The organism is Arthrobacter sp. RCC_34, from assembly GCF_041360795.1.
In the GTDB taxonomy this organism is placed as follows: domain Bacteria; phylum Actinomycetota; class Actinomycetes; order Actinomycetales; family Micrococcaceae; genus Arthrobacter_E.
This window is the reverse complement of record NZ_JBFUPW010000001.1, coordinates 397,868-453,418: the sequence shown is the minus strand read 5'-3', so window position 1 is coordinate 453,418 and position 55,551 is coordinate 397,868. Positions and strand designations below refer to the sequence as shown.

At 68.0% G+C, this 55,551-nt stretch carries 58 protein-coding genes (2 of these 58 only partly in view); 15 read left to right on the top strand and 43 right to left on the bottom strand.

Going from position 1 to position 55,551, the window contains the following annotated elements:
• Positions 1 to 1,876 carry the 5' portion of an acyltransferase family protein gene (locus AB6732_RS02130; RefSeq protein ID WP_370957890.1) on the bottom strand. The gene continues 239 nt to the left of window position 1, outside the view, so the window shows 1,876 of its 2,115 coding nt (coding positions 1-1,876); the start codon lies at positions 1,874 to 1,876; its stop codon lies off the left edge, out of view.
• 156 nt (positions 1,877 to 2,032) lie between these two features.
• Between AB6732_RS02130 and AB6732_RS02125 the strand changes: the two genes are divergently transcribed.
• Positions 2,033 to 2,398, top strand: coding sequence for a PadR family transcriptional regulator (locus AB6732_RS02125; protein WP_370957888.1), 366 nt, complete (start codon positions 2,033 to 2,035; stop codon positions 2,396 to 2,398).
• On the top strand, positions 2,395 to 3,378 hold the full coding sequence (locus AB6732_RS02120) for a hypothetical protein (RefSeq protein ID WP_370957886.1): 984 nt from the start codon (positions 2,395 to 2,397) through the stop codon (positions 3,376 to 3,378). The genes AB6732_RS02125 and AB6732_RS02120 overlap by 4 nt, the downstream gene beginning before the upstream one ends.
• An 89-nt stretch (positions 3,379 to 3,467) precedes the next feature.
• Here AB6732_RS02120 and groL read toward each other — a convergent pair whose 3' ends face one another.
• The 3 genes from groL to AB6732_RS02105 form a co-directional block, all read right to left on the bottom strand.
• Entirely contained in the window at positions 3,468 to 5,078 is a 1,611-nt protein-coding gene (gene groL, locus AB6732_RS02115) for a chaperonin GroEL (protein WP_066211404.1), read from the bottom strand.
• Between the two features lie 102 nt (positions 5,079 to 5,180).
• Entirely contained in the window at positions 5,181 to 5,477 is a 297-nt protein-coding gene (gene groES / locus AB6732_RS02110) for a co-chaperone GroES (protein ID WP_066211406.1), read from the bottom strand.
• A gap of 211 nt (positions 5,478 to 5,688) precedes the next feature.
• Positions 5,689 to 6,075: a hypothetical protein gene (locus AB6732_RS02105; protein ID WP_144627767.1), complete on the bottom strand. Its 387-nt coding sequence runs from the start codon at positions 6,073 to 6,075 to the stop codon at positions 5,689 to 5,691.
• An 81-nt stretch (positions 6,076 to 6,156) separates the two neighbouring features.
• On the opposite strand from AB6732_RS02105, the gene AB6732_RS02100 reads away from it, so the two are divergent.
• Positions 6,157 to 7,380: an SAM-dependent methyltransferase gene (locus AB6732_RS02100; RefSeq protein WP_370957883.1), complete on the top strand. Its 1,224-nt coding sequence runs from the start codon at positions 6,157 to 6,159 to the stop codon at positions 7,378 to 7,380.
• Between the two features lie 66 nt (positions 7,381 to 7,446).
• Here AB6732_RS02100 and AB6732_RS02095 read toward each other — a convergent pair whose 3' ends face one another.
• The 4 genes from AB6732_RS02095 to AB6732_RS02080 form a co-directional block, all read right to left on the bottom strand.
• Entirely contained in the window at positions 7,447 to 9,531 is a 2,085-nt protein-coding gene (locus AB6732_RS02095) for a hypothetical protein (RefSeq protein ID WP_370957881.1), read from the bottom strand.
• 152 nt (positions 9,532 to 9,683) lie between these two features.
• Complete coding sequence (locus tag AB6732_RS02090; protein ID WP_370957879.1) at positions 9,684 to 10,520, bottom strand: shikimate 5-dehydrogenase; 837 nt, start codon at positions 10,518 to 10,520, stop codon at positions 9,684 to 9,686.
• A 53-nt stretch (positions 10,521 to 10,573) separates the two neighbouring features.
• Positions 10,574 to 10,696, bottom strand: a complete 123-nt coding sequence (ykgO, locus tag AB6732_RS02085) for a type B 50S ribosomal protein L36 (protein WP_287902055.1) — start codon at positions 10,694 to 10,696, stop codon at positions 10,574 to 10,576.
• Positions 10,697 to 10,745: 49 nt separating this feature from the next.
• Positions 10,746 to 11,915 (bottom strand): GTP-binding protein, encoded by a 1,170-nt coding sequence (locus AB6732_RS02080; RefSeq protein WP_370957877.1) that lies wholly within the window; start codon positions 11,913 to 11,915, stop codon positions 10,746 to 10,748.
• 218 nt (positions 11,916 to 12,133) lie between these two features.
• Here AB6732_RS02080 and AB6732_RS02075 point away from each other — a divergent pair, with 218 nt between their 5' ends.
• Together AB6732_RS02075 and AB6732_RS02070 are read left to right on the top strand one after the other, a co-directional pair.
• Positions 12,134 to 13,288 carry a glutamate--cysteine ligase gene (locus tag AB6732_RS02075; protein ID WP_370957875.1) on the top strand — a complete coding sequence of 385 codons (1,155 nt, stop codon included), beginning with the start codon at positions 12,134 to 12,136 and terminating at the stop codon, positions 13,286 to 13,288.
• A gap of 136 nt (positions 13,289 to 13,424) precedes the next feature.
• A complete protein-coding gene (locus AB6732_RS02070) occupies positions 13,425 to 13,757 on the top strand; it encodes a TfoX/Sxy family protein (protein WP_370957873.1) in 333 nt (110 codons plus the stop codon).
• A 10-nt stretch (positions 13,758 to 13,767) separates the two neighbouring features.
• Here AB6732_RS02070 and AB6732_RS02065 read toward each other — a convergent pair whose 3' ends face one another.
• Entirely contained in the window at positions 13,768 to 14,667 is a 900-nt protein-coding gene (locus AB6732_RS02065) for a LysR substrate-binding domain-containing protein (RefSeq protein ID WP_370957871.1), read from the bottom strand.
• Positions 14,668 to 14,790: 123 nt separating this feature from the next.
• Between AB6732_RS02065 and AB6732_RS02060 the strand changes: the two genes are divergently transcribed.
• A complete protein-coding gene (locus tag AB6732_RS02060; RefSeq protein WP_370957869.1) occupies positions 14,791 to 15,489 on the top strand; it encodes a type 1 glutamine amidotransferase domain-containing protein in 699 nt (232 codons plus the stop codon).
• A gap of 84 nt (positions 15,490 to 15,573) precedes the next feature.
• Here the strand turns inward: AB6732_RS02060 and tsaD are convergent, their stop codons facing one another.
• From tsaD to alr, 5 genes are all read right to left on the bottom strand, one after another.
• Positions 15,574 to 16,671, bottom strand: a complete 1,098-nt coding sequence (gene tsaD / locus AB6732_RS02055; RefSeq protein ID WP_370957867.1) for a tRNA (adenosine(37)-N6)-threonylcarbamoyltransferase complex transferase subunit TsaD — start codon at positions 16,669 to 16,671, stop codon at positions 15,574 to 15,576.
• Positions 16,668 to 17,138, bottom strand: a complete 471-nt coding sequence (gene rimI / locus AB6732_RS02050) for a ribosomal protein S18-alanine N-acetyltransferase (RefSeq protein ID WP_370959578.1) — start codon at positions 17,136 to 17,138, stop codon at positions 16,668 to 16,670. Before rimI ends, tsaD begins: the two co-directional genes overlap by 4 nt.
• A 68-nt stretch (positions 17,139 to 17,206) precedes the next feature.
• Positions 17,207 to 17,911 (bottom strand): tRNA (adenosine(37)-N6)-threonylcarbamoyltransferase complex dimerization subunit type 1 TsaB, encoded by a 705-nt coding sequence (gene tsaB / locus AB6732_RS02045; RefSeq protein WP_370957866.1) that lies wholly within the window; start codon positions 17,909 to 17,911, stop codon positions 17,207 to 17,209.
• The gene (gene tsaE / locus AB6732_RS02040; protein WP_370957864.1) at positions 17,908 to 18,483 is read right to left on the bottom strand and encodes a tRNA (adenosine(37)-N6)-threonylcarbamoyltransferase complex ATPase subunit type 1 TsaE; all 576 of its coding nucleotides are present in this window, start codon (positions 18,481 to 18,483) and stop codon (positions 17,908 to 17,910) included. Before tsaE ends, tsaB begins: the two co-directional genes overlap by 4 nt.
• The gene (gene alr / locus AB6732_RS02035) at positions 18,480 to 19,697 is read right to left on the bottom strand and encodes an alanine racemase (protein ID WP_370959577.1); all 1,218 of its coding nucleotides are present in this window, start codon (positions 19,695 to 19,697) and stop codon (positions 18,480 to 18,482) included. Before alr ends, tsaE begins: the two co-directional genes overlap by 4 nt.
• A 207-nt stretch (positions 19,698 to 19,904) precedes the next feature.
• Between alr and mshA the strand changes: the two genes are divergently transcribed.
• Positions 19,905 to 21,116: a D-inositol-3-phosphate glycosyltransferase gene (gene mshA / locus AB6732_RS02030; protein ID WP_370957862.1), complete on the top strand. Its 1,212-nt coding sequence runs from the start codon at positions 19,905 to 19,907 to the stop codon at positions 21,114 to 21,116.
• Between the two features lie 156 nt (positions 21,117 to 21,272).
• Here the strand turns inward: mshA and AB6732_RS02025 are convergent, their stop codons facing one another.
• Positions 21,273 to 21,953, bottom strand: coding sequence for an HAD family hydrolase (locus AB6732_RS02025; protein ID WP_370957860.1), 681 nt, complete (start codon positions 21,951 to 21,953; stop codon positions 21,273 to 21,275).
• A gap of 918 nt (positions 21,954 to 22,871) precedes the next feature.
• On the opposite strand from AB6732_RS02025, the gene AB6732_RS02020 reads away from it, so the two are divergent.
• Positions 22,872 to 23,369: a uracil-DNA glycosylase gene (locus AB6732_RS02020; protein ID WP_370959576.1), complete on the top strand. Its 498-nt coding sequence runs from the start codon at positions 22,872 to 22,874 to the stop codon at positions 23,367 to 23,369.
• Positions 23,370 to 23,450: 81 nt separating this feature from the next.
• Here the strand turns inward: AB6732_RS02020 and AB6732_RS02015 are convergent, their stop codons facing one another.
• The 6 genes from AB6732_RS02015 to glmS all read right to left on the bottom strand — a co-directional run bounded on the left by AB6732_RS02015 (position 23,451) and on the right by glmS (position 32,090).
• A complete protein-coding gene (locus AB6732_RS02015; RefSeq protein WP_370957858.1) occupies positions 23,451 to 24,536 on the bottom strand; it encodes an inositol-3-phosphate synthase in 1,086 nt (361 codons plus the stop codon).
• A gap of 236 nt (positions 24,537 to 24,772) precedes the next feature.
• A complete protein-coding gene (mgrA, locus tag AB6732_RS02010; RefSeq protein ID WP_066211427.1) occupies positions 24,773 to 25,825 on the bottom strand; it encodes an L-glyceraldehyde 3-phosphate reductase in 1,053 nt (350 codons plus the stop codon).
• A 162-nt stretch (positions 25,826 to 25,987) separates the two neighbouring features.
• On the bottom strand, positions 25,988 to 28,108 hold the full coding sequence (gene glgX / locus AB6732_RS02005) for a glycogen debranching protein GlgX (RefSeq protein WP_370957855.1): 2,121 nt from the start codon (positions 28,106 to 28,108) through the stop codon (positions 25,988 to 25,990).
• An 84-nt stretch (positions 28,109 to 28,192) separates the two neighbouring features.
• Positions 28,193 to 29,818 (bottom strand): NAD(P)H-hydrate dehydratase, encoded by a 1,626-nt coding sequence (locus AB6732_RS02000; protein WP_370957853.1) that lies wholly within the window; start codon positions 29,816 to 29,818, stop codon positions 28,193 to 28,195.
• Positions 29,819 to 29,832: 14 nt separating this feature from the next.
• Complete coding sequence (locus tag AB6732_RS01995; RefSeq protein WP_066211436.1) at positions 29,833 to 30,180, bottom strand: holo-ACP synthase; 348 nt, start codon at positions 30,178 to 30,180, stop codon at positions 29,833 to 29,835.
• Between the two features lie 5 nt (positions 30,181 to 30,185).
• Positions 30,186 to 32,090: a glutamine--fructose-6-phosphate transaminase (isomerizing) gene (glmS, locus tag AB6732_RS01990; protein ID WP_370957851.1), complete on the bottom strand. Its 1,905-nt coding sequence runs from the start codon at positions 32,088 to 32,090 to the stop codon at positions 30,186 to 30,188.
• 83 nt (positions 32,091 to 32,173) lie between these two features.
• Between glmS and coaA the strand changes: the two genes are divergently transcribed.
• From coaA to mscL, 3 genes are all read left to right on the top strand, one after another.
• The gene (gene coaA / locus AB6732_RS01985) at positions 32,174 to 33,124 is read left to right on the top strand and encodes a type I pantothenate kinase (RefSeq protein WP_066211440.1); all 951 of its coding nucleotides are present in this window, start codon (positions 32,174 to 32,176) and stop codon (positions 33,122 to 33,124) included.
• Positions 33,124 to 33,954, top strand: a complete 831-nt coding sequence (locus AB6732_RS01980; RefSeq protein ID WP_370957849.1) for a D-alanyl-D-alanine carboxypeptidase family protein — start codon at positions 33,124 to 33,126, stop codon at positions 33,952 to 33,954. Before coaA ends, AB6732_RS01980 begins: the two co-directional genes overlap by 1 nt.
• Positions 33,955 to 34,089: 135 nt before the next feature.
• Positions 34,090 to 34,467 (top strand): large conductance mechanosensitive channel protein MscL, encoded by a 378-nt coding sequence (gene mscL, locus AB6732_RS01975; protein ID WP_370957847.1) that lies wholly within the window; start codon positions 34,090 to 34,092, stop codon positions 34,465 to 34,467.
• A 79-nt stretch (positions 34,468 to 34,546) separates the two neighbouring features.
• Here mscL and glmM read toward each other — a convergent pair whose 3' ends face one another.
• From glmM to AB6732_RS01910, 13 genes are all read right to left on the bottom strand, one after another.
• The gene (gene glmM / locus AB6732_RS01970) at positions 34,547 to 35,905 is read right to left on the bottom strand and encodes a phosphoglucosamine mutase (RefSeq protein WP_066211450.1); all 1,359 of its coding nucleotides are present in this window, start codon (positions 35,903 to 35,905) and stop codon (positions 34,547 to 34,549) included.
• 593 nt (positions 35,906 to 36,498) lie between these two features.
• Positions 36,499 to 37,005, bottom strand: coding sequence for a 30S ribosomal protein S9 (gene rpsI, locus AB6732_RS01965; protein WP_307497761.1), 507 nt, complete (start codon positions 37,003 to 37,005; stop codon positions 36,499 to 36,501).
• A 37-nt stretch (positions 37,006 to 37,042) separates the two neighbouring features.
• Complete coding sequence (rplM, locus tag AB6732_RS01960; RefSeq protein ID WP_066211456.1) at positions 37,043 to 37,486, bottom strand: 50S ribosomal protein L13; 444 nt, start codon at positions 37,484 to 37,486, stop codon at positions 37,043 to 37,045.
• A gap of 254 nt (positions 37,487 to 37,740) precedes the next feature.
• A complete protein-coding gene (locus tag AB6732_RS01955) occupies positions 37,741 to 38,109 on the bottom strand; it encodes a hypothetical protein (protein WP_370957844.1) in 369 nt (122 codons plus the stop codon).
• A gap of 137 nt (positions 38,110 to 38,246) precedes the next feature.
• A complete protein-coding gene (locus AB6732_RS01950) occupies positions 38,247 to 38,795 on the bottom strand; it encodes a hypothetical protein (protein ID WP_370957842.1) in 549 nt (182 codons plus the stop codon).
• Between the two features lie 630 nt (positions 38,796 to 39,425).
• Positions 39,426 to 40,316: a tRNA pseudouridine(38-40) synthase TruA gene (gene truA, locus AB6732_RS01945; RefSeq protein ID WP_370957840.1), complete on the bottom strand. Its 891-nt coding sequence runs from the start codon at positions 40,314 to 40,316 to the stop codon at positions 39,426 to 39,428.
• A 29-nt stretch (positions 40,317 to 40,345) separates the two neighbouring features.
• Positions 40,346 to 40,885: a 50S ribosomal protein L17 gene (rplQ, locus tag AB6732_RS01940; RefSeq protein ID WP_370957838.1), complete on the bottom strand. Its 540-nt coding sequence runs from the start codon at positions 40,883 to 40,885 to the stop codon at positions 40,346 to 40,348.
• Between the two features lie 68 nt (positions 40,886 to 40,953).
• Positions 40,954 to 41,964 carry a DNA-directed RNA polymerase subunit alpha gene (locus AB6732_RS01935; RefSeq protein ID WP_066211477.1) on the bottom strand — a complete coding sequence of 337 codons (1,011 nt, stop codon included), beginning with the start codon at positions 41,962 to 41,964 and terminating at the stop codon, positions 40,954 to 40,956.
• A 127-nt stretch (positions 41,965 to 42,091) separates the two neighbouring features.
• Entirely contained in the window at positions 42,092 to 42,493 is a 402-nt protein-coding gene (gene rpsK, locus AB6732_RS01930; protein ID WP_066211479.1) for a 30S ribosomal protein S11, read from the bottom strand.
• 53 nt (positions 42,494 to 42,546) lie between these two features.
• The gene (gene rpsM, locus AB6732_RS01925; RefSeq protein ID WP_066211481.1) at positions 42,547 to 42,924 is read right to left on the bottom strand and encodes a 30S ribosomal protein S13; all 378 of its coding nucleotides are present in this window, start codon (positions 42,922 to 42,924) and stop codon (positions 42,547 to 42,549) included.
• A gap of 178 nt (positions 42,925 to 43,102) precedes the next feature.
• A complete protein-coding gene (gene rpmJ, locus AB6732_RS01920) occupies positions 43,103 to 43,216 on the bottom strand; it encodes a 50S ribosomal protein L36 (protein WP_011775570.1) in 114 nt (37 codons plus the stop codon).
• A gap of 58 nt (positions 43,217 to 43,274) precedes the next feature.
• Positions 43,275 to 43,496, bottom strand: coding sequence for a translation initiation factor IF-1 (infA, locus tag AB6732_RS01915; protein WP_009358723.1), 222 nt, complete (start codon positions 43,494 to 43,496; stop codon positions 43,275 to 43,277).
• 231 nt (positions 43,497 to 43,727) lie between these two features.
• The gene (locus AB6732_RS01910) at positions 43,728 to 44,735 is read right to left on the bottom strand and encodes a P1 family peptidase (protein WP_370957832.1); all 1,008 of its coding nucleotides are present in this window, start codon (positions 44,733 to 44,735) and stop codon (positions 43,728 to 43,730) included.
• Between the two features lie 248 nt (positions 44,736 to 44,983).
• On the opposite strand from AB6732_RS01910, the gene AB6732_RS01905 reads away from it, so the two are divergent.
• The 4 genes from AB6732_RS01905 to AB6732_RS01890 all read left to right on the top strand — a co-directional run bounded on the left by AB6732_RS01905 (position 44,984) and on the right by AB6732_RS01890 (position 50,013).
• Positions 44,984 to 45,967, top strand: coding sequence for a carbohydrate ABC transporter permease (locus AB6732_RS01905; RefSeq protein WP_370957830.1), 984 nt, complete (start codon positions 44,984 to 44,986; stop codon positions 45,965 to 45,967).
• Positions 45,964 to 46,833, top strand: a complete 870-nt coding sequence (locus AB6732_RS01900) for a carbohydrate ABC transporter permease (protein ID WP_370957828.1) — start codon at positions 45,964 to 45,966, stop codon at positions 46,831 to 46,833. Before AB6732_RS01905 ends, AB6732_RS01900 begins: the two co-directional genes overlap by 4 nt.
• Before the next feature lie 85 nt (positions 46,834 to 46,918).
• On the top strand, positions 46,919 to 48,265 hold the full coding sequence (locus AB6732_RS01895; protein ID WP_370957826.1) for an ABC transporter substrate-binding protein: 1,347 nt from the start codon (positions 46,919 to 46,921) through the stop codon (positions 48,263 to 48,265).
• 287 nt (positions 48,266 to 48,552) lie between these two features.
• Positions 48,553 to 50,013, top strand: coding sequence for a chlorohydrolase family protein (locus tag AB6732_RS01890; protein ID WP_370957824.1), 1,461 nt, complete (start codon positions 48,553 to 48,555; stop codon positions 50,011 to 50,013).
• Between the two features lie 116 nt (positions 50,014 to 50,129).
• Here the strand turns inward: AB6732_RS01890 and map are convergent, their stop codons facing one another.
• The 9 genes from map to rpsH all read right to left on the bottom strand — a co-directional run.
• Positions 50,130 to 50,960, bottom strand: coding sequence for a type I methionyl aminopeptidase (gene map, locus AB6732_RS01885; RefSeq protein WP_370957822.1), 831 nt, complete (start codon positions 50,958 to 50,960; stop codon positions 50,130 to 50,132).
• 129 nt (positions 50,961 to 51,089) lie between these two features.
• Positions 51,090 to 51,683 carry an adenylate kinase gene (locus AB6732_RS01880; RefSeq protein ID WP_066211500.1) on the bottom strand — a complete coding sequence of 198 codons (594 nt, stop codon included), beginning with the start codon at positions 51,681 to 51,683 and terminating at the stop codon, positions 51,090 to 51,092.
• Positions 51,680 to 52,990: a preprotein translocase subunit SecY gene (gene secY / locus AB6732_RS01875; protein WP_066211503.1), complete on the bottom strand. Its 1,311-nt coding sequence runs from the start codon at positions 52,988 to 52,990 to the stop codon at positions 51,680 to 51,682. Before secY ends, AB6732_RS01880 begins: the two co-directional genes overlap by 4 nt.
• Positions 52,991 to 53,168: 178 nt before the next feature.
• Complete coding sequence (rplO, locus tag AB6732_RS01870) at positions 53,169 to 53,657, bottom strand: 50S ribosomal protein L15 (RefSeq protein WP_066211506.1); 489 nt, start codon at positions 53,655 to 53,657, stop codon at positions 53,169 to 53,171.
• Positions 53,657 to 53,863: a 50S ribosomal protein L30 gene (rpmD, locus tag AB6732_RS01865; RefSeq protein WP_066211508.1), complete on the bottom strand. Its 207-nt coding sequence runs from the start codon at positions 53,861 to 53,863 to the stop codon at positions 53,657 to 53,659. Before rpmD ends, rplO begins: the two co-directional genes overlap by 1 nt.
• A gap of 3 nt (positions 53,864 to 53,866) precedes the next feature.
• A complete protein-coding gene (gene rpsE / locus AB6732_RS01860) occupies positions 53,867 to 54,535 on the bottom strand; it encodes a 30S ribosomal protein S5 (RefSeq protein WP_174521246.1) in 669 nt (222 codons plus the stop codon).
• A gap of 29 nt (positions 54,536 to 54,564) precedes the next feature.
• Entirely contained in the window at positions 54,565 to 54,948 is a 384-nt protein-coding gene (rplR, locus tag AB6732_RS01855) for a 50S ribosomal protein L18 (RefSeq protein ID WP_066211516.1), read from the bottom strand.
• A gap of 2 nt (positions 54,949 to 54,950) precedes the next feature.
• Entirely contained in the window at positions 54,951 to 55,487 is a 537-nt protein-coding gene (gene rplF / locus AB6732_RS01850; RefSeq protein ID WP_278267073.1) for a 50S ribosomal protein L6, read from the bottom strand.
• A gap of 18 nt (positions 55,488 to 55,505) precedes the next feature.
• Positions 55,506 to 55,551, bottom strand: the 3' portion of a protein-coding gene (gene rpsH, locus AB6732_RS01845) for a 30S ribosomal protein S8 (RefSeq protein ID WP_370957818.1). 353 nt of this gene lie beyond the right edge of the window; the window shows 46 of its 399 coding nt (coding positions 354-399); its start codon lies beyond the right edge, outside the window; its stop codon occupies positions 55,506 to 55,508.

Here is a 55,551-nt window from a genome sequence, read left to right as displayed (position 1 = left end):
TGCAGGAAGGGTCATCATGGCCCTTCGCGATCGCGCAGGTGCTGAGGTTGCGGGCCGAGCGCGGATTGTCGCGGATGCCGAGGACGTCGATACCGAGCTTGTCGAGCTCCTGCGCCATGCTCTCGAACCCCACGCTCAAGTCCTCGCGGGGCGAATCCGGCGCCGACTGGGTGGCCATCGTGATGACCAGGTCCGGCTTCACCTGCTGCACGTAGGACCAGACGTCCCGGTTGTAGTCGTCACAGGCCTTGTCGCCCGTCGACTCGACGGGCGAGAACGCGCATCCGCCTTTCTGCTGGGCGATGAGGTTCCAGTTCTCCTGCGCCGCCAGGGGCTTGACGGCCGCCATGAACTGCTCGGCGTGGGAGTGCCCCAGCATCATCACCGTCTTGGAGGCCTCACCCGACGGCGGCGCCTGGAAACCACAGCGCTCCACGACTTCGTTTCCGCCCTCCGGCTTGAGCTCCTCGGGACACGGACCGTCCAGACTGACCCAGTCCGTGGCCACCTTCTCCGCGGGAGGCATCACCGGCGCGTCGGGCGAGCTGCGCGCCACATAGTCGGGATCGAGCATTCGGGCGCCGGGGTTGTCCCGCTCGGTCGCGCTGATCGGGGCCGACACCTTGGCGTTGTAATTCAGCTGCCAGTAGCCGAGCGGCGCACTGACCAGCGCGACGACGGCGGCACAGGCCGCGAGCGCATTCCTCCCCCTGAGATCCGGCCAGCTCCACGTCCGCAGCCTTTTCTCCACCAGCCAGGTGCTCGCGTAGGCGAGGGCCAGCGAGAGGACCACGACGGCGAAGCCGAGTTTCCCGTCGGCGTTCTCCCGGTCCCGGACCATCAGGGCGAAGACGAGCACCGGCCAGTGCCAGAGATACAGGGCGTAGGAATTACCGCCAAGGGACACGAGCGGCTTCGAGGACAGGAGCCGGTCCACGCCGAACGGCGAACCCGTCCAGCCCGCGACGATCACTGCGGCCGCCGAGAGGGTCGGCCAGAGCGCCGCCACTCCGGGGAACGCTCCCTGGACGTCGATCACGAAACCGCAGGCGAGCATGGCCACCACCCCGGCCCAGCCGAGCACCACCCGCACCATCACGGGAAGCGCGAGATGTTTCAGGCCGAGGGCCAGCAGCGAGCCCAGCGCGAATTCCCAGAGCCGGGCAAAGGTGTCGAAATAGGCCTCGGCCTGACTGGTGGCGGTGTACCAGATGGAGAACGCGAGCGAGAGGAGCAGGACGGCGCCGAACACGAACGCCAGAAGCTTCCGGTACCCGATCCCCCGGGCGCGGGCGACCGCCGAGGACACCAGGAAGATCAGGGGCCACAGGATGAAGACCTGGCCCTGGATGGACAGCGACCAGAAATGCTGGAGGGGGCTGGCCAGCGCGTGATTGTCGGCGTAGTAGTCGACGGCCAGCGCCTTGAGTGTCCAGTTCTCCGCGTAGAGGAGGGACGACCAGGCCTGGGTGAGAAGCCCTCCCCATTGCGTCGCCGGGTAGAGGAACCTGCCCACGATCAGCACCGCCAGGATGACGAGGGCGGCCAGGGGCAGCAGGCGCCAGAACACGTGGAGATAGTGGCGCAGAAGGTTGGTCTTGACCCCACGGTCGTGCTTCCGCACGAATTGCAGCGTCATGAGGAATGCCGAAATGAACAGGAAGACATCCACACCACCGGAGACCCTGCCCATCCACACGTGATAGGTGACCACCATCAGCACGGCCAGAGCACGGAGCCCCTGGATCTCGGGGCGGAACGATCTCTCGTGGTTCTTCACGGCGGCGTCCGGCACGGCCCGCCTCCTCCCCCGGGCCAGGGACTCCTGGCGTCGTGACGTGAGGGATTCGCTGAAGGTCTGCTGAGGCATAGTCATCCGTGGTTGGTTTCGCTCGGAACTAGCCATGGTATCCGAGACGGCCCCTGCAGCCCCCTGGAGACTGCTGCGCACTCTTGACTAGTGCGCATTGCGTAGTAGTGTCGTGTGCAGAAGATAAGAGCTCATAAGAATCACCGGAAGAGGGGAGGTTCCGTGGAATCGACACAGCTGCTCAAGGGAGTGCTGGATCTCGCCGTGCTGGCCGTGCTGGACCGCGAAGACGGCTACGGCTACGACGTCGTCCGACGGCTCCGTGCGGCGGGGCTGGAGGAGGTCGGGGACGCCTCCGTCTACGGCACGCTGCGCCGCCTCTACAACGGGGGCGCGCTCAGCAGTTACGTCGTGCCCTCCGACGGGGGCCCGCACCGGAAGTACTACGGCATCAACGCACAGGGCAAAGCCCTGCTGGAGGTCCAGGCCAAAGGCTGGCAGGACTTCTCGCGCAGCATGGAGCTGCTGATCTCCGGGACACCGCTCCCCCGCACCCGCACCACCGAAACCACTCAGGAGACGGAATGAGCACCACAGGAATCACGGGCGTCCCGGCAGTCATCGCCGACTACGCCGCGGCCGTCCGGCGTGAGCTCGGCGACCTGCCGAAGCAGGACGTCGACGAGCTCACCGAGGGTCTCGACGCCGACCTCCTGGAGCAGTTCCGCGAGTCCGGGACGGCGCCGTCGGAGTCACCAGTCTCGTACGCGGCGGAACTGCGGACGTCCGCCGGCCTCGCCCCCAGGACCGAGAGCCGGTCCGGGGCTGCGCGTGGCCTCACTGCCATATACCGCGAGACGGTCACCAAGCTCCGCCTCGCCGCAGACCGATACCCCCTCCTCCGGGCCACCTGCGATTTCCTCGTCCTGCTGCGACCGCTCTGGTGGGTGGTGCGGGCGTGGACGGTGTATCAGATCATCGCATCGGCGTGGGGATCGGGCGTCCCTCGCTTCGTCTTCCCGCACGGGCCGCTGACGTGGGCGTTCTTCATCCTCTGCGTGGTGCTGAGCGTCAGCTGGAGCACCAGGGTCCTCCGGCCCGGACACTGGCCTGCCCGGCTGCGGACGATCACCAATGTGGTGACGGTCATCGCGTCTCTCCTAACGGTCCCCATGGCGATCTCGGTGGCGAACAGCACCGAGGAGTACACCGGGTACATCCCCGCCGGCGGATCGTGCACCCTGTACGACGGGGTCTGCCACAACGGCTCGGTCGTGGGACCCTTCTTCGTCTACGGCCCGGACGGCACGCGCCTGGAGAACGTCCGGTTCTTCACCACCGACGGGTCCAGTATCCCGATCGACCTGGCTCCCGCCGAGGAGCCCGGACCATGGGGCGTGGCGCCACGCACCACGTCCGGAGCCTCGGCCCCGGGCACGAGCCCCGCGCCCAGCGCGACCGCGCCCGGCCCGACCACACCGGGCGGCGCGACGCCCGCGCCGCACTCCCCCGCGCCGTCGTCGGCGGTCACTCCAGGTCCGAAGCCGAGCGCCACATCCGGCCGCTGAGGCCGGCTGCCGGCCGGTGAGCCTGCCTCGAAAACACGAAAGGCCCGGATCCATTGGGGGGATCCGGGCCTTTCCGCGTCAGAGGCAGGTCAGTGCTGGTGACCTGCGTGCTCGTCCTCGTCGGAGGGCTTCTCGGCGACCAGGGTCTCCGTGGTCAGCACCAGCGCGGCGATGGATGCCGCGTTGCGCAGAGCCGAACGGGTCACCTTGACCGGGTCGATGACGCCGGCCTCGATGAGGTTCTGGTACTCGCCGGTCTTGGCGTTGAACCCGTGGTTGTTCTCCAGCTCGGAGACCTTGGAGACCACCACGAAGCCGTCGAAGCCGGCGTTCTGGGCGATCCAGCGCAGCGGCTGGGCCAGCGCGCGGCGGACGATGCCCACGGCAGCGGCGGCGTCACCCTGCAGGGCGGCGACGGCCGGGCTCTCATCCAGCGCCTTGAGAGCGTGGATCAGTGCGGAACCACCGCCGGAGACGATGCCCTCTTCGAGAGCGGCACGCGTGGAGGACACGGCGTCCTCGATGCGGTGCTTCTTCTCCTTGAGCTCCACCTCGGTGGCGGCGCCGACCTTGATGACGCCGATGCCGCCGGCGAGCTTCGCCAGACGCTCCTGGAGCTTCTCACGGTCCCACTCGGAGTCCGTGCGCTCCAGCTCGGCGCGCAGCTGAGCCACTCGCGAGGCGACGTCGTCGGCCGTGCCGGCGCCGTCCACGATCGTGGTGGAGTCCTTGGTGACCGTGATGCGACGGGCGGTGCCGAGCACCTCGAGGCCCACCTGGTCCAGGCTCAGACCCAGCTCCGGGGAGATGACCTGGGCGCCGGTCAGGATCGCGATGTCCTGCAGCATGGCCTTGCGGCGGTCGCCGAAGCCCGGAGCCTTGACGGCGACCACGTTCAGGGTGCCGCGCAGGCGGTTGACGATCAGCGTGGACAAGGCCTCGCCGTCGACGTCCTCGGCGATCACGAACAGCGGCTTGTTGGCCTGCAGGGTCTTCTCCAGCAGGGGAAGCAGGTCCTGAAGGCTGGAGATCTTGCCCTGGTTGATCAGGATGAAGGCGTCCTCCAGGACGGCCTCCTGGCGGTCCTGGTCCGTGATGAAGTACGGGGACAGGTAACCCTTGTCGAACTGCATGCCCTCGGTGAGGACCAGCTCGGTCTGGGTGGTGGAGGACTCTTCGATGGTGATGACACCATCCTTGCCGACCTTGCCGAAGGCCTCGGCGAGCAGCTCGCCGATCTCCTCGGACTGCGCGGAGATGGCGGCCACGTTCGCGACGTGGTTGCCCTCCACTTCGCGGGCGTTCTCCAGCAGGCGGTCGGCCACGGCTTCCACCGCGGTCTCGATGCCACGCTTGATCTCGCCCGGGGCTGCGCCGGCGGCCACGTTGCGGAGGCCTTCCTTGACGAGGGCCTGGGCCAGGACGGTGGCGGTGGTGGTGCCATCGCCGGCCACGTCGTTGGTCTTGGTGGCGACCTCCTTGGCGAGCTGAGCGCCAAGGTTCTCGTACGGGTCGTCCAGTTCGACTTCACGGGCGATGGTCACACCATCGTTCGTGATGGTGGGGGCGCCCCACTTCTTGTCCAGCACGACGTTGCGGCCGCGCGGGCCGAGGGTGACCTTGACCGTGTTGGCCAGCTTGTCGATACCGGCCTCGAGCGCGCGGCGTGCGGCGTCGTCGAACGCCAGTTGCTTTGCCATGAGTGTCCTTTCAAGAGCAGATCCCCGCCACCGACGGGGCACCGGCCAGGCCGGGCACCCGGTCACGGTGCGGGGATCTGCGCTACATGAGCTGTAGGGGCGTTACTTGACGATGATCGCCAGGACATCGCGGGAGGACAGCACGAGGTACTCCTCACCGCCGGCCTTGACCTCGGTGCCGCCGTACTTGGAGTACAGCACGACATCGCCCACGGCAACGTCGATCGGAACACGGTTGCCATTGTCGTCCACGCGGCCGGGGCCAACGGCCACGACTTCGCCTTCCTGCGGCTTCTCCTGAGCGGAGTCCGGGATGACCAGGCCGGAAGCGGTGGTCACTTCAGCGGCGAGCTGGCGGATGACAATACGATCCTCAAGAGGCTTGATGGAGACCGACACGATCTCTCCTTTGCATGAGATTTCTGACGTCTTCAGCCGCGGTGCCAACCGTCGTCGCGGTGCCGGCAGCAACCTTGGGCTTAGCACCCGAGGGGTACGAGTGCTAATAGCAACTGTAGGGATGCGTTAGCACTCGGTCAAGGCGAGTGCCAACTATTCGTCATCGGCGGAACACATCCGCCTCGACGTTCGGCGCGGGGCCGGGACGCGGTCAGTCGAGGATGTCCTCGACTCCCAGGTCACCCTGCTCCGGATCCTGCCCCTTCGGGCGGTTGTCGCGGTTCAGATACAGGCCCACGGCGCCCAGCGCGGCGAAGACGGCGGCGAGGATGAGCACCACCCAGGCCCCGGCGCGCACGGGCGAATAGATCTCCCGCAGCCCCTTCGCCTCCTCGGTGGCGTCGGCGATGTTCTTGCCGTCCACGGAGTACACCGCGGCGTTGAACGTGTCGAGGACCCAGAGCACGCCCAAGACGGCGAAGGCCACCAGGAGCACGACCACGCCCACGATCAGCAGCGCCCGGGAATACTCACCGAGCAGGGCCACCAGCACCTTCCGGGAACTCGAGGCGGATGATCTGGGCTGGTGGGCGCTCATGCTTTCAGCCTACCGGGCGCGGCCGGACGCCCGCTCCGCTCGCGGCTCTTTCAACCCGGACCCGCGCACTAGGCTGGAACCATGCCCACCCCCGACGGCCAGATCGCGCCCCTGCTCACGGCCGAGGCCTTCGCCCTGCTGAACTCGATGGAACCCTACTCCGAGAAGGACGCCCTGGCGCAGAATCTCCGCCTCCGCAAAGACGGACACGATCCGGCACTGGTCGCCGCCCTGCTGACCCAGAGCCGGCTCCGGGCGAAGGCGGAGGCGAAGTTCGGGCCGTTCGCCCAGGACATGCTCTTCACTCAGGCCGGCCTGGAGCAAGCCACTCGGCTCAACGTCGCGGCGCTGCACGCCGAACGCTACCGCCGGGCCGGGGTGGCACGCGTGATCGACCTCGGCTGTGGCCTCGGCGCCGATGCGCTGGCCCTGGCCTCTCTCGACCTCGACGTCACCGCCGTGGAGCGGGACGAGGAGACCGCCGCCTGCGCCGCCGTGAACCTGCGGTCCTTCCCGGAGGCGCGCGTGCTGCACACGGACGCGACCGCGCTGGATCTCGCGGAGTACGACGGCGTGTGGCTGGATCCCGCGCGCCGGGAGGTCTCCACGTCCGGCTCGGCCAGGCTGTGGGACCCCGAGGCGTTCTCCCCTCCCCTGTCCTTCGTGGAACGCCTCGCCGCGGAGGGGAAGGCCGTGGGCGTGAAATTCGGTCCCGGCATGCCGCACGAATCGATCCCGTCCGGCTGCGAGGCCGAGTGGGTGTCCGTTGACGGCGACGTCACGGAGGTCACCCTCTGGTTCAACGCCCTGGCCCGGGACGGGGTCCGGCGTTCGGCGCTCCTGCTGACACCCGCGGGCCGGGTGGAGCTCACCTCAGAGACGGAATTCGGCGAGAGCCCGGAGCCGCTCACCGGCCCGGTGGAGGGCTTCCTGCACGAGCCCGACGGGGCCGTCATCCGCGCCGGCCTCGTCTCCGATCTGGCGGAGCAGATCGGGGCACACTTCCTCGATCCCCAGATCGCCTACCTCGCGAGTGAGACGGCGCTTGAGACGCCGTTCGCCCGGAGCTTCCGCATCCTGGAGACCATGCCGTACAACGTCAAGGCGCTCCGGAACTGGGTCAAGACCCACGACGTGAGCAGCCTCGACATCAAGAAGCGCGGCACCGCCGTCACGCCCGAGGAACTCCGGAAGCTCCTCCTGCCGGGCAAGCCCCGCAAGGGCGGGAACCACGCCACGCTGGTCCTGACCCGGATCGGCCAGGACCGCGTGGTGATGGTGGTGGAACCGGTCGAGCGGGGCTGAGCAGGGCCGGCCCTGACGCGCTGTTCGCGGGTCACTCTCCCGTGGACAGCGCATCAGGGCGCCGGATCACGCGAGCGTGGCCCGGGCCGCCGCCCCGCGGACGCCCGCGGCCGAGATCGGCACCACCGAGAACGTCCGGCCCGAGGCCAGGTCCACCGCCGGGAAGAAGAACGCGTCCCGGTGCGTCCTGCCGAGCCACAGGTCCCCCTGGAACACGTCATACGCGGTCGCGCCGCTGCCGAGCGACCACGTGAGTTCCACGTCCGTGCCGCCACCGACGGTCCGGACCGCCAGGCCACGCACCGCCGCGGGCGCCGGCGCGGCTCCAGCCTCCCGGAAGGACAGGCGTCCGAGACGTCCCGTGCCGCTGATCCGCAGCGAGAGCCGCACGACGGCGTCGCGGTCGGCCGGGATGACGCCGCGGTGCGGTGCCCACGGGGCTGAGGCGCCGCCGTCGCGCGTGAGAGGCCGCCACTCGATGCGGCCTGGCCGGGACCGCCGGGTGACACCCACCTCCAGTGACAGGCCGGGGCTCGCGACGACTTCCACCTGCACCGCACGGCTCTGGCGAAGATCGGTCTTGAAGAGATGCAGCACGCCCGTGCCGGAGACGGAGAGGCTGTGGCCGCTGTCGTAGGAGGCGGTTTCATCCAGCGCGACGGCGAGCCGGCCCTCCGTCCAGTACTGCCAGCTGAGCGAGGGGTCGGCGATGCCCTGGTTGTCCCAGCCCCGCGAACTGACCGTCCGTCCCCCGAGGCTGAAGGACGACCCCACGCCCACGTTGAACGAGTGCACGATCGGCAGCGCACCATACGGCGACCGTTCGACCACGGAATGGGCGATGCCGTCCCATTGCCGGTAGTTGAGCACATCTCTGCGGTACGGAGGCTTCCGCGGCTCCAGGCGGCCCGATTCCGCCGGGTTCCCGGTGGGTCCGGACCAGAACTTCTGCTCCAGATCGCGGTACCACGCCCGGCCCTCCGGGTCATGGACCTCGCCGCGGTGGGCGGCGTCCAGCCAGAACTCGCTGTCCACGAAGAGCGCGACCGAGAGCGGGCCGGGCTTCCCTGGCGCCGCCAGGTCCCCGAAGCACTCCATCGGACGGAAGCCGCCCTTCTGGTGCTCCACCCCGGCGAAACCGACCTCCCGGGGGTCGAAGCCGGCGGCCTTGACCGCCGCCGCGCTGTTCCGCAGGCCCGGGTCCACGCGCGGCCAGTCGTAGTTGATGAAGATGGAGTCGACCGCGCGGTCCCCCGGCGTGCCGAGCGAGGGCAGGTTCCGGGCGTTCAGTTCGTTCTGGTAGTCCAGGACGCCACTGTCCGGCAGGACCGCGTCGTAGTACTGCAGATAGAAGTCCGGGTCGATCGACTTGATGTACCGGAAGAGCTCGAACAGCTTGCCCACCTGGGCCTTGGTGATCGAGGCCTCCTGGTTGATGAAGAGCCCGTCGAAGCCGAAGTACTGCTTCAGCTCCACGATCTTGTCCCCCACCGGGAAACCGCCGTCGGCCCGCTGCACGAGGAACTCGTCGAACGCCGTGGTGCTGCGCGGCCAGAACCAGCCGCCGATGGCACGGGCGCCGTTCTTGTGCGCGGCCTCGGTCCACCCGGGGTTCGGGATGTCGATGACGCCGTAGTCGCGGCCCGGGGCGGACGGGTTCTTCACCACGTCATCCGGCACGGAGGCGAGCACCTGCCCGTGCCAGGTCCCCCAGATGTCGATGTACGGCCAGTACCGCTGCGTGTAGACGTACGGTTCCTGGCCGATCGCTTGGTTCCGTCCTTCGTAGACCGAACCGGCGTCGTCGATGGTCAGGGTGGACAGCTGGACGGCCGGGTCCAGGTCGGGGTGGGCCTGCGTCGGCGCGAACGGCGCGATGCGCTCGGCCCGCGGAAGGAGACACCGCAGATGCCGGCCCCACGGGGTGGTCGCGGGGTCGAAGTCGAGGAGGTCCCGGGGATTCCACCCGAAGGTGGAAGGCCCGGCCGGGATGCCGCCGCTGCCCGGCACGGGGGCGCCGGGTGGCGTCATGGCGGGATGCACCCCTGCCGACGCGCCGCCGGCCGCCGAGGCCGCGGGGGCCGTCGCGAGGCCGAGCACTCCGGCCAGGCCCGCTCCGCCCACGGTGAGGAAGGTTCGCCTGCTGGTCATGCTGGAACTGGACATTCAGATACCGCCCTTCAGGTCGCTGGCGGCGCAGCGCTGCGCCGCTGCCTGGAACTATAACGGTTTAGCGATGAGCGGCCAAGGGTTCCGGACAGGACTGCACAGAGGTTTCCGAAGGAGTTTCGAGCGGCGGCTTGTCAGGCCTCGCGGCGGGAGAACTCGCTAGCCTCGCGGACCAGCTCCGCATCCGGACGCACGCCGGTGTACAGCACGAACTGCTCCTCCGCTTGGATCGATGCCACCTCGGCGCCCGTGATCACGGGCTTGCCGGCGGCGCGGGCGGCCTTCAGCAGGGGCGTCTCGGACGGCATGGCGACGACGTCGAACACCAGCTCGGCCGCCTCGATCGCCGACTGCGGGAAGGGCAGCGCGTCCTCCTCGGCGCCGCGCATGCCGAGCGGGGTGACGTTGACCAGCACCTGCGCCTGCGAGCCGTCCGCGAGGCGGCCGCCGTCGTCGTCGGCCTGCCAGGCGAAGCCGTACAGCCCGGCGAGGGCGCGGCCCTTCTCCTCGTTGCGCGCGACGACGGTGACGTTGCGGAAGCCGGCGTCCCGGAAGGCGGCGACCACGGCCTTCGCCATGCCGCCGGAGCCGCGGAGCATGACGGACAGCCCGCTGTCGACGCGGTTCTCGGCGAGGAGCCGCTCCACGGCCTGGTAGTCGGTGTTGTAGGCGGTCAGGACACCGTCGTCATTGACGATCGTGTTGACCGAGTCGATCGCGGCGGCCGACGGCGCCAGGTGGTCGACCAGCGGGATCACGGCCTCTTTGTACGGCATGGACACGGCGGCGCCACGGATCGGCAGCCCGCGGATTCCCTGCACCGCGGCGGCCAGATCGGCCGGGGCGAAAGCCTTGTAGACGAAGTTCAGCCCGAGCTTCTCGTACAGGTAGTTGTGGAAACGGGTCCCGATGTTGCTGGGCCGCGCCGCGAGGGAGATGCAGAGGGTCATGTCCTTGTTCAAGATCGCCATGCGCTCATTAAACTGCACGGCCCGGCGTCCAGGGACGCCGGGCCGTGGCGGAGTCAGCCCTGCCGGGCCTTGAACCGCGGATTCTTCTTGTTGATCACGAACGTCCTGCCGCGACGCCGGACCACCTGGGCCCCCGGGATCTTCTTGAGGGCGCGCAGCGAGTTGCGTACTTTCATGGCTGTTCCTTTCTGGATGATGGTGCTGAAAGCCTGGGATCCTCTGCGGTCAGAGGCCGGGCCAGGCGCTCTGCTCGCGCTCCGGCAGACCGAAGGGGTCCGGGAAGCGAGCGGGATTGAGGGCGAGCTCCGCGTCGCTGAGCTGGCAGGAGTCGAGCAGCCGTGCGACCTCGGCAGGGTCGACGTCCTCAGCGCGCCCCGTCACGGCGACGACGGCGGCCTCCGCCGTGAGCGGACCCCCTCCCCAGCGGGTGGCGAACACCTCCGGACGAGCACCGGGAGCGGGCCTCTCGGCCAGTTCCATCCACACGCGCGGCCCGACGCCTTGGAGGGCCACGCTCCGGTAGCCGGAGGAGGCCAGGCGCAGGGTGCCGCGCAGCCAGTGCGCGCCCTGGGCCAGCTCGGGGAGCGTCCGATGAAGCCGGAGCGGATGCAGGGGCCGCGCGAGACGGTGCACCACGGTGCGGAACGTCGCCGGGTCCTCGGCGTCCTCCTGCTCCCGTGGGGCCAGCACCGCACCGGGGCGCGAACGGGACAGCGCCTCCGTCCGGTCGTGACAGCCGGGCATGAACTCATCCCCGGCGGCGAGCACCGTGGCATGGGGCGCCAGGTGACCCAGGAGGCGCGTGCCCTGAGACCAGGGCGAGCCGGCGCCGGCGTGCGCGGCGGGGGCGTCGGCGTCGAGAATCCCCTCGAACGATGCGGACAGCCCGGGAACGGTCAGCACGGTGTCACCGAGCGCGAACTCGCCCACCAGGAACTCGCCGCTCACGCGGTCATCCGCGGGCATGGGGGTGAACCCCGCGTCATGCAGGGTCCGCGGATCCCAGATCTGGTCCTCCAGCTCAGACGGGTCCACGGCCACGAGGAGGTTGTCGATCACCAGGTCCTCGGGCCCGTTGATCCGCAATTCCTCCAGCACCTGACCGGCGGCCACACCGGGCGGAAGGCCGAGCACCAGATGAGGACAGCCTGCCCGGGCGAACTCCCGCACGGTCGGCACCACGTCGAGGCGGACCGTGCAGGCCAGGCAGCCGTGTTCCAGGAGCTTCTCCTGGCGGTCGATGATCCGGTCGCGGAAGTGGACCCGGCGCAGGACGCGGGAGTCGGGAAGCAGGTCGTGGAGCACGAGCACCGAATCGCGATGACCTCGGCCCACGAGCCTCACCGCCTCCGCGCGGCAGTGACTGTCCAGGGAGCTGACCATGGTGAGATGCATGGAGAGAGCTTAGCTGAGAATGATTCTCATTAGCAATTTGAAGACCCGCCATGTCCCGGACGACGCCCGGCGTCATGTGTCAGTCCGTGACGCATCTCCCGTCGTCACGCAGGATTCACCACCTCAGCCCTGGCCCCTCGCGTAATAGACTTACGCAAGCATCGGCAAGGTCTCCTGACCGCCACTCAGAGGAAGCCGAGCGAGAAGGAGGGGACCAGGTGCAGATCGACTTCGCAGACTCGGAGCAGTCCACACTCGGCATTGAATGGGAGCTCGCTCTCGTCGACGGCCAGACCGGCGAACTCGCATCCGTGGCCCAGGAAGTCCTGGACCAGGTCACCGCGAACCACCCCGGGCTCCAGGATGGCGAAGAACACCCGCACATCAAGCAGGAACTCCTGCTGAACACCGTGGAACTCGTCACGGGCGTGCACCACACCGTCGCCGAGGCCAAGGCTGATCTGCAGCGTTCCCTCGACGCGGTTCGCGAAGTCACCGACCCCATGGACGTCGAGGTCTTCTGCGCCGGCAGTCACCCCTTCAGCCCCCCGCAGCTCCAGCCCGTCACGGACAAGGAGCGCTACGCCAAGCTGATCGACCGCACCCAGTGGTGGGGCCGCCAGATGGTGATCTACGGCGTCCACGTGCACGTCGGCCTCGATCACCGCAACAAGGCGCTTCCCGTCATGGACGCGCTGCTGAACTACATGCCGCACTTCCAGGCGCTCTCCGCCTCCAGCCCGTACTGGGGTGCGGAAGACACCGGTTACGCTTCCCAGCGGGCGCTCATGTTCCAGCAGCTTCCCACCGCGGGCCTGCCGTTCACCTTCCAGTCCTGGGGCCAGTACGAGGACTACGTCTACGACATGTTCACCACCGGGGTGATCGACACCGGCAGCGAGATCCGCTGGGACATCCGCCCCGTGCCCGCCCTCGGCACCATCGAGATGCGCGTCTGCGACGGACTCGCCACCCTCGAAGAGGTCGGCGCCATCGCCGCGCTGACCCAGTGCCTGGTCGAGGAGGCGTCTCAGCAGCTCGACGCCGGCTGGGCCATCCCCACCATGCCCCGCTGGTTCCTCAAGGAGAACAAGTGGCGTGCGGCCCGCTACGGCCTGGACGCCATCATCATCCTGAACCGTGCCGGCGACGAGCTCCTGGTCACCGACCACCTGCGCAACAACGTGCTGAACCGCCTCGAGCCCATCGCGGCCAAGCTCGGCTGCTCGGACGAGCTCGCCCATGTGGACAGGATCATCGAGCGGGGCGCCGGGTATCAGCGGCAGCGCACGGTGGCGGAAGCGAGCGACGGCGATCTGCACGCCGTCGTGCTCGACCTCATCCAGCAGATGCGCAAGGGCCCCGACGCCTGATCGCCCCTCCCCGCCCCCGCGAGGGAACACTTCGTGCCCTCCCCCGGGGGTTTTCCGGGTGCGAGCTGTTCCTTCGCGACTCCGTCGCGACGGGGAAGCCATTGCCGCTCCCCCGTCCCGGTGCGACGATGAGGGCGTGGCATACGACGAGGAACTCGCGGCCCGGATCCGTCATCTCCTGACGGGTGCCGTGGACTTCACCGAGAAGAAGATGTTCGGCGGGCTCGCCTTCCTGGTGGGCGGCAATATGGCCGTCAGCGCGAGCGGACAGGGCGGACTCATGCTCCGCGCCGACCCGGCCGCGAGCGACGAGCTCTGCTCCCATCCCGGCGTCGAGCGCGCGGTCATGCGGGGCAGGGCCATGGACGGCTGGCTGCGCGTGGCCGATGACGTGACCCGCGACGACGACGGGCTGGCCCGCTGGGTGCGCGTCGGCGTCGATTACGCGAGTTCGCTGCCGCCGAAGTAGGAAGCTCTCGTCAGAGATCGCCCCAGGACGCGGCCAGCTCCCGGAGCCGGCGGGCCACCCGCGATGCCGCCGGAGTCGGAGGCACTGCGCCTTGGCGTGCCAGATGAAGCGTGTTGAGCGGAACCACCACCGGCTCGTGAAGCACCTCGGCCTGCCCCACGCTGACGGCGGGACCGGCGAGATAGCGCGGGAGGACGGACGCCCCCACACCCGCAACGACGGCGGCCAGCACCGCACGCAGGTCCGGAACCAGGAGCGCCACGGGGTTACCCGGCCGCTGCCCGAACTCGCTGCGCCAGTACCGACGGATGATGGGGAGTTCCTCGGAGTACGCGACGAGAGGCAGTGACGCCAGCGCCTTCAGGGGCGAGGAGCTCAAGAGCTCCGGATCCACTCGCCGTGCGATCCCCGGGGCAGCGATCAGGACGAACTCCTCATCGATGAGCGGCACGGCCTCCACCCCGGGCATCCGCGGCCGGACCGAGGACACCACCAGGTCCAGCCGGCCCTCGACGAGCTCTGGAAGCAGCGCCTCCGGATGTCCGGTGGTGAATCGCAGCTGCAGCCCCGGGCCGGCCAACGATGACAGCCCGGGGACCAGCCGGGCCGCGGTGATCTCGGCAGCGGCTCCGATCCTCACCGTGCCCGTCCACCCCTCCTCATCGCTCTCCCGGAGTGCCGCCTTCACTTCGTCCAGGTGGCTTCCGAGCCGATGGGCCAGCAGGTCGGCACGGGCGGTGGGCGTCACTCCCTGGCCGGTCCGCTGAAAGAGGCTCTCGCCCAGGTGCTCTTCGAGTCGCCGGAGGTGTCCGCTGACCGCGGGCTGGCTGAGTCCCCGTGCGGTCGCCGCCGCCGTCAGGGATCCCCTCCGGTAGATCTCCAGGAAACTCTGCACCACATCGAGATTCATTCCGCCACCCTTCCGTCATCAGAAATCTTATGGCTTCCCGACAGGACACGGAAGAATCACGATGGTCCAGGGCTTCACTCCATAGCGGCCGATCGTCGGCCGGCTCATCGAACGGAGCCCTTCATGTCAAGCATCCTCATGGTCCTCAGTGCGGCCACCGAACTCCGCCTCTCGGACGGTACCCTGCATCCCACCGGTTTCTGGGCGGAGGAGGTCGCGGAGCCTCACCGGCTCTTCAGCGAAGCCGGTCTGAAGGTCACCTTCGCCACCCCGGGAGGCGTCGTCCCCACCGTCGATCCCGCCAGCCTGTCGGAGCAGGGCGGTGTGGAGCCCGAGGCCGCCGCACGGTTCCGCGCCTATCTCGACGGAATCGCCCCTGCTCTCGAGAACCCCGTGGCGCTGGAAGACACGAGCCTGGAACACATCGACGCGCTCTTCCTGCCGGGCGGCCATGCTCCCATGGCGGATCTCGTGGACCATCCCGGGTTGGGGGCGCTCCTCGCCGACGCGGACCGGAACGGCCTGCCCATCACGGCCCTGTGCCACGGGTTGGCGGGTCTGCTGTCCGCACGGAATGACGACGGTTTCCTCTTCGCCGGACGTCGCCTCACCTCGTTCAGCGATGTGGAGGAGCAGCAGGGCGGCCTCGGTGAGCTCTCCCCGTTCCTGCTCGAATCCCGTCTACGGGAGAGCGGAGCCGTGGTGGTCACGGATGCCCCGTGGTCCTCGCACCTCGTTACTGACGGGAACCTGCTCACCGGACAGAACCCGCAGTCCAGCGCCGTCACCGCCAACGCGCTGATCGATCTGCTGTCCGTCTGACCGCCCCGCCCCCTGTGCGAACCGCCAGTAGGTGCCCGTATTCCTCACGGATACGGGCACCTACTGGCGGTTCGCCGGCGAAAACTACGGCAGCAGGACCGTCGACACCGGCAGCGACGAGTCCGGGGCGAAGCCGAGGCTCGACGGCTCCGCGCCGTCCATCACGAGCCGCGACGCCAGCGCCGCGACCATCGCGCCGTTGTCCGTGCACAGGCTGATCGGCGGCACGTGCAGGCTGATCCCGTGCGACGCGCAGCGCTTGGCGGTCAGCTCCCGCAGCCGCGCGTTCGCGGCCACCCCGCCGCCGAGCAGCAGTTCCGTGATGCCGTGCTCCTTGCAGGCGAGCATCGCCTTCGCGGTCACCACGTCCACCACGGCCTCCTGGAAGCTCGCGGCGATGTCCGCCACGGGAGGCTCCTCGCCGCGTGCTTCGAACTGCTCCACGCAGCGCGCGACGGCGGTCTTCAGGCCGCTGAACGACCAGTCGTAGCGGTGCGGGCCAGGTTCGTCCGGGGTGCCCATGTACTTCGGCTGGGTCAGGCCGCGTGGGAACCGGATGGCCTTCGGATCACCCTCGCGAGCCAGCCGGTCGATCACCGGTCCGCCGGGGTACCCCAGCCCGAGCAGGCGCGCCACCTTGTCGTAAGCCTCGCCCGCGGCGTCGTCGATCGTGCTGCCGAGCAGTTCGACGTCGTGGATGCTCCGCACGCGCAGCACCTCCGTGTGCCCGCCGGACACCAGGAGGGCGCCGAGGTTCTCCGGCAGTGCGGCGGAACCTTCGGGACCGGGGGCGAAGACCTGCTGGTCGAGGAGCCCGACCGCGACGTGCGCCACGAGGTGGTTGATCGCGAAGAGCGGCTTGCTGGTGGCCACCGAGAGCGCCTTCGCGGCGCTCACGCCCACCATGAGCGCGCCCGCGAGACCAGGGCCCGCCGTCACGGCGATGCCGTCGAGCTCGTCGAGGGTGACACCGGCTTCCGTCAGGGCCGCCTCGAGGGCGGGGACGATCGCCTCCAGGTGGGCGCGGGACGCGATCTCCGGGATCACACCGCCGAAGCGCACATGCTCGTCCATCGAGGAGGACACCGTGTTGCTCAGCAGCGTGCTGCCGCGCACGATCCCCACGCCGGTCTCGTCGCAGGAGGATTCGATGCCGAGGATCAGCGGTTCGGTTCGGTTCATGGCTTGCCTCCGTCGTCCTGCACGGCGTCCGGTCCCTGTCCGGGGTCCAGCACCCGCCGCATGATGAGCGCGTTGACCCCGCCCTTGTAGTAGTTCTTCCGCACTGCGATCTGCTCGAAGCCGAATCGCTTGTAGAGCTCCTGCGCGCGGGGGTTGTCCTCCCGGACCTCCAGCAGCATGTCGTCGGCCTTGCCGTACGCCGCCCGCTGGAGCAGCGTCCGCAGCAGCGTGGAGCCGATCCCCCGGCCTTCGAATTCGGGGATCACGGCGATGGTCTGCACATCGGCGATCGGCGGGATGCACATGAGCCCCGCGTACCCCACCACCGTGCCGCCGATGGTCGCCACGAAGTACTCGCGGGTGTCCCGCTGCATCAGCTCGGCCTCGAACATGTCGAGAGGCCAGGCGTCCTCCGGGAACAGCCGCTCCTCCAGGCCGTGCACCACGGGGAGGTCCTCCGGGGTCATCGCCCGCAGGGTGAACCCGGGATCCCGCTCATCCACCACATACCTCCGGGGCGACTCGTCGTTCCCGCTCACAGAGCCCGCTTCCTCGGGCCCGGCACCTGCGCGTCGGATTCCCGCAGGTACAGCGGTTCGGTGTCCAGCAGCTGCTCACCGCGGGCCAGGCGCTGCAGGGCCAGCTTTCCGAGCGCGACGGCGCCGGGCTGGGTGTGCGCGAAGCCCTCCACCGGGGGCAGTGCTTCGGGGTACAGCCCCGCGCCCGCGCCGTACACGGCGGTGCCACGCGCCGCGGCATCGCCCAGCAGCTTGTCGAGCGGGACCTCGGCCGGGAGCTGCACATGCGGGCCGTCGAGCAGGACCGGTGCGCCGGCGTCGCGCGTGTAGAGAGCCCAGTAGACCTCCTTGCGGCGCGCGTCGGTGGCGACCAGGAAACGCTCCGGCGCTCCGGCGTCGACCGCCTCGGCGGCGATCGCGTCCAGGCTCATGACGCCGTGCACGGGGAGGCCCCAGGCGAAGCCGAGCGTGCGGGCGACCGTGAGCCCGGCGCGCAGCCCGGTGAACGGGCCCGGTCCGACGCCCACGACGATCGCGTCCAGGTCTTTGCCGGTCAGGCCGGTCTCCTCGAGGAGCCCTGCGACGGCCGGGGCAGTGACCTCGGCGTGGCTGCGGGTGTCCTCGGTGGCGAAGCGTGCCAGGACCTCGACGCCGTCGGGCGCGGTCCGGAGGATGGCGGCGCCGGCGATGGCCGAGGTGTCGATGGACAGGACTGTCGTCACTGTTTCCCTTCCTGCGGGGTGGCTGATGCGTCCGTGGTCCGGGCCCAGGCCGGGCGCTCGGCCCAGCGGTCCCCGTACGCGGTCACGGTGAGGGTACGCGGTTCGTCCTCATCCTCGAAGTCCAGGATGATCTGTTCCCCGGCCTCCTGGCCGGTGGCGCGCTCCAGGTCGATCTCCAGGCGGCTGGCGGACAGCTGCTCCGCGCGGTCACGGCCCCACTCGACCACGGTGACCGAGGTGTCCAGGGTCTCCTCGAGATCGATGTCCTCGAGTTCCTCCGCGCTGCCCAGCCGGTACGCGTCCACGTGCACCAGGTCCGGGCCGCCCGGCCGTGGCCCGTCGGGCAGGTTCGGGTGCCGGCGGGCCAGGACGAAGGTCGGCGAGATGATGCCTTCGCGGACGCCGAGCCCGCGGCCCAGGCCCTGGGTGAACGTCGTCTTCCCGGCGCCGAGGCCACCGCTGAGGATGAGCAGGTCCCCGGCGTCCAGGGTGGTGCCGATGGTCTCGGCGAGCGCCTGCGTCTCCTCCACATCGGCCACGTGGAAGGTCGCGGTCCAGAGGGCTTCGCTCATGCGTCCGCCTCCTGCCGGGTCTCGGTCTCCGGGCGGGCTTCGGTCTCCACATAGATGCGCGGGACCCTGCCGCTGATCCGGGTCACGATCTCATAGTTGATGGTGCCCGCGGCGGCGGCCCAGTCGTCGGCGAGCGGCCCGCCGTCGCGGCCCGAGCCGAAGAGCACCGCGGGGGTGCCCACCAGGGCGAGCCGTTCCGCGCCGTCCAACTCGGCCTCAAGGTCCACCACCATCTGGTCCATCGCGATCCGGCCGACCACGGGATAGGTGCGCCCAGCGAGCCGGACAGGCCCGCCGGTGGCGATGCGCGGCACGCCGTCCGCGTAGCCGAGCGGGATCAGGGCGAGGGTGCTGGGCGCCTTGGTCTTGTAGTGCAGTCCGTAGGAGACACCCTGGCCCTCCAGGACGGCCTTGCAGTTCGCCACCCGGGTCTGGAGGGTCATGGCGGGGATGAGGCCGAGGTCATCGCTGCGCTGATCGGCGAACGGCGAGAGCCCGTACACACCGATGCCCACGCGGACGAGGTCGAAATGCGCGTCGGGCCGGGTGAAGGTGGCCGGGGTGTTGGCGAGGTGCCGGACCTCCGGGTCGATCCCGGCGTCCTCCGCGAGCGCGATCGCCTCACGGAACACGTCCAGCTGGTGATCCGTCTCCGGGCGGTGCGGCTCATCGGCCACGGCCAGATGGGAGAAGATGCCGACCACGCGCAGCAGACCCTGGTCCTGATAGTCGATGGCCTCGCCGATGAGCTGGTCCCAGGACTCGACCGTGGACCCGTTCCGGCCCAGGCCGGTGTCGACCTTGAGGTGGACGCGGGCGGGGTGCTCCACGGAGCGGGCCGCGGCCACGATGTGCTCCAGTTCCCAGCCCGAGCAGCCCAGGTCGATGCCGGCTTCGATGGCGGCGGTGAAGTCGGTGTCCGGGGTGTGCAGCCACGCGAGCAGCGGCGCGTCGATCCCGGCGTTCCGGAGAGCCAGCGCCTCGCTCACGTGGGCCGTGCCGAGCCAGCTCGCCCCGCCGTCGAGCGCCGCCTGTGCGGTGCGCAGGGCGCCGTGACCGTACCCGTCGGCCTTGACCACGGCCATGACCTTCGCCGGCGCCGCGATCTCCGCCATCCGGCGGACGTTGTGGCGTATGGCGGCCAGATCGATGATCGCAGCCCGCTCCGGGATGGTGGCGCCGTCCTGCACTGTCACCGGGTGGCTGTGCGGCACGGTCGGGGAGGTCGGGGTCTCGGAAGTCACCCGTTAAGTCTAGGTGCGTGGCCCGTCTCTTTTCCGGCGCCACCGCGTAGCCCTCGTCACGGGGCCGGTGTCACCCCTCCGGCGTCGCGGGCGTGACACCGCGGAGCGGTACAGTCTCTGAGGGACGTCAGCATCCTCCGTCCCCGCCGAATCAGCCCCGCGAACCTGGGAGGGATCATGCCGCCGGTCAGCCGCGTCGCGCTCCTCTCGCTCCACACCTCACCGCTGGAACAGCCCGGCTCCGGGGACGCGGGCGGCATGAACGTCTACGTGCGGTCCCTGGCCTCCGCCCTGGCGCGCTCGGGCGTGGAGGTGGAGATCTTCACGCGCGCGGTGGCTCCCGGTCAGCCCGACGTCGAGCATCCCGAGGCCGGCATCTGCGTGCACAACATCCAGGCCGGCCCGAAGCGGCGGATCCCCAAGGAGCAGCTGCCCGCGCTGGTCCACCGGATGGCCGACGAGGTGGACGCCATCCGCTCCCGGCAGGCGCAGGGCCATTACCAGCTCATCCACTCCCACTACTGGCTTTCCGGGGTCGCCGGGCTGCATCTGGCCCGGGCCTGGGACGTGCCGCTGGTCCACACCATGCACACCATGGCGCGGGTGAAGAACCAGCATCTGCACTCCGGGGAGCACGCCGAGCCGGAGAACCGGGAGGAGGGCGAGCAGTGCGTGGTGGACGGCGCCGCGCGGCTCATCGCCAACACGCGGGCCGAGGCGCTCGAACTCCAGTCCCACTACGACGCCTCCCCCGCCGCGATCGACGTGGTGGCGCCCGGCGTGGACCTGGACGTCTTCTCCCCCTCCGGTCCCGTGGCCCCTGCTCCCCCGGGGTTCCATGTGGTCTTCGCCGGCCGGATGCAGCGGCTCAAGGGACCGCATGTCCTGGTCCAGGCGGCCGCCGTGCTCCGGGCCCGGCGTCCGGACATCCCACTGCGCCTGACGCTGCTGGGTGAGCAGAGCGGCAGCCGTCAGTACGACATCGACGCCGTCATCGCCGCGAGCGGCATGAGCGACGTGGTGACCCGGCTGAACGCGGTGCCCCGAGAGGAGCTCGCCGCCTGGTTCCGCGCCGCGGACGTGGTGGCGATGCCGTCCTACAGCGAGTCGTTCGGGCTCGTGGCGCTTGAAGCCCAGGCCTGTGGCACGCCCGTGCTGGCAACCCGCGTGGGCGGACTCGCTGACGCCGTGGACGATGGTGTCAGCGGCCTGCTCGTGGACGGTCACCGGATCACCGCGTGGGCCGCCGCCCTGGAACGCCTTTACGACGACGCCGCCCTCCGCACCGCCCTCAGCCTCGGGGCCGTGCGCCATGCCTCCGCTTTCGGCTGGGACAGCGCCGCCCGCGCCACCTTGGCGTCCTATCGCGGGGCACTGGACGCCGGCTGACGGGCCGGGCCACCGCCGTCGTCGTCCACCGGATCCACCTGGCCCGTCGTCGGCTGCCTTCATCCATCCCACCCGCCCTTGTGTGGCTCACCCACGGAAATGTCTGTGGGCGAGCCACAAAGCCGTGGGTCGAACCGCGCCGGCTCTCACGACGGGTCAGAGAGGCCCATCCACACTCTCCACGATCTCCAGGAGACCGGGCGCCGCGGGGCGGTGACGCTCGATCAGCGAAGCCCTCATTCCGGCCTCCCGTGCCCCGGCCACATCGTGTTCGGGGTTGTCGCCGATGAAATGACATTCAGCCGGAGCCACCCCGAGACGATCGGCAAGGATGTCGAACGCCCGCCGGTCCGGCTTCTGCGCGCCGATCTCCTCCGACACGCAGACCGTGTCCACGAGGTCCAGGAGTCCGGTCCGCTCCACCTTCTCCTGTTGCTGCCCCTGACTGCCGTTCGTCAGGATGCCTACCCTCACGCCGCGGAGGCGGAGCCGTCGGAGAACGTCTCCCGCGTCCGGAAAGAGTCGCCACGCCGCGCGATAAGCAGCCAGGTATCGGTCGAACACGCTGTCCAGACCCTCCGATGAGTCCGGGGTTTCCAGGCCGAGAGCTCCGAACACCGTGGTCACGCGATTGCGGCGTTGCTGCTGGAACCCGATGTCACCGGCTCGCCACCGTTCGAACTCGTGCTCCTCGGCAGCGAACCACAGCTCCCGTGTGCGTTCCGAGGGAACCACTCCGAATGCTGCGAGAAATCCGTCGACCGCCGCCGTCGCGGAGCCACGGTGATCGAACAGGGTTCCGTCCAGATCGAATCCGACCGCTCTGAGGCTGCTCACCTTCCCGAGAATACTCAACGGCTCCTCATACCCACCGCTTCATCATCGTCCCCACCCACCCTTTCGTGGATCACCCACGGAAATGTCCGTGGGTGAGCTACACAAGGGTGGGTCAAGCCGCACAGGCTGTCACGAACCGTCGGGGAAGAGACCTGGGCCACGAGCGCTCCAAAAGAGGCCCGCGGCTTGCTAATATTGACAGTCTCACCGGCTTTCCGGTGGGCACCCCTCACCCCACTTCCCGGCCAGGACCGGGCGCACTGTCTTGCGCCCTGAAACCGGCCCGCATGACCCGAGGAGAGCCCTGCCCTCATGACCGCCCTGGCCGACACGGATTATTTCGAGGACGAGGACTACGACAGCCGTAGTTCCCGCTACGACGAGGGCTTCGGCCACACCGATGAGCCCGACGACGAGTACGACAACGGCTTCGACGAGCTGGACAAGCTGCTGAGCGGAATTCTCGTCGACGAGGATGACCTGGACGCCCCGGCCACCGAGGCGAAGAAGCCGGGACGCAAGCCCGCCGTCAAGGCCACGGCCACTCAGAAGGCTCCGGCCGCAGCCAAGAAGACCGTCAAGACTCCGCCGAAGGCGAGCGAGGTCATCACCCGCCGGATCGAGCCGGTCCTCGCCGAGCCCGTCGCCGAGGCGGTCGTCGCCGAGCCGGTCATCGCAGAAGCCGTCGCCGGCCTGCCCGCGGAGTCCGCTGTCGCAAGTGCCGCACCTGCCGAGGCGCTCGCCGAAGACGAGCCCGCCGCCGTCGCAGTCGACGTCGACGCCGAAGAGACCCAGGCCGACGAGACCCGCACCCTGCCGGACAGCCCGTTCTTCGCCCCGCACATCGCGGCCGTGAACGAGCACGTCGAGTTCCTCCGGAAGCTCCGCCCCGGCTTCGAGGTGCCCTATGTGGACCCGATGCACTCGGTGGACGACTGCCGGATCCTGAGCCTGTTCTCCAACAACAGCGCGGCCTCTCCGCAGGGCGTGGTGTGGGCGGGCGACGACGCCGCGGCCACCCGCCTGCTCGGCCTCCAGTTCCAGCTGGGTCTGCGCCCCGAGTGGATGATGCCGTGGAACACCCACCCATGGTTCACCCCGGGCGAGCCCAACGCCAAGCTGACCCCAGAACAGGTCAGCGCGGGCCTCAAGCCCCTGATCGCCCTCCTGCGGATCCTGCCGCGCGTCTCGGCGATCGTCGCCCACGGCACCGAGGCCAACCGCCTCGCCCAGATGCTCCTCAAGACGGACAACCCCTTGATCTGGCGCCGCGGCCTCAAGGTCTACAAGGCCCGCTCCCTGCACGGCCGCTCCTTCGCCGGCTCGAAGGAACGCCAGACCGAGTGGCTGATCGACATGGGCCGCTCGTACGCGGACGCCATGGCACGCGCCGGTCTCCAGGCCGGCCGCCGCTGACGGCGCGCCTGCCCAGGACATGACGAAGGCCCCCTCCGCGCGGAGGGGGCCTTCGTCATATGCGGGTCAGAGCCCGGAGGCTCAGCGCTCCAGGTCGCCCCGGATGAACGCCTCGACGTTGTCGCGTGCCGCGGAGTCGTTGACCTGCTCCGGCGGGGACTTCATGAAGTAGCTGGAGGCGGACAGCAGCGGGCCGCCGATGCCGCGGTCCAGGCCGATCTTGGCGGCACGGATCGCGTCGATGATCACGCCGGCCGAGTTCGGGGAGTCCCACACCTCGAGCTTGTACTCCAGGGACACCGGGGCGTCGCCGAAGTTGCGGCCTTCCAGGCGGACGAAAGCCCACTTGCGGTCATCCAGCCAGGCCACGTAGTCGGACGGGCCGATGTGTACGTCGTCGGCGTGGAGTTCGGCCTCGACGTTGGACGTCACGGCCTGGGTCTTGGAGATCTTCTTGGACTCGAGGCGGTCGCGCTCCAGCATGTTCTTGAAGTCCATGTTGCCGCCGACGTTCAGCTGGTACGTGCGGTCCAGGGTCACACCGCGGTCCTCGAACAGCTTGGCCATGACGCGGTGCGTGATGGTGGCGCCGATCTGGCTCTTGATGTCGTCGCCCACGATCGGGAGCTTGGCGGCCTCGAACTTCGCGGCCCACTCCGGGGTGCCCGCGATGAAGACGGGCAGCGCGTTGACGAAGGCCACGCCGGCGTCGATGGCGCACTGCGCGTAGAACTTGGCGGCTTCCTCACTGCCGACGGGCAGGTAGCAGACCATGACGTCCACGTCGGCGGCCTTGAGCGTGGCGACGACGTCGACCGGCTCCTCCGGCGCCTCCACGATGGTCTCGCGGTAGTAGCGGCCCAGGCCGTCCAAGGTGTGGCCACGCTGAACGGTCACACCGGTGCTGGGCACGTCGGCGATCTTGATCGTGTTGTTCTCGCTGGCGCCGATGGCGTCGGCCAGGTCCAGGCCCACCTTCTTCGAGTCGACGTCGAAGGCGGCCACGAACTGCACGTCGCGAACGTGGTACTGACCGAATTCCACGTGCATGAGGCCGGGAATCGTGCTGTTCGGATCAGCATCCTTGTAGTACTCGACGCCCTGCACCAGGGAAGCGGCACAGTTGCCTACGCCAACAATGGCAACGCGAATGGGGTGTGACGGCACGGAACTCCTTAGTCAAAAACGTGAACTGCGGGCTCCACCCGGGACCGGGGAGCGGCAGCGAGCGCCCGGCGGCGATGCCTCAGGCGCTCATAGCAGTCTATCGAACACGCCGAAGTGGCCCTAAAACCCTCGGCAACACCTCACAACGCCCCCAGCCACGTTTTTAGTCCCGGCCCCGGAACGCGAGCGACGGCGGCGGCCGGGCCGCCGCCGCCGTCGCTCGCGTGTGCGGGTGATCAGGAGTTGCGGTGCAGCTTCGGCGACCAGACGTTGATGTCCGATTCGACCGCGAACTTGTCGATCGCGGAGAGTTCGTCGGCCGTGAAATCGAGCCGGTCGATGGCGCCGAGGGTGTCCTCAAGCTGCCGCACGCTCGACGCGCCGACCAGGGCGGACGTGACCGGAGAGCCCTTGGGCTGGTCCCGGAGGATCCACGCGATGGCCATCTGGGCGAGGGTCTGCCCGCGCCCGGCGGCGATCTCGTTGAGGCCGCGGACACGTTCCATGGCCTCATCGGTCAGTGCCTTCTCGCTGAGGAACCGCTGCTGCGCGGCGCGCGAATCCGCGGGGATGCCGTTCAGGTAGCGGTCGGTGAGCATGCCCTGGGCCAGGGGCGAGAAGGCGATGCTGCCCGCGCCCACCTGGTCCAGCGCTTCGTACAAGTTGGGGGTGCCGTCCTCGGTCCAGCGGTTCAGCATCGAGTAGCTCGGCTGGTGGATCAGCAGCGGGGTCCCGAGGTCCTTGAGGATGCGGGCCGCCTCCAGGGTCTGCTCCGGGGTGTAGGAGGAGATGCCCGCGTAGAGCGCGCGACCGGACCGGACCGCGGTGTCCAGGGCGCCCATGGTCTCCTCGAGCGGCGTCGCCGGGTCCGGGCGGTGGCTGTAGAAGATGTCGACGTAGTCCAGACCCATCCGCTGCAGCGAGGCGTCCAGGCTGGAGAGAAGGTACTTGCGGGAGCCCCATTCACCATAGGGCCCCTCCCACATGTGGTAACCCGCCTTGGTAGAGATGACGAGTTCATCGCGGTACGGGCGGAAGTCCTCCGCAAGGTGCCGGCCGAAGTTGGTTTCGGCGCTGCCCGCGGGCGGGCCGTAGTTGTTGGCGAGATCGAAGTGGGTGACGCCCAGGTCGAAGGCCCGGCGCAGGATGGCGCGCTGGGTTTCGAAGGGCTTGTCATCACCGAAGTTGTGCCACAGGCCGAGGGAGATGGCCGGCAGCTTCAGACCGCTGCGTCCGACGCGGCGGTAGGGCATGGTGTCGTAGCGCTGAGGGGAAGCAAGGTAAGTCACGTCACCATCCTGCCACTCGAGTAACCGGCGGGCGAGGACCTGCTCACAGAGTGAAACCGGGTGCACAGGGAGCTCTCACAGCTCGCGAGACGCCAGGTGAGCACAGTCCCGGTGAGGAACACTGTGCTCAACTGGCGTCTCGCGAGGAGGTAGGGAAGCCCTCTACCCCCGCCAGCCCTGCAGCACGAGCATCGACTTCGCCGGCACCGCGACCTTCGACCGCGCCGCGAGCGACCCCTTGAGCTCCCGGTCGGAGGTGTCGAGCACGGGGGTCCAGGACGCGGAGTAGTTCTCGGCGGGGAGCGTGAACTCCACCTCGTCGTCGTGGGCGTTGAAGCAGAGGATGAAGTCGTCATCGAGGATCTCTTCGCCGCGCTCCCCCGGCGCCTGGATGGCCCCGCCGTTGAGGAACATGGCGAGGGTCCGGGCGAAGCCGTTGTTCCAGTCCTCGTCCGTCATGGGCGTGCCGTCCGAATCGAGCCAGACCACGTCGGGCAGCCACTCGCCCTCGGCGGTCTCCGCCGGGTGTCCGTCGAAGAAACGGCGGCGCCGGAACACGGGGTGCTCCTGCCGCAGCTTGCTCAGCCGGCCGGTGAAGTCGATCAGGTCCTCGTCCACGTCGTCCCAGTGCACCCAGGTCAGCGGCGCGTCCTGGCAGTATGCGTTGTTGTTGCCGTCCTGGGTCCGGCCCAGCTCGTCGCCGTGCAGGATCATCGGGACGCCCTGGGACAGCAGCAGCGAGGCCAGGAGGTTCCGCTGCTGTCGCGAGCGTAGCTCCAGCACCTCCGGATCGTCGGTGGGGCCTTCGACGCCGCAGTTCCAGGACCGGTTGTGGGACTCGCCGTCGCGGTTGTCCTCGCCGTTGGCCTCGTTGTGTTTCTCGTTGTACGACACGAGGTCGCGCAGGGTGAACCCGTCGTGGGCCGTGACGAAGTTGATCGAGGCCACGGGACGCCGCCCGGAGTGCTCATACAGGTCCGCCGAACCCGTCAGGCGCGAGGCGAACTCGCCCAGCGCCGCCGGCTCGCCACGCCAGAAGTCGCGGACCGTGTCACGGTATTTGCCGTTCCACTCGGTCCACTGCGGCGGGAAGTTGCCCACCTGGTAGCCGCCCGGCCCCACATCCCACGGCTCGGCGATCAGTTTCACGCGGGACACCACCGGGTCCTGCTGCACGAGTTCGAAGAAGGACGACAGCTTGTCCACGTCATAGAACTCGCGGGCCAGGGTGGCGGCCAGGTCGAACCGGAAGCCGTCCACGTGCATCTCCGTCACCCAGTACCGGAGCGAGTCCATGATGAGCTGCAGCGAGTGCGGGTTCCGGGCGTTGAGGGAGTTACCCGTCCCCGTGTAATCCATGTAGTACTGGGGATCGTCATCGGTCAGGCGGTAGTACGCGGCATTGTCGATGCCCCGGAACGACAGCGTCGGGCCGAGGTGGTTCCCCTCGGCGGTGTGGTTGTAGACCACGTCCAGGATGACCTCGATGCCTGCCCGGTGCAGATCCCGGACCATGGCCTTGAACTCCTGGACCTGTTCGCCCTGCTCCCCCGTGGAGGAGTACTTGTTGTGGGGCGCGAAGAAGCCGATCGTGTTGTAACCCCAGTAGTTGGACAGGCCCTTGTCCTGCAGCACCGAGTCGTTCACGAACTGGTGCACCGGCATCAGCTCGATCGCCGTGACCCCGAGTTCCTGCAGGTGCTTGATCACCGAGGGGTGGGCGATGCCCGCGTAACTGCCCCGCTGATCCTCCGGGACGTCCGGGTGGAGCTGGGTGAGGCCCTTGACGTGCGCCTCGTAGATGACGCTCTGGTGGTACGGGATGCCCGGCTGCTGGTCGCCGGCCCAGTCGAAGAACGGGTTGATGACCACACCCAGCATCACGTGCGGCGCCGAGTCGTCATCGTTGCGCTGCGTGGGGTTCTCGTGGTCGTAGCTGAACACGGCCGGATCCCAGTCCACCTGTCCCGCCACGGCCTTGGCGTAGGGGTCCAGGAGGAGCTTGTTGGGATTGAAGCGGTTGCCGTGCTCGGGCTCGTACGGGCCGGTCACCCGGTAGCCGTACTTCTGGCCGGGGCGCACGGCCGGCAGGTACGCGTGCCACACGTAGCCGTCCACCTCGGTGAGCGGGATGCGCTGCTCGCCGCCGTCGTCGTCCACCAGGCACAGCTCGACGGCCTCGGCCCGTTCGCTGAAGAGCGCGAAATTGGTGCCCGCGCCGTCATACGTCGCCCCGAGCGGGTACGGCTTGCCCGGCCAGACTTGCTGATTCACATTCTCCACGCGGTGTGCCTCCTCAGGCGGTAGTCCCGGTGCCCCTGCGGGCTCACCTTAGTGCACTCAGATGTCGATTCCGCTACGCGGATGTCATGGAGCATCCCACACGAGGCGAACGGCCTGGGCGATGTCCCGTGCGGTGATCGGATGGCCGCGCCCGCCGTCGGCCTCCCCCGACGCGATCCGGCCCGCTCTGCCGTGCACCGCCGCGGCCAGAGCGGCCGTGGCGGCCCAGCGTCCGGCGTCGCCTTCCTCCCCGCCCGACGACGGCGCCACGCCACCTTGCGCGAGCAGCGCGCCGAGGATGCCGGCCAGGACGTCCCCGCTGCCCGCCGTCGCGAGCCACGGTGTGCCGTCGGCCTGGGAATAGAGGATCCCGCCGGGCTCGTGGCACAGGGTGTGTGGTCCCTTCAGCAGGACGGTCGTCCCGGTGAGCCGGACCGCGTCCCGCAGCGAAGCCCCTGCGGTCGCTTCGACCTGCGCGCGGTCACGCTCCGTCCCCAGACGGCTCAGGAGCCGGGCGAGTTCCCCGGCATGCGGGGTGAGGATGAGCTCCGGGCGGTCCGCGACCCGCTCCCCCACGAGGTCCAGCGCCCCTGCGTCCACGACGGCGGGCTGTCCCAGGTTCAGGGCCTGACGGCAGCGGTCCAGCTGTTCCTCGCCGGACACCCCGGAGCCGAGCACCCAGGCCTGGACCCGGCCCTGCAGCTCGGGCCCGGTGTGACAGACGACCTCCGGCAGCGCGGCGTTGACCAGGGCCGCCACCGACGGCGGGCCGAAGTAACGGACCATGCCGGCCCCTGCCGACAGCGCACCCGCGCAAGCCAGATTGGCGGCGCCGGGGTATTCCTCCGAGCCGGCGACCACACCGAGGACGCCGCGCGTGTATTTGTGGCCCTCAGCCGCGGGCCGTGGCAGAAGACGCGGGACGTCCTCCGGCGCGAGCCGCAGCACGATGGGCTCTCCGAGGCGGCCCTCCACACCGATCGGGACCACTTCCACCCGGCCGGCGGACGCCGCTCCCGGCGGAAGGAACAGCCCGGTCTTGGCGGCTGCGAACGTGACGGTGGTCCCGGCCCGGAGCACAGGTCCGGTCACTTCACCCGTCGACGGATCGACGCCGCTGGGGATGTCGCAGGCCACGACGTACGGAATGTCGCGACCTTCGGAGTGCTCACGGAGCAGGAGTTCGACCACCTCGGCGGCGGCGCCCCGCAGTCCGCCGCGTGCGCCCGTGCCCAGGATCGCATCGATCAGGACGTCCGCCCGGACGCACTCGTCCCGCGCCTCGGTGAGCGTGCACAGCGGCAGCCGGGCCGCGCCGTCGTGCGCAGGGCTGTCACGCGCGGAACGGTCAAGCCCGGAACCGTCCGGCGTGGAACCGTCCGGCGCAAGTCTCACCGCCCGGCCTCCCGCGGCCAGGAGCGCGGCGAGGCCCTCGGCATGGGCCGACGAGTCCACCAGGACGGCCGTGACCGCCACGCCGCGACGGGCCAGGAAGGCCAGGGCCCAGAGCCCGTCTCCCCCGTTGTTCCCCTTGCCGATCAGCCCGGTCACACGGCAGCCGTACACCCGGCCACGCCGAGCCCGGAGTTCGCGGGTGACCGTCAGAGCCAGTCCGTAAGAGGCCCTGCGCATGAGTTCGGCGCCCATCCCGGCATCCAGGGCGGGCCGCTCAGCGGCCCGCACCTGATCCGCGGAATGAGCGCCGATCATGTCCTGCTCGTCGTCTAGCGTTCCGCCACGACCATGGCGGTGGCGATCCCACCGTCATGGCTCATCGACAGATGCCAGTGCTTGATGCCCTTGGAATCGGCCACGGCCTTGACCGTGCCCTTGACCTGGATGCTGGGGCCCTCCGAGGAGAGACCGATCCAGCAGTCCTGCCAGTTCATGCCCGCCGGAGCGCCCAGTACCTTCGCCACCGCCTCCTTGGCGGCGAAACGCGCAGCCAGGGAGCGGTCGTTCAGTTCGCGCTCGGCAGGCACGAAGAGCCGGTCTCGCAGCGCCGGAGTGCCCTCCAGCTGCCGCTTGAAACGCTCGATGTCCACCACGTCAACGCCGATTCCAACAATCATGGCGCTTATTCTACGGTCACGCTCTTGGCGAGGTTACGCGGCTGATCCACGTCGTAGCCCTTGGCCTCGGCGAGAGCGGCGGCGAAGAGCTGCAGCGGCACCGTGGTCAGGAGCGGAGCCAGCAGCGGCGGCGTCTCCGGCACGTAGAAGACGTGCTCGGCGTAGTCCACCACGTCCGTGTCGCCTTCCTCGGCGATCACGATGGTGCGGGCGCCGCGGGCGCGGACTTCCTGGATGTTGGAGACCACCTTGGAGTGCAGCGAGTCGCGGCCGCGCGGGGACGGCACCACCACGAAGACCGGCTGGCCCTCCTCGATCAGCGCGATCGGGCCGTGCTTGAGCTCGCCGGCGGCGAAGCCCTCGGCGTGGATGTACGCGAGCTCCTTGAGCTTGAGCGCGCCCTCCATGGCGACCGGGAAGCCCACGTGGCGGCCCAGGAACAGGACGGACTTGGCCTCGGCCATGTCACGGCCCAGGGACTTGATGTCCTCTTCGCGCTCCAGGATCGCGGAGATCTTGGCCGGGATCTTGCCGAGGTCGGACAGGATGTCCTTGATCTCGCCCTTGAACTTGTTACCGCGCAGCTGTGCCAGATAAAGGCCCAGCAGGTAGGCGGCGGTGATCTGCGCCAGGAACGCCTTGGTGGACGCCACGGCGATCTCCGGGCCGGCGTGCGTGTACAGCACGGCGTCGGATTCACGCGGGATCGTGGAGCCGTTGGTGTTGCAGATCGCCACGGTCTTGGCGCCCTGCTCGCGGGCGTACCGGACGGCCATGAGGGTGTCCATGGTCTCGCCCGACTGGGAGATGGAGACGATCAGGGTGTTCTCGTCCACGATCGGATCGCGGTACCGGAACTCGTGGCTCAGCTCCACCTCGGTGGGGATGCGGCACCAGTGCTCGATCGCGTACTTGGCCACTTGGCCGGCGTAGGCGGAGGTGCCACAGGCGAGCACGATGATCTTGTTGACGGACTTCAGCAGCTCGGGGTCGATGCGGACCTCGTCGAGCGTCAGGTTGCCATGGGAGTCGGAACGGCCCAGGAGCGTGTTGGCCACGGCCTCGGGCTGGTCGTGGATCTCCTTCTCCATGAAGGACGGGTAGCCGTCCTTCTCGGCGGATGCCGGGTCCCAGTCCACGTGGTATTCACGGCCCTCGGCCGGGTTGCCGTGGAAGTCGGTGATCTCCACGGTGTCCGGGGTGATCGTGACGATCTGGTCCTGGCCCAGCTCGACCGCGCGGCGCGTGTAGTCGATGAAGCCGGAGACGTCGGAGCCGAGGAAGTTCTCGCCGTCGCCGAGTCCGACGACCAGCGGGGAGTTGCGCCGGGCCGCGACGACGGCCTCAGGAGCATCGGCGTGGATGGCCAGCAGGGTGAAGGCGCCCTCGAAGCGCTGGCAGGCCTGGCGCATGGCCTCCGTCAGGATGGCGGTGCCGGAGTCGCCGGACATGGCGCCGTCCGCAAGCTTGCGGTAGAGCTGGCCAAGGAGCGCCGCGGCCACCTCGGTGTCCGTCTGGGAGAGGAACTCGACGCCCTGGGCGAGCAGTTCCTGCTTGATCTCGGAGTAGTTCTCGATGATGCCGTTGTGGATGAGCGCCAGCTTGCCACCGTCGGCCAGGTGCGGGTGCGCATTCTGGTCGGTCGGGCCGCCGTGGGTCGCCCACCGGGTGTGCCCGATCCCGGTCAGGGACCCGGGCAGCGGGTGCGCTTCCAGCTCGTTGAGGAGGTTGGCCAGCTTTCCGGACTTCTTCCGGGCTGCGACACCGCCTTCTTCGAGCACTGCGACACCCGCGGAGTCGTATCCACGGTATTCAAGACGACGGAGGCCTTCCAGAACCACGCCGAGGGCTGAGCGCTCCGCTTCCTCGGCAGCGGCGGACCGGCCGGTGTATCCCACAATTCCACACATGCGCACAAGCCTACCGGCCCGGGCGTGTGCATTTCATTCTGGCCCCGCCTGCGGGCAGAATCTCTTAGGTGAGTTTGCACCGCATGGACAACCAGGGCGACGGCGCGTCCCCCTTCGTGGAGCTGGACCGTCAGACCTGGTCGCGGTTGGCCGCTCAGATGGAGCAGCCCCTCAACCAGGAGGACCTGGACCGCCTGCGCGGTCTCGGCGACCCCCTGGACATGGCAGAGGTCCGGGACGTGTATCTTCCCTTGTCACGGCTCCTTCACCTCTATGTCGAGGCCGCCGGGCAGCTGCACTCCGCAACCACCACGTTCCTGGGTGAACAGACCCAGCGGACCCCCTTCGTGATCGGCGTCGCCGGCTCCGTCGCCGTGGGCAAATCCACCATCGCCCGCGTGCTCCGGGAGATGCTGCGGCGCTGGCCCGGCACCCCCAATGTCGAGTTGATCACCACGGACGGGTTCCTCTACCCGCTGGCCGAGCTCCGGCGTCGTCAGCTCCTGGACCGCAAGGGCTTCCCGGAGTCCTACGACCGCCGCGCCCTCCTGCGCTTCGTGGCGGCCATCAAGGGCGGCGCCGAGGAGGTGCGGGCTCCCTGGTACTCGCACGTCACCTATGACATCGTCCCGGGCCGGGAAGTGGTCGTCCGCCGGCCTGACGTGCTGATCGTTGAGGGCCTGAACGTCCTCGCCCCCGCACAGATCCGCCAGGACGGGCGGCTCGGCCTGGCCCTCTCCGACTTCTTCGATTTCTCCATCTACGTGGACGCGAAGACCCAGTACATTGAAGAGTGGTACGTGGACCGCTTCCGGAAGCTCCGCACCACGGCCTTCTCCCAGCCGGACTCCTACTTCCACCGCTACGCGTCGCTCAGTGACGCCGAGGCCGAGGAGACCGCCCGGGACATCTGGAAGCGCATCAACGAACCCAACCTCGTCCACAATGTGCTGCCCACCCGCGGCCGGGCCCAGCTCGTGCTGACCAAGGACCCGGATCACTCGATCCGGCGCATGCTGCTCAGGAAGGTCTGATGGAACCACGACGGAGAGATCTTCTGCGGGCCGGCCTGCTCGGCACCGGGGCACTCGGCCTCGCCGCCTGTTCGCCGACGACGACGCCCCAGGGTTCCGCCGGGGCCTCACCGGCCGCTGCGGGCGGCATCTCGGCCTCCGGTTCGCGCGCGCCGTCGCCCTCCGCCTCTGCCGTGCCGTCCCCGAAGCCAACACCGGCCGCCCCGTACCTGTCGCTGCGCGGCCCGCGGCACTCGTTCGATGACCCCCGGAGCCCGTGGGTCGTCGTCAACAAGCACCGGCCGCTGCGTCCCGTGGACTTCGCGCCGCAGGATCTGCGCGCCCCCGCGGTCGCGTGCACGGCACAGGGCGAACTGGCGCTCGTGAACGCGACCACGGCCACCGCGGCGGAGAAGATGTTCGCGGCGGCTTCCCAGGACGGGGTGGGCCTGGTCCTGGCGAGCGGCTACCGTTCCCACGCGACCCAGGTGGGGCTGTACCAGTCGTATGCGAACGCCCGCGGCACCGCCAGCGCGGACACCGCGTCGGCCCGCCCGGGCTACTCGGAGCATCAGACCGGCTGGGCCTTCGACATCGGGGACAGCGGCGGCGCCTGCGCGTTCGTCCCGTGCTTCGCGTCCACCCCGGCTGCCGTGTGGGCCGCCAAGAGGGCCCACGAGTTCGGTTTCATCGTCCGGTACCAGATGGACCAGGAGGCCGTGACGGGGTATCTCGCCGAGTCCTGGCACCTGCGGTACATCGGGCCGGAGGCCGCCCGGGACATGCACGTCCGTGGCATCAAGAACCTGGAGCAGTACTTCGGTCTGCCGTCCGCCCCGGGCTACCGCTAGCCTGCGAAAAGCTGTCAATCACTGGCCATGACGGTTGCAGCGAATGTGAAATCCTGTCACTTCCGGACACGCCGTTCGCAGAAAAGTAAGCTTTAAGCCACCTGATCGGGCTCAGGATGCGCTAGTTTGAAGCTTATGCTCAAGGGTTTCAAAGAATTCATCATGAAGGGCAACGTCGTCGATCTGGCCGTTGCCGTCGTTATGGGCGCCGCCTTCGGTGCGGTCATCACCGCCCTCGTCGAGAACATCCTCATGCCGCTCATCTCCATGTTGGTCGGCGCTCCCAACTTTGACAGTTTCCTCGTCTTCGGCGATGTGAAGGTCGGAGTGTTCCTCACGGCACTCATCAACTTCCTCCTCATCGCCGCCGCCATCTACTTCGTCGTCGTCGTGCCGATGAACCACATGATCGCCCGTCGCAATGCCAAGCTCGGCATCAAGGAAGAGGAAGAAGCGGTCGATCCGCAGATCGCCCTCCTCACCGAGATCCGCGACTCCCTCAAGAACCGCTGACCCACAGACCCTTCTCCCCGGAACGACCGAAGGCCGCCACCCTTGCCGGGTGGCGGCCTTCGTCGTCTGAAGCGGGGACTCAGGAGGTCGGCTCGAGGGCCAGGTGCTCCTTGACGATCGCCGCGAGGTCCTCGCACACACGGGTGGCGGTCTCCATGTCCGCGGCCTCCACCATGACCCGGACCACGGGCTCGGTGCCGGAGGGGCGGAGGAGGACACGACCGGTCTCGCCGAGTTCCTGTTCCGCGCGAGCCACGGCAGCGGCGACGTGGGGATCCTGGGTGGCGCGTGCCTTGTCGACGCCCTTGACGTTGATCATGAGCTGCGGGAGCTTGTTCATGGCTCCGGCGAGGTCCTTGAGGCTGCGGCCGGTCCGGGCCACCTGAGCGGCCAGTTGCAGGCCCGTGAGGAGGCCGTCACCGGTGGTGGCGTAATCCGCGAAGATCACGTGACCGGACTGCTCGCCGCCGAGGTTGAAGCCGCCCTCGCGCATGCCTTCCAGGACGTAGCGGTCGCCCACCGCGGTCTCCTTGATGGTGATCCCGGCGTCGCGCAGGGCGATCTTGAGTCCGAGGTTGCTCATCACGGTGGCCACCAGGGTGTCCTGGCTGAGCTGACCGGCTTCCTTGAGGGAGAGCGCCAGGATCGCCATGATCTGGTCGCCGTCCACTTCCTGGCCCTCGTGGTCCACCGCGAGGCAGCGGTCCGCGTCGCCGTCGTGGGCGATGCCCAGATCGGCGCCGTGCTCCAGCACGGCGGCCTTGAGCGGACCGAGGTGGGTGGAGCCCACGCCGTCGTTGATGTTCAGGCCGTCCGGGTCGGCGCCGATGACCACGATGTCCGCGCCGGCGTCCTTGAACAGCTCGGGGGAACAACCGCTGGCAGCCCCGTTCGCGCAGTCGAGCACGATCTTGAGGCCTTCCAGGCGCTGCGGGGCGATGGACCGCAGCAGGTGGAGGATGTAACGGTCCTCAGCGTCGGAGAAGCGGCGGATACGGCCGACGCCGGCCGCCTGGGGCCGTTCGAAGCCGAGCTCCATCTGGGTCTCGATCGCGTCTTCGATCTCGTCCGGGAGCTTGTGGCCGCCGCGGGCGAAGAACTTGATGCCGTTGTCGGGCGCCGGGTTGTGGGAGGCGGAGATCATGACGCCGAAGTCGGCTTCCAGATCCGCCACCAGGAAAGCGGCCGCCGGGGTGGGCAGCACGCCGGCGTCGTAGACGTCCACGCCGGAGCTGGCGAGGCCGGCTTCGACGGCGGCGGAGATGAACTCGCCGCTGGCCCTCGGATCACGCGCGACGACGGCGCGTGGCCGGCTGCCGTTGCTGTGATTGTGACCCAGCACCACGGCCGCGGCCTGGGCCAGCTGCATGGACAGTTCAGCGGTCAGCAGTCCGTTTGCAAGGCCTCGGACGCCGTCGGTTCCAAATAATCTAGACATCGGATCGATTCTAGCCGACGGCGCCCCCGGCGGCGCAGACCGTTGTTCCGGGGCCTGTTCCGGTCGCGACCGGCCGCCCCGGCGCCGTCAGCCCGCCGCCCGGCCCGCCGTCGACGTTTCCCCCGGTCATCGGGACTTTCCCCGCCGCTGCAGCGCGGGGGAAGTCCACAACCCCGGCGAACGCCAAAGGCCCGGCAGCCGAGAAGCCGCCGGGCCTTGGGGGAAAGCTGAGAAATCTGCGCTTGTGGAGCCAAGCGCCGAATCGCGCCGAGGCACCAAAAAAGCGGCCCACGCTGCGAGCCGCTTTCCTGGTAGGCCGAGAAATCCGCGCTTGTGGAGCCAAGCGCTGAATCGTGCCGAGGCACCAAAAAAGCGGCCCACGCTGCGAGCCGCTTTCCTGGTAGGCCGAGAAATCCGCGCTTGTGGAGCCAAGCGCTGAATCGTGCCGAGGCACCAAAAAAGCGGCTCGCGCTGCGAGCCGCTTTCTTGGTAGGCCGAGAAATCTGCGCTTGTGGAGCCAAGCCCTGATTTCTGCCGAGGGACCCGAAAGGGCCGGTCGCTCTGCGACCGGCCCTTTCGGGAAGGCTGAGAAATCAGCGCTTGGAGTACTGCTGAGCCTTACGGGCCTTCTTGAGACCGGCCTTCTTACGCTCGATGACGCGGGCGTCACGAGTCAGGAAGCCAGCCTTCTTGAGGGTCGGGCGGTTGTTCTCGACGTCGATCTCGTTCAGGGAACGAGCGATGCCGAGGCGCAGCGCACCGGCCTGGCCGGAGGGGCCACCACCGTGGATGCGGGCGATGACGTCGTAAGCGCCCTCGAGCTCGAGGATGCGGAACGGCTCGTTGACTTCCTGCTGGTGCAGCTTGTTCGGGAAGTAGTTGTCCAGCTCGCGGCCGTTGATGGTCCACTTGCCGGAACCCGGAACGACGCGCACGCGGGCGATGGCTTCCTTACGGCGACCAACACCGGAGCCGGGCACCGTCAGGGCCGGGCGCTCCTTCTGCTCGGAAGCCTGCGCCGGGGCGCTCTCCGAGGTGTAGCTGGTCGGGATTTCCTCGGCCTCGACGGCCTCGGTGGTCAGTTCTTCGTTCTGAGCCACGATTCTCCTTGAAAACTAAGTTGGGTGGTGGCCAGGACTACTGGGCGACCTGGGTGATTTCGAAAGTCTGGGGCTGCTGAGCGGCGTGCGGGTGCTCAGCACCGCGGTACACCTTCAGCTTGGTCAGCTGAGCAGCAGCCAGGGAGTTCTTCGGCAGCATGCCCTTGACGGCCTTCTGCACGGCCAGAACCGGGTTCTTCTCCAGCAGTTCGGCGTAGTTGACGCTCTTGAGGCCGCCCGGGTAACCGGAGTGGCGGTAAGCGCGCTTCTGCTCGAGCTTGGCGCCGGTCAGGGCGACCTTCTCAGCGTTGATGATGATGACGAAGTCGCCCATGTCCATGTGAGCGGCGAAGGTCGGCTTGTGCTTGCCGCGCAGGAGATTGGCGGTGTGGCTGGCAAGACGGCCCAGGACGACGTCGGTTGCGTCAATGACGTGCCACTGGCGATCAACATCGCCGGGCTTCGGGGTGTACGTACGCACGGTGTATGCCTCGTTCTTGTTCTGGCGTTCAAAGTAGTTTCAGCAGGCGTGAGTTCCTGCTGAAGGGTTCCTGTGCGACCGGATCAGAGGTGAGGGCTCTAGGGAACCAGTGAGACCCGAAGCTCGATAGCGCGACCCGATATACGATCCATGCAACAGAATCATCGGGCCGGCACCCAACATCGAGAGGGCACACGCACAACGACTTAAAACTTTATCGTTAATGACCCGTTCAGGCAAAAGCGCAGGAACGATCAACGACCCGCAGGAAGTGAATAGACCGCGACGGCGGTGGCGCCGGCTCCGTCCACGGTCACCCGGACGTTCGGCCCTCGCCCATAATCCCGGTCCTTGCTGCAGAGCGCCAGCCCCTCACCGTCACCGTGACCTCGCAGGACGACCCGGTCCTGCGGCCCCACCACGGCATCCTGGAACACATCCAGCCCTGCGACCCGGCACCAGTCCAGAACAGCCTTGCGTTCCGCCGTGAACGTGACCAGTGCGGCGTCCGGGAAGTTCTGAAGACCTTCAGTGGAACTGGTGAGGTCTCCGTGATGGGGCGGGTCTGAGAGTCCTGCCCGTCCGAGGATGTTCTGAGCGGACAGTGGATCTGTGGTGGTCATGGCAGTGTCCTTCGACGAGGTCGTAGTGTGCTGGGGAGAGGAAAGCGATGACGGTCCTCCGGGTTCCGGGACTGGACCCACGGCGCAGGAGACCGTCATCAAGAGCATCGCGCCGCACAGGGCGGCCCTGGAAGTTCTCATGACACTGCTCCTTCCCCATGGCGATTCCCGGAACGCCCCACCATGTTGAAGTTCTGCGCCAGCCCCACCTCGTTGAGATGCCCCATCTCCGCATCGGTGATGTGGAACGGTCCGATGTCCGTGGCTTTGGTCCCATCCCAGTTGTACCGATCACGGTAGCTGACAGCCGTGTCCGTCACGTAGCGCCATTCACCGCCAGGCTGCTCGGGAGGGTAAACCGTCACCTGCCCCTGGGTGCTGTACTGGATACCGCCGGTCGCATAGAACCAGTTTTCACTCTGGTCTTTGGTGATGTAGTAGCCCTTCCAATCCGTGCTGACGGGATAAGTCACTGGACCGGTGACTCCGGAACCCTTGGCATCGGCCACCGCACTGCGCGCCAGGTTGGTGAGGTCCGCGTCAGCCTGGCCTCTGAGCTGTGGAACGTCCTTGAGCATCTGGTCCACGTTCTGGGTCAAGGGCTCGCCGGAATTGCCGAGGTAGTGCAGCAGATTCCTTGACGCGTCCGGCCAGACGGCTCCGACTCCTTCCGCCGCAGTTTCCACCACGAGTTTCTTCGCGTGGTCTCCCCAACCTGCGTCCGCGGTTCCGTGCCCTTGCGAATCCGGATCCGAGCGCCAGGGTGGCGCCTCAGGCCGGGGGACGCTGGTGCCCGGAACAGGCGTACCAAGGCCGTTGGGCAACGGCGGAGGTCCATCGGTGTGACCGCCGGGATCCCCCTGACCTCCGCCCGCTCGGCCCCGCTCGCCTTCGGCGCCTCGGCCCTGAGATCGACGGTCACTGCCGTCAACGGACGGCGGCGTCCCTCCCGCGCCTGTCGACCCGCTTCCGCCAGCTGCCACGCTGGCCTTTTCCTGCTCTTGAGCCTGCTGCTGCAGGGCGCGGGCCGCGCTCAGCAAGGACCGGATGCAATCGCGGGCTTCGGGGGTGGTCTCCGTGTGCCAAGTGGACTGGAAACGCTGCAGATCAGGACCCTGCCAGGGTCCGGGCTCCGCCACCAGGGCATCGAGTGAACGAAGGCGTGAGCTGAGGTCTTGGGCGCCACGCTCCAGCGTGCGCGCGAGGGCGCGTAGTTGTTCAACGTCAGCTCCGAGAAATCCACCCATGGTCATCACCCTCCCGCCACGGCAGGGCGAGGTCAATGGGGAGCCCTCCCCTGTGAGGTGGGCGAAGTCTTAGTCCCGCAGGGCCCGGGTCTGCTCAGCACGCGCCCTGAGCTGGTCGTCCTCGGGGTAGGCGACGTACTCCAGCACCAGCGGGTGCGCCGGTGCCAGGACCGATCGTGAATCACGTTTCTTCTCCAGCAGCCGCTCCCAGAGCCATGGAGGCGGTTCAGCGCCCTCCCCCACGGTCAGGGTGGCGCCGATCAGCGCCCGCACCATGTTGTGGCAGAACGCGTCGGCCTGGATGTGCGCCGTGATGATCCCGTCCGCGCCCCGCTCGAAGTCGAAACGCTGGAGCTCGCGGACGGTGGTGGCCCCTTCGCGCGGTTTGCAGTAGGACCTGAAGTCGTTCAGCCCCAGGAGCTGCGCGGCGCCGCGATTCATCGCCTCGGTGTCCAGCGGCTTCTTGTGCCACAGCACGAGCGAGCGGCCCAGCGGGTCCCAGCTCCGCGCGTCGTCCGCGATCCGGTAGCTGTAGCGGCGCCACAGGGCGCTGAAGCGGGCGTCGAAACCCTCCGCCGCGAGCTCCACGCTGTGCACGACGACGGCGCCGTTCAGGTCCCCGAGGACCTTCGCCAAGGTGCCGCGGAGCCTCCGCTGCAGGGTCTGGGCGGTGCCGTGGACGTTCCCACGGCCAACCCGTTCCCACTCCTCCTCGGTGGTGTCCCAGTGGACCACCTGGCCGCGGGAGTGGACGCCCGCGTCGGTGCGCCCGGCGACCGTGAGACGCACGGGCCGGCGGAGGACCATTTCGAGGGCTTCCTCCAGCACGCCCTGGACCGTGAGCAGTCCCGGCTGCACGGCCCAGCCACGGAACGGGGCGCCGTCGTACGCCAGCCCCATCCGGACACGAAGAAACCCGCCGTCACCGGTGGGGGTGACGACGGGTTCTTCGAACTGCATAGACCAAAGTCTACTGGGTGGAAGGAGCCTTACTTGGCGTCCTTCTCCTCAGCTGCTTCCTCGGTGGCCTCTTCGGCGACGGGAGCCTCGACGGTTTCCTCGACGACCTCAGTGGTCTCCTCGGCCGGAGCCTCCACAGCGGCTTCCTCGGCCGGAGCGGCCTTCTCAGCAGCCTGGGTGGCCTCGGCCACGACGGCCTGCTTCGCGGAGAGCGGCTCGAGCACGAGCTCGATCACGGCCATGGGGGCGTTGTCGCCCTTGCGGTTGCCGATCTTGGTGATGCGGGTGTAACCGCCGGGACGGTTCTCCACCTGCTTGGCGATGTCGGTGAACAGCTCGTGGACGATGCCCTTGTCGCTGATCAGGCCGAGAACGCGGCGGCGGGAAGCGAGGTCGCCACGCTTGGCGAAGGTGACCAGACGCTCGGCGTACGGCTTCAGGCGCTTGGCCTTGGTGACCGTGGTGGTGATGCGCTTGTGCTCGAAGAGCTGAGCGGCCAGGTTCGCGAGCATCAGGCGCTCGTGAGCCGGGCCACCGCCCAGGCGCGGACCCTTGGAGGGGGTAGGCATAGTTCTATCTCCTAGATGGGTGGTTTCACCGGGCCATCAATGGCCCGGGAGAACCAAAATCTGCTTTATCAGGCTTCTTCGTCGCTGAAGGTCGCGTCGTCCTCATCGATCGCAGCCGCGCGAGCGGCCAGATCGAATCCGGGAGGCGAATCCTTCAGAGAGAGACCCAGTTCAACAAGCTTGGCCTTGACCTCGTCGATGGACTTGGCACCGAAGTTCCGGATGTCCATCAGGTCGGCCTCGGAACGCGCCACGAGTTCGCCCACGGTGTGGATGCCCTCGCGCTTGAGGCAGTTGTAGGAACGGACCGTCAGGTCCAGTTCCTCGATGGCCAGCGCCATGTCGGCTGCCAGAGCAGCGTCCGTGGGCGACGGGCCGATTTCAATGCCCTCAGCGGCAACGTTGAGCTCACGGGCCAGACCGAAGAGTTCGACCAGCGTGGTGCCGGCGGAAGCGACGGCATCGCGCGGGGCGATGGACTGCTTGGTCTCGACATCGACGACGAGCTTGTCGAAGTCGGTGCGCTGCTCGACACGGGTGGCCTCCACGCGGAAGGTCACCTTCATGACGGGCGAGTAGATCGAGTCGACCGGGATCCGGCCGATCTCGGAGTCGCCAGCCTTGTTCTGAGCAGCGGAGACGTAGCCACGGCCACGCTCGATGGTCAGTTCGAGTTCGAACTTGCCCTTGGAGTTCAGGGTCGCGATGTGCAGGTCCGGGTTGTGGAATTCCACGCCGGCCGGCGGAGCGATGTCCGCAGCGGTGACGACACCGGGGCCCTGCTTGCGCAGGTATGCGACGACCGGCTCATCGTGCTCGGAGGACACCGAGAGGTTCTTGATGTTCAGGATGATCTCAGTGACATCCTCCTTCACACCCGGAACAGTGGTGAACTCGTGCAGCACGCCGTCGATCCGGATGCTGGTGACAGCAGCGCCGGGGATCGAGGAGAGCAGGGTACGACGCAGGGAATTGCCGAGAGTGTAACCGAAGCCCGGCTCCAGCGGTTCGATGACGAACCGGGAGCGGTTTTCGGAAACGACCTCTTCAGTGAGGGTGGGGCGCTGTGCAATGAGCACTTATGTTTCCTTTCAGCGAGCATCCGCTATATGACGCAACACAGGTAGTGGAAATCGACGTCGTTCCGTCGGTCATGCCGTCACCGCCGCCCGAGGCGGTGATGACGGCATGACCAGGCCACTGCTACTAGACGCGGCGGCGCTTCGGCGGACGGCAGCCGTTGTGAGCGCTCGGGGTCACGTCCTGGATGGAACCGACCTCGAGGCCGGCGGCCTGCAGCGAGCGGATAGCCGTCTCGCGGCCGGAGCCCGGGCCCTTCACGAACACGTCCACCTTGCGGAGACCGTGCTCCTGCGCGCGCTTCGCGGCAGTCTCAGCAGCCATCTGCGCGGCGTACGGGGTGGACTTACGGGAGCCCTTGAAGCCGACCTCACCGGCGGAAGCCCAGGAGATCACAGCACCGGACGGGTCCGTGATGGACACGATGGTGTTGTTGAAAGTGCTCTTGATGTGCGCCTGTCCAAGCGCGATATTCTTCTTGTCCTTCTTACGCGGCTTGCGGACAGCGCCACGAGTCTTCGGGGGCATGCTTTTCTCCTACAGAAAGTTTCTTGGGAAACCTGGAGCTAAACCCGAGGGGTTTAGCGGCCGGCCTTCTTCTTGCCTGCGACGGTCCGCTTCGGACCCTTACGGGTGCGAGCGTTGGTCTTGGTGCGCTGACCGTGGACCGGCAGGCCCCTGCGGTGACGCAGACCCTGGTAGCTGCCGATCTCGACCTTGCGGCGGATGTCAGCAGCCACTTCGCGGCGAAGGTCACCCTCAACCTTGTAGTTGCCCTCGATGTAGTCACGCAGCTGAACCAGCTCAGCGTCACTGAGGTCCTTGACCCGGACGTCCGGGCTGATGCCAGTGGCAGCCAGGGTTTCCTGTGCACGGGTCTTGCCCACGCCGTAGATGTAAGTAAGCGCGATCACCAACCGCTTTTCGCGGGGGATGTCAACGCCAGCGAGACGAGCCATGTTTGGCGGTACTCCTTGATTGAACCGGAGGTCGTAGGCAGTACACCCGCAGTTTCACTGCGGCCCCAGCCTCCGACCGGGGGTTAGCTGTCCGGGCCCATTACGTCCCAGCGCAGCTTGTGCTGCCTTATCTATTACTTGCGTGGGCAAGCAGTCCAGTGTGGTCCCCGAAGGGGAATCAGCCCTGGCGCTGCTTGTGGCGCGGGTTCTCGCAGATCACCATGACCCGGCCGTTACGGCGGATCACTTTGCACTTGTCGCAGATCTGCTTGACGCTCGGCTTGACCTTCATGGCGTTCCTTTGCGTGTTTGCAGTTGTCCCCTGCCCCGGCGGACCGGAACAGCGGTCTTTACTTGTAGCGGTAGACGATACGACCCCTGGTGAGGTCGTAAGGGCTCAGCTCCACCACCACGCGGTCCTCCGGGAGGATCCTGATGTAGTGCTGACGCATCTTTCCAGAGATGTGTGCCAAGACGATGTGCTTGTTCGTCAGCTCAACACGGAACATCGCGTTGGGCAGCGCTTCGGTCACCACGCCTTCGATCTCAATGACCCCGTCCTTCTTGGCCATATCCTCCGCTAACTGTTGTGCCGGAGAGCACGGGCGTGCTCAGCAGGCAATGGGTGTTTTCCTGTGGGATCATTCCCACAGGCTGCCAGTCCATGCATTCCCACCCTGAGGTGGGCCGACCCCACACGCTCGGAAGCGCAGAGGGCATGACGGAACAGACAACCAACCATCAACTGTACGCCATCCGGTGCCAGAAGTTAAATCGGGTCATGATAGCCGTCCTTCGACGGATCACGCACCCCCATCGCCGAATGCTGGGAACGTCCCCGCCGGCGTGGTGACGGCTTCCGCCCCGGCCACGCCGTCCAGGATCGCCAGGCGCACTGCCTCGGCCGCGGCACTCTGGAGCCCGATCAGGAACGCGGTCCGGGCCGCCGGATCCAGCCCGGTCCAGGCCGCGGATCCACCCGTCGAGAGCGCGAACACCGTGTCGCCATCGGCCAGGGTATGGCTCGGGTTCAGGGCCCTGGCCAGACCGGCGTGCGCCGCCGTCGCGGTGCGGCGGCACTGGGCCACGTCCAATGCAGCATTCGTCACGACGACGGCGAGGGTCGTGTTGAGTGAGCCGGCGGCTGGCGCATCGTGAGAATCCTTCTGCGCGCTCGCTCGCCCCTCGCTTAGACGCGCGCTGACAGGATTCCCTCGCTGCGCCGCTGCTGGTTCGAGTCCGATCGGAGAACCCAACGCGTTCACGATCGCGAGCGCCCCGACCACGATGCCGCCGTCCAAGTGGACGGCCGACGTTCCGAGCCCGCCCTTGTACGCGCCCTGGGCGATCAGCGCGCCGGTTCCCGCACCGATGGTGCCCCGCTCGACGTCGTGCCCCGGCTCGCGAGACCCGGCGTCCCGCGCCGCCCGGTACCCCATCTCCAGGTCGGGGCGGGCACGGAAGTCACCCCCGCGGCCCAGGTCGAAGATCGCGGCGGCCGGGACGATCGGCACCACGCCGCCCTGCACCGGGAAGCCCAGACCCTGCTCTTCGCACCAGAGCTGCGCCCCGCCCGCCGCGGCGAGCCCGTAGGCACTGCCGCCGGTCAGGACCACGGCGTCCACGGTCGGGACCAGCGTACTGGGGTCCAGGGCGTCGGTCTCATGGGTCCCGGGCCCGCCGCCCCTCACATCCACCGACCCCATGGTCCCGGGAGGGGGGAGCACCACGGTGACCCCGCTCAGCCAGCCGTCGCCGACCCGTTCCGCATGACCCACCCGTACCCCGGGCACCTCCGTGATCCGTCCCATGGCTTCATTGTCCTCCCAGAGGCTCCCGGTCCACGGGGGACGCCCGCCAGAACATGCCCGGAATCGGGAGTCGCCCCTCGTTTGTGAACGCGAGGTGCCGCTCCGGTGGCCGTCCGGCGAACCGGCCCTGAAGTGTCCGGGAACTCTGCCCGGATGGCCCGGAAACCCGGGCTGCACCGCGCATTGCTGTGGTGAAGTGAGCATGTCCTGCGCGTTCTGACGCAGGTTGGAACGACCCAGATTCCCTGATGACTGATACTGAGATCCCCCTTGCCCAGCGCCCCGCGACGCAGGCCCCTCCCCGGGCCGCCGCCGGCGCCCCCGCCCCTCCGGCGGCGGAACGGAAACGCGGCTGGAGCCCCCGGCGCCGTCGTGACTTCCTGGTGTTCCTCGCCTTCGCAGCGCCGAACCTCCTGCTGATCGGCGTCTTCACCTACCTGCCGCTGCTGAACAACATCTACTACTCCACCCTGGACTGGACGCTCGGCTCCGCCGAGGCCACCGTGGTGGGCTTCGGCAACTACCTGACCTTCTTCACCAGCCCGGACGCACCGCGCGTCCTCGGGACCACCGCCGTGTTCACCGTTCTCACGGTCGGCGGCTCCATGGTCCTGGGCCTCCTGGTCGCTCTGGCGCTGAACGCCAAGGTCAAGGGCACCACCTTCGCCCGCGCCGCGGTGTTCGCCCCGTACGTCCTGTCCGGTGTCGGCGTCGGCCTGGTCTGGCTGTTCATCTTCGACCCCGGCTACGGTGTCCTGGCCTGGATCCTGCGCGGCACCGGGCTGAAGAGCCCCGAGTGGATCAACGACCCCCAGCTGGCCCTGGTCATGGTGATCGTGGTCTACATCTGGAAGAACCTCGGCTACTGCGCCGTCGTCTTCCTCGCTGGCCTGCAATCGCTGCCCACCGAGGTGATGGAGGCCGCGTCCCTGGACGGCGCCAACGGCGCACGGCGGTTCCTCAGCATCTCCCTGCCGCTGCTCTCCCCCACCACGTTCTTCCTGCTCATCACCACCATGATCAGCTCCCTCCAGGCCTTCGACCTGATCCGGATCATGACGCCACTGGGCAACGGCACCAGCACGCTCATCTACGAGGCCTATCTGCAGGCCTTCGGCGCCTACAACCGCGCCGGCTACTCGGCGGCCATCTCCGTGGTGCTGTTCGCCATCCTTCTGGTGGTCACCGTCCTCCAGCTGCGTTTCGTGGAGAAGAAGGTGCACTACGCATGAGCACTCTGACCGACAACCGCCCCCGCGCCCTCAGCCGGAAGAACCTCGTGGCAACGCTCGCGGGCGGCTACATCCCCTTGATCGTGGCGACCCTGGTGGTGTTCCTGCCTCTGCTCTGGATGGTGCTGAGCTCCTTCAAGCAGCCTGGCGAGATCGTCACCACGGATCTGAAGATCCTCCCCCAGGCGCCCACCCTGGACAACTACCACACGGCCATGACCACCGTGCCGTTCGGACAGTTCTTCCTCAACAGCGTGATCGTCACCGCCGTGGGCTCCGCCATCAAGGTGAGCCTGGCCATCCTGACCGCCTACGCCCTGGTGTTCGTCCGGTTCCCGTTCAAGAACGTCGTGTTCGTGATCATCCTGGTGGCCCTCATGGTCCCGGCTCAGGTGTCGATTCTCCCGAACTACATCCTGATCGCCGGGCTGGGCGGGAAGAACACCCTGTGGGGCATCATCCTGCCGGGTCTGGGCACCGCCTTCGGCACCTTCCTGCTCCGTCAGCACTTCCTCACCCTGCCGGGTTCCATCCTGGAAGCCGCAGAGCTCGACGGCGCGGGGCACTGGCGGCGGCTCTGGCGGGTCGTGGTGCCGGTCTCCATCCCCTCGATCGCCACGGTGGGCCTCGTGACCGTGGTCAGCGAGTGGAACGACTACATCTGGCCCCTCATCATCACGGACCGCCCGGAGAGCATGACGCTTCCCGTGGGCCTGACGCTCCTCCAGAACTCGGAGAGCAACGGCGCCGGCTGGGGCATCCTCATGGCCGGCTCAGTCCTGGTCATCCTGCCCGTCCTCATCATCTTCGCCATGCTCCAGCGCTACATCGTCGCCGGCCTCACGCAGGGCAGCGTCACGGGCTGATCTCCGGCCCCACCCCGGGAGGCGAGCCTCCCCACCGACACCACACCAGCACCATCGCACCCCAGCATCACTGAAAGGTCACCTCATGAACACGCCTCTGCGCCGTCGTCAATTCCTCGGCCTCTCCGCCGCCGCGGCCGTCACCGCCGCCCTCGCCGCCTGTGGCGGTCCCTCCACCAGCGGTGGCGGGGCTTCCCAGGCCGCTGCGGACACGGACTTCAGCGGTGTGAAGCCCGCCGCCAGCTTCGACTTCTGGTCCACCCACCCGGGCAAGTCCCAGGACGTCGAGAAGCAGCTGATCGAGAAGTTCCAGGCCAAGCACCCGGAGATCAAGGTCAACCTCATCACGGGCGGCAAGGACTACGAGGAGATCGCCCAGAAGTTCCAGACCGCACAGGCCGCCAAGAGCGGACTGCCGGCACTCGTGGTCCTGTCCGATGTGTGGTGGTTCCGCTACTACATGAACAAGAGCATCATCCCGCTGGACAGCCTGATCAAGCAGCTCGACTTCAACGTGTCCGACTTCCGCGAGACCCTCGTGGCCGACTACGGCTACGACTCCCAGCAGTGGGCCATGCCGTACGCCCGCTCCACTCCGCTCTTCTACTACAACAAGGACCACTTCAAGGCGGCCGGCCTGCCGGACCGCGCTCCGAAGACCTGGGCCGAATTCGCCGAGTGGGCGCCGAAGCTCAAGGCCGCGTCCAAGGCGCAGTTCGCCTTCATGTACCCAGCGCTGGCCGGCTACGCGGGTTGGACCCTGCAGAACAACCTCTGGGGTGAGGGCGGCGGCTGGTCCAAGGACTGGGACATCACCGCCGACTCGGACGCCAACGTGAAGGCCCTCCAGTTCGCCCAGGACTCCGTCTACAAGGACGGCTGGGCCGGCGTCTCCTCCAAGGACTCCGGGGACGACTTCGCCGCAGGCATCGCCTCCGCCACCTTGTCCTCCACCGGCTCCCTCGTGGGCGTGCTGCAGAACGCGAAGTTCAACGTGGGTGTGGGCTTCCTGCCCGGCGGCTCCGCCTCGCAGAACCCGGTCTGCCCCACGGGCGGCGCCGGCCTGGGCATCCCCGCCGGCGTGCCGAAGGACCAGCAGCTCGCCGCCGCCACGTTCCTGAAGTTCGTGACCGAGCCGGAGAACACCGCGCTCTTCTCCGCGGCCACCGGCTACATGCCCACTCGCAAGTCCGCGGACATGACCTCGGCCCTGGCCAAGACGCCTCAGATCAAGATCGCCATGGACCAGCTGGCCGTGACCCGCAAGCAGGACAACGCCCGCGTGTTCCTGCCCGGCGCCGACCAGGAGATGGCGAAGGCCGCCGCGGCGATCCTGACCCAGAAGGCCGACGTGAAGAGCAGCCTCACCACCCTGAAGGGCACCCTCGAGGGTATCTACACCAAGGACGTGAAGCCGAAGCTCGGCAAGTAGGGATTTCACTCTCCTGAGCACGACGACGGCGGCGGCCACCACAGCGGTGGCCGCCGCCGTCGTCGTCGCGTCCGGGCGCTGTGGCGGGCGCCGCAGCCTCCGGCGGCCGTGGCGGGCGCCGCAGATACAGCACAGCACGGCCATCACTCATGGCCTAGCCGCGATTTAGCGCACCCGAGCTATGACGGGCGAGGCCCGCTGGCCCTGCGACGCGGGGAATGCCATCCTGGTCGGGCGGAGTTCCCGTCCGGCGAACCCGCGCACCCTGCCATCCGAGGAGCACACGAGTGATCACCCGCATCAAGGCGGCCTTCATCATCGGCTACGCCGACAGTGACCACCGCATCCTGCCGGACGCCGAACTGGTCCACGATGAGGACAGGATCGTGTTCGTCGGCAGGGACTACTCCGGACCGGTCGACCGGGAGGTCGACGCGGGACTCTCGATCGTCTCCCCCGGTTTCATCGATCTCAACGCCCTCGCCGACATCGACCACGCCATCTTCGACTCCTGGCACGGCCCCGCCACCCGGCTCGGACTGGTCCGCTCCGAGGAGCACCTCCAGAATCCTTCTCCCGTCTTCACTCCCGAGGAGCTGCGTTTCCGCCGTGAGTTCGCCCTGACGCAGCTCGCACTCAACGGCATCACCACCCTCATGCCGATCGCGGCGGAGAGCTATCTCGACTGGTGCGAGGACTATGAGGACCTGGCGCACCCGGCCACGGCCGTCGAGGCCATCGGCCTGCGCGCGTACCTCGGACCCAGCTACCGCACCCACGTCCCCTACACCGACGGGGAACACGTCCTCCTGCACGAAGACGAACAGCGGGGCCTGGACGGGCTGGCCGAGGCCGTCCGCTTCGCGAAGGACCACGAGGGGCGGGCTGACGGCCGGATCCGCACGGCTCTGCTGCCGGCCCGGATCGAGACGCAGACGGAGAGGACACTGCGGCTCACACGCCAGGCCGCGGACGAGCTGGGAATTCCGGTCCGGCTCCACGCCGCACAAGGCCTGGGCGAGGTGGCGACCATGATCGAACGCACCGGGATGCGGCCTCTCCCCTACCTCTACTCCATCGGGTTCCTGACGGAGCAGACCTTCATCCCGCACGCCTGGACGGTGCCAGGGCATCGCCATGTGCCCGGCGCTTTCGGGGGCGGCGACGACCTCGCGCTCCTCGCGGAGACGGGCGCGACCGTGGTGTTCTGCCCCATCCCCTCCGCCCACTACGGGAGCGTGCTGGAGGACTACGACGCGTACCGGGCCCGCGGGATCCGTGTCGTGATGGGCACGGACTCGGCGCCGCCGAACATGATCCGCGGCCTCGACCTCGCCACGGCCATGCAGAAGACCGTCACCGGAGACCGGGCGGCGGCCCAGGCAGGCGACCTCTTCCGCTCCGCGACCCTCGATCCCGCAGAAGCCCTCGGGCGGGACGACCTCGGACGCCTCGCGACAGGCTGCCAGGCGGACTACTTCGTGCTCGACCTCACCGGGCGGCCTATCGGCCCCTACGCGGACCCCATCCGCACCATGGTCCTGAATGCCAACGGGCGGGACATCTCACGGGTCGTCGTCGCCGGCCGGACCGTGGTGGAGGACCACGAGGTCGTCACCATGGACACGAGCGGGCACCGCCGACGTGCGCAGGATTTCCTCAACCGCTATATGGCTTCGCTCAGCGCGTCCGACCACGCCCGCCGCCCCCTCGAAGAGCTGCTCCCGCCGAGCTTCCCGCTCGCCTGAGCGGAGCGTGGCGTCTCCGGGTACAGCGAAGGCCCCCGACCAACCATGGTCAGGGGCCTCTGCACAGGCTGTCACGCCGTCGTCGTCGCCCTTTCAAGCGCGACGACGGGCCCGGCTCACGCCGGGATCGGCACCACGGTCACGCCCAGCTTGGACAGCTCGGAGGCGCCGCCGTCAGGCGCCGTGAGAACCCAGATGCCCTCGCGGTGCACGGCCACCGAGTGCTCCCACTGCGAAGCGCGGGCGCCGTCCGTGGTGACCACGGTCCAGTCGTCCTCCAGCACGGCGGTCTCGAGCCCGCCGCGGACCAGCATCGGCTCGATCGCGAAGCACATGCCGGGCTTGATCTTCGGGCCACGGTGCTTGCTGCGGTAGTTCAGGACGTCGGGCGCCATGTGCATCTGGGACCCGATGCCGTGCCCGCAGTAGTCCTCGAGGATGCCGAGCGGCTTGCCCTTCTGGGCGGAGACGTAGTCGTCGATGGCGTCGCCGATGTCACCCACGTACTTGGCGGTGGCCAGGGCCGCGATTCCGTGCCACATGGCCATGCGGGTGACCTCCGAGAGGCGCTCGTCCTCCGGATCCCCCTCGCCCACGATCACGGTGCGCGCGGAGTCGGCATTCCAGCCCCGCACGATGCAGCCGCCGTCGATCTTCACCACATCGCCCGGCTCCAGAGCCCTCGGTCCGGGGATACCGTGCACCACCTCATCGTTGACCGAGGCGCAGATGTGCTTCGGATAGCCGTGGTACCCCAGGAAGTTGTACTGAGCACCCGCCGCGTCCACCACGGCGGCGAAGACGGCGTCCAGCTCATCGGTCGTGACGCCCGGCGCGACGGCGGCCACGGCCGCGTCCAGGGCGCGGCTGAGGAGCTCGCCGGCCTCCTGCATGATGCGCATCTGGGCGTTGGTCTTGTATTCGATCCGGGGAGAGTGGAATGCCACAGGTCTTCCTTCGGTTCCGACCGCGCGTCACGCGGTCTTCGGGGCTACTGGCTTCCGCGCCGCCTCCCAGGAGGCTGTCGGCGGAAAAGTCATGCCCCCGGAGCGTGTCCGGGGGCATGACTGGGATTTCTAGGCGCTGGCGGCTTCGTCCGCCACGGCCTCCGCGATGGCGGCCATCACGCGATCCGTGACCTCGTCGATGGCTCCGATGCCATCCACCCGGCGGAGGATCCCGCGTTCGGCGTACTTGCCCACCACGGCTTCGGTCTGCTCGTGGTAGAGGTCCAGCCGGTGGCGGATGACCGTCTCGTTGTCATCGCTGCGGCCCGTCTCCAGGGCCCGGCCCAGCAGGCGGGTGACGAGTTCCTCATCGTCCGCGGTCAGCTGGAGCACCACGTCCAGGCGGGTGCCGGACTCGGACAGGATCTGGTCCAGCTCGTCCACCTGCGCCACGGTGCGCGGGTAGCCGTCGAGCAGGAAGCCCTCCGCCACATCGTCCTGGCCGAGCCGGTCACGCACCATGCGGTTGGTGACCGAGTCCGGGACGAAGTCCCCGGCATCCATGTACTTCTTGGCCTCCAGGCCCAGCGGGGTCTCGCCCTTGACGTTGGCGCGGAAGATGTCGCCGGTGGAGATGGCCACCACACCGAGACGATCGGAGATCCGCTCGGCCTGCGTTCCCTTGCCGGAGCCGGGAGGACCGATAATCAGCATTCTTGTCATCGCAAGAGCCCTTCGTAGTGCCGTTGTTGAAGCTGCGCGTCGATCTGCTTCACCGTCTCCAGCCCGACACCGACCATGATGAGGATCGAGGTGCCGCCGAAGGGGAAGTTCTGGTTGGCCTGAACCAGGACCAGTGCCACCAGCGGGATGAGCGCAACAATGCCGAGGTACAGCGCACCTGGCAGGGTGATCCGGGACAGCACGTACTGCAGGTACTCGGCAGTGGGACGGCCCGCCCGGATACCGGGAATGAAGCCACCGTACTTCTTCATGTTGTCCGAGACCTCTTCAGGGTTGAAGGTGATCGAGACGTAGAAGTAGGTGAAGAAGATGATCAGCAGGAAGTACACCGCCATGTAGAACGGGTGATCACCCTTGGTGAGGTTGTTGTTGATCCACACGACCCAGTCCGGGACGGGACGGCCGTCCGTGGGGGTGTTGAACTGTGCGATCAGCGCCGGCAGGTACAGGATGGACGACGCGAAGATCACGGGGATCACGCCGGCCATGTTGACCTTGATCGGGATGTACGTGGTGGTGCCGCCCACGGTCCGGCGTCCCACCATCCGCTTGGCGTACTGGACGGGGATGCGGCGCTGGGACTGCTCGACGAAGACCACGAGGGCGACCGTCAGGAGACCGACCAGCAGGACCGCGATGAACGTGCCCCAGCCCTTGGCGCCGATGATGCCGTTCATGGCCGGCACGAAGCCGGCGGCGATGGAGGTGAAGATCAGCAGGGACATGCCGTTGCCGATGCCCTTTTCCGTCACGAGCTCGCCCATCCACATGATGAGGCCGGTGCCCGCGGTCAGGGTGATGATCAGCAGGATCGTCGTGATGATGCTGTTGTCCGGGATCAGCGGCAGGGCACAGCCCTGGAACAGCTGACCGGAGCGGGCCAGGGACACCAGGGTGGTGGCGTTCAGGAGGCCCAGGGCGATCGTCAGATACCGCGTGTACTGCGTGAGCTTGGTCTGCCCGGAGGCGCCTTCCTCATACAGTTCCTGGAACCGGGGGATCACGACGCGCAGCAGCTGAACGATGATGCTGGCGGTGATGTACGGCATGATGCCCAGCGCGAAGATGGAGACCTGAAGCAGGGCGCCACCCGAGAACATGTTCACCATCTGCTGCAGGCTGCTGTTGCCCTGCGTCAGCTGGAGACACTGCTGAACGTTGTTATAGCTCACACCCGGTGCCGGGATGAACGCGCCGAGCCGGAAGATCGTGACGATGCCAAGAGTGAACAGCAACTTGCGTCGCAAGTCAGGGGTCCTGAAGGCACGGCCGAATGCGCTGAGCAAGCGTCCTCCTGAGGGATCTGTGAGGTAAAGGAGAGTGGGTTCCTGGTTGAACCCGACATCAGAGTCTAACCGTTGTGTCGGTCAGCCCCGTAATTCGTCGCGAATGCAGGAACTCCCGGCACCCGGACAGCTGTCCGGGTGCCGGGAGTTCTCAGATCGCGTTCAGCGGTTCCGGCTCTCAGAGAGCGGTGACGGAACCACCGGCGGCCTGGATCTTCTCAGCCGCGCTGGCGGAGAAGGCATCCACGGTCACATCGACCTTGACGGTGATGTCACCAGAGCCGAGCACCTTGACGGGCTGGTTCTTGCGAACCGCGCCCTTGGCGACCAGGTCGGCCACCGTCACGGTGCCACCCTCCGGGAAGAGCTCGGAGAGACGGTCAAGGTTGACCACCTGGAACTCGACACGGAACGGGTTCTTGAAGCCGCGAAGCTTCGGCAGGCGCATGTGCAGCGGCAGCTGGCCACCGGCGAAGCCGGCCTTGACCTGGTAGCGCGCCTTGGTGCCCTTGGTGCCACGACCGGCGGTCTTACCCTTGGAGCCTTCACCACGGCCCACACGGGTCTTCGCGGTCTTGGCACCAGCGGCGGGACGCAGGTGGTGGATCTTCAGAGCATGCTGCTTCTCTTCGGTCGCTGCAGGCTCAGCAGTCTTCTTCTCAGCCATTACTTCGCCTCCTTGACCTCTACGAGGTGCGGAACCGTGTTGAGCATGCCCACGGTCACGGCATCAGCGGAACGGACCACGGAGTGGCCGATGCGCTTGAGACCGAGAGAGCGGAGCGTGTCACGCTGGTTCTGCTTGGCGCCGATGACGCCCTTGATCTGGGTGATTTCCAACTGAGCGTCGGACGGAGTCAGGTTCTTTGCCATGGCTCAGGCACCTGCCTTCTGGTTGTTCAGAGCACGCACCAGAGCTGCGGGAGCAACCTCGTCCAGCGGCAGGCCACGACGAGCGGCAACAGCTGCCGGCTCCTCGAGCTGACGCAGAGCCTCAACGGTCGCGTGAACGATGTTGATGGCGTTGGAGGAGCCCAGCGACTTGGACAGCACGTCGTGGATGCCGACGCACTCCAGCACGGCACGCACCGGACCACCGGCGATAACACCGGTACCCGGGGAAGCCGGACGGAGCATCACGACACCAGCGGCGGCTTCGCCCTGGACGCGGTGCGGGATGGTGCTGCCGACGCGCGGGACGCGGAAGAAGGACTTCTTGGCCTCTTCAACACCCTTGGCGATGGCAGCGGGGACTTCGCGAGCCTTGCCGTAACCGACACCGACCATGCCGTTGCCATCGCCGACCACCACGAGGGCGGTGAAGCTGAAGCGGCGGCCACCCTTGACCACCTTGGCGACACGGTTGATGGTTACAACACGCTCAACGAACTGGCTCTTCTCGGCCTCGCGGGCGTCACGGCCACGGCCGCCACGCTCGCCACGGCCACCACGTTCGCCGCGCTCACCACGACGGCCGCCACGGCGGTTGTCGTTGTTGGCAGCCTCAGTGGTTTCAGTTGCAACAGCGGCTGCAGCTTCAGTCACCTGGGTTTCCTTTTCGTTGTTCACTTCGGTCACAGCGCCAGACCACCTTCGCGAGCACCGTCAGCGACGGCGGCGATGCGGCCGTGGTACTTGTTGCCACCGCGGTCGAAGACCACGGCCTCAACACCGGCTGCCTTGGCACGCTCGGCGACCAGTTCACCAACGCGCTTGGCCTTGGCGGTCTTGTCACCTTCGAACGCACGCAGATCGGCTTCCATGGTGGAGGCCGAGGCGAGGGTCTTTGCCACGGTGTCATCCACGACCTGCACGAAGATGTGACGGGCCGAACGGTTGACGATGAGGCGCGGACGAGCCGGGGTACCGGAGATGCGCTTGCGGATACGCAGCTGACGACGGCTACGGGCCGAGGTCTTGTTCTTGCTGTTGCGCTTCTTGTTAATGCTGATGGCCATGGTTACTTACCAGCCTTTCCGACCTTGCGGCGGATGATTTCGCCGGCGTAACGGATGCCCTTGCCCTTGTAGGGGTCGGGCTTGCGCAGCTTGCGGATGTTGGCAGCGACTTCGCCGACCTGCTGCTTGTCAATGCCAGCAACAGAGAGCTTGGTCGGGCCTTCAACGGCAAACGTGATGCCGGCGGGAGCGACGACGCTGACCGGGTGGCTGTAGCCCAGAGCGAACTCCAGGTCAGAACCCTTGGCCTGCACACGGTAACCCGTGCCGACGATTTCCAGCTTCTTCTCGTAGCCCTTGGTCACGCCGTCGATCATGTTGGCGATCAGGGTACGGGTCAGGCCGTGCAGCGAGCGAGCAGTGCGCTCGTCGTTCGGGCGGGACACGGAGATCGTGCCCTCTTCCAGGGCCACCTCGATGGGGCTGGCCACGGTGTGGCTCAGTTCGCCCTTGGCACCCTTGACGGTGACAACGGCTCCATCGATCTTGACCTCAACGCCAGCCGGAACGGTGATGGGGAGACGTCCAATACGCGACATTCTTCTCTTCCTTTCCCGTTACCAGACGTACGCGAGGACTTCGCCGCCCACGCCCTTCTTGCCG

Coding starts and splice junctions, on each gene's coding strand:
- AB6732_RS02120 (WP_370957886.1), top strand. CDS start 2,395: ATGAGCACCACAGGAATCACGGGCGTCCCGGCAGTCATCGCCGACTAC.
- groL (WP_066211404.1), bottom strand. CDS start 5,078: ATGGCAAAGCAACTGGCGTTCGACGACGCCGCACGCCGCGCGCTCGAG.
- AB6732_RS02105 (WP_144627767.1), bottom strand. CDS start 6,075: ATGAGCGCCCACCAGCCCAGATCATCCGCCTCGAGTTCCCGGAAGGTG.
- AB6732_RS02100 (WP_370957883.1), top strand. CDS start 6,157: ATGCCCACCCCCGACGGCCAGATCGCGCCCCTGCTCACGGCCGAGGCC.
- AB6732_RS02095 (WP_370957881.1), bottom strand. CDS start 9,531: ATGACCAGCAGGCGAACCTTCCTCACCGTGGGCGGAGCGGGCCTGGCC.
- AB6732_RS02090 (WP_370957879.1), bottom strand. CDS start 10,520: ATGGCGATCTTGAACAAGGACATGACCCTCTGCATCTCCCTCGCGGCG.
- ykgO (WP_287902055.1), bottom strand. CDS start 10,696: ATGAAAGTACGCAACTCGCTGCGCGCCCTCAAGAAGATCCCGGGGGCC.
- AB6732_RS02080 (WP_370957877.1), bottom strand. CDS start 11,915: ATGCATCTCACCATGGTCAGCTCCCTGGACAGTCACTGCCGCGCGGAG.
- AB6732_RS02065 (WP_370957871.1), bottom strand. CDS start 14,667: ATGAATCTCGATGTGGTGCAGAGTTTCCTGGAGATCTACCGGAGGGGA.
- AB6732_RS02060 (WP_370957869.1), top strand. CDS start 14,791: ATGTCAAGCATCCTCATGGTCCTCAGTGCGGCCACCGAACTCCGCCTC.
- tsaD (WP_370957867.1), bottom strand. CDS start 16,671: ATGAACCGAACCGAACCGCTGATCCTCGGCATCGAATCCTCCTGCGAC.
- rimI (WP_370959578.1), bottom strand. CDS start 17,138: ATGACCCCGGAGGACCTCCCCGTGGTGCACGGCCTGGAGGAGCGGCTG.
- tsaE (WP_370957864.1), bottom strand. CDS start 18,483: ATGAGCGAAGCCCTCTGGACCGCGACCTTCCACGTGGCCGATGTGGAG.
- mshA (WP_370957862.1), top strand. CDS start 19,905: ATGCCGCCGGTCAGCCGCGTCGCGCTCCTCTCGCTCCACACCTCACCG.
- AB6732_RS02020 (WP_370959576.1), top strand. CDS start 22,872: ATGCACTCGGTGGACGACTGCCGGATCCTGAGCCTGTTCTCCAACAAC.
- AB6732_RS02000 (WP_370957853.1), bottom strand. CDS start 29,818: ATGATCGGCGCTCATTCCGCGGATCAGGTGCGGGCCGCTGAGCGGCCC.
- AB6732_RS01995 (WP_066211436.1), bottom strand. CDS start 30,180: ATGATTGTTGGAATCGGCGTTGACGTGGTGGACATCGAGCGTTTCAAG.
- glmS (WP_370957851.1), bottom strand. CDS start 32,090: ATGTGTGGAATTGTGGGATACACCGGCCGGTCCGCCGCTGCCGAGGAA.
- coaA (WP_066211440.1), top strand. CDS start 32,174: ATGGACAACCAGGGCGACGGCGCGTCCCCCTTCGTGGAGCTGGACCGT.
- AB6732_RS01980 (WP_370957849.1), top strand. CDS start 33,124: ATGGAACCACGACGGAGAGATCTTCTGCGGGCCGGCCTGCTCGGCACC.
- mscL (WP_370957847.1), top strand. CDS start 34,090: ATGCTCAAGGGTTTCAAAGAATTCATCATGAAGGGCAACGTCGTCGAT.
- glmM (WP_066211450.1), bottom strand. CDS start 35,905: ATGTCTAGATTATTTGGAACCGACGGCGTCCGAGGCCTTGCAAACGGA.
- AB6732_RS01955 (WP_370957844.1), bottom strand. CDS start 38,109: ATGACCACCACAGATCCACTGTCCGCTCAGAACATCCTCGGACGGGCA.
- truA (WP_370957840.1), bottom strand. CDS start 40,316: ATGCAGTTCGAAGAACCCGTCGTCACCCCCACCGGTGACGGCGGGTTT.
- rplQ (WP_370957838.1), bottom strand. CDS start 40,885: ATGCCTACCCCCTCCAAGGGTCCGCGCCTGGGCGGTGGCCCGGCTCAC.
- rpsK (WP_066211479.1), bottom strand. CDS start 42,493: ATGCCCCCGAAGACTCGTGGCGCTGTCCGCAAGCCGCGTAAGAAGGAC.
- rpsM (WP_066211481.1), bottom strand. CDS start 42,924: ATGGCTCGTCTCGCTGGCGTTGACATCCCCCGCGAAAAGCGGTTGGTG.
- rpmJ (WP_011775570.1), bottom strand. CDS start 43,216: ATGAAGGTCAAGCCGAGCGTCAAGCAGATCTGCGACAAGTGCAAAGTG.
- infA (WP_009358723.1), bottom strand. CDS start 43,496: ATGGCCAAGAAGGACGGGGTCATTGAGATCGAAGGCGTGGTGACCGAA.
- AB6732_RS01910 (WP_370957832.1), bottom strand. CDS start 44,735: ATGGGACGGATCACGGAGGTGCCCGGGGTACGGGTGGGTCATGCGGAA.
- AB6732_RS01905 (WP_370957830.1), top strand. CDS start 44,984: ATGACTGATACTGAGATCCCCCTTGCCCAGCGCCCCGCGACGCAGGCC.
- AB6732_RS01900 (WP_370957828.1), top strand. CDS start 45,964: ATGAGCACTCTGACCGACAACCGCCCCCGCGCCCTCAGCCGGAAGAAC.
- AB6732_RS01895 (WP_370957826.1), top strand. CDS start 46,919: ATGAACACGCCTCTGCGCCGTCGTCAATTCCTCGGCCTCTCCGCCGCC.
- AB6732_RS01880 (WP_066211500.1), bottom strand. CDS start 51,683: ATGACAAGAATGCTGATTATCGGTCCTCCCGGCTCCGGCAAGGGAACG.
- rplO (WP_066211506.1), bottom strand. CDS start 53,657: ATGGCTGAGAAGAAGACTGCTGAGCCTGCAGCGACCGAAGAGAAGCAG.
- rpmD (WP_066211508.1), bottom strand. CDS start 53,863: ATGGCAAAGAACCTGACTCCGTCCGACGCTCAGTTGGAAATCACCCAG.
- rplR (WP_066211516.1), bottom strand. CDS start 54,948: ATGGCCATCAGCATTAACAAGAAGCGCAACAGCAAGAACAAGACCTCG.
- rplF (WP_278267073.1), bottom strand. CDS start 55,487: ATGTCGCGTATTGGACGTCTCCCCATCACCGTTCCGGCTGGCGTTGAG.